At 65.8% G+C, this 57,671-nt stretch carries 49 protein-coding genes, 1 tRNA gene, 2 pseudogenes and 1 other annotated feature (1 of these 53 running past the window's edge); of the genes and pseudogenes, 24 read left to right on the top strand and 28 right to left on the bottom strand.

All coding sequences use genetic code 11. The features are described from left to right. On the top strand, positions 1 to 107 hold the 3' portion of the coding sequence (locus ACX40Y_RS07485) for a hypothetical protein (RefSeq protein WP_459118930.1). Its footprint begins 79 nt before the window's first position; the window shows 107 of its 186 coding nt (coding positions 80–186); the start codon falls outside the window, past its left edge; it ends in the stop codon at positions 105 to 107. A 56-nt stretch (positions 108 to 163) separates the two neighbouring features. Here the strand turns inward: ACX40Y_RS07485 and ACX40Y_RS07480 are convergent, their stop codons facing one another. The 3 genes from ACX40Y_RS07480 to ACX40Y_RS07470 form a co-directional block, all read right to left on the bottom strand. Beyond that, on the bottom strand, positions 164 to 1,804 hold the full coding sequence (locus ACX40Y_RS07480; RefSeq protein WP_459118929.1) for an inorganic phosphate transporter: 1,641 nt from the start codon (positions 1,802 to 1,804) through the stop codon (positions 164 to 166). A 70-nt stretch (positions 1,805 to 1,874) separates the two neighbouring features. Next, complete coding sequence (locus ACX40Y_RS07475) at positions 1,875 to 2,069, bottom strand: hypothetical protein (protein ID WP_459118928.1); 195 nt, start codon at positions 2,067 to 2,069, stop codon at positions 1,875 to 1,877. Between the two features lie 55 nt (positions 2,070 to 2,124). Next, the gene (locus ACX40Y_RS07470; protein WP_459118927.1) at positions 2,125 to 3,672 is read right to left on the bottom strand and encodes a putative bifunctional diguanylate cyclase/phosphodiesterase; all 1,548 of its coding nucleotides are present in this window, start codon (positions 3,670 to 3,672) and stop codon (positions 2,125 to 2,127) included. A gap of 154 nt (positions 3,673 to 3,826) precedes the next feature. On the opposite strand from ACX40Y_RS07470, the gene ACX40Y_RS07465 reads away from it, so the two are divergent. Next, a complete protein-coding gene (locus ACX40Y_RS07465; RefSeq protein WP_459118926.1) occupies positions 3,827 to 6,136 on the top strand; it encodes an ATP-dependent helicase in 2,310 nt (769 codons plus the stop codon). A gap of 25 nt (positions 6,137 to 6,161) precedes the next feature. Here the strand turns inward: ACX40Y_RS07465 and ACX40Y_RS07460 are convergent, their stop codons facing one another. Continuing rightward, on the bottom strand, positions 6,162 to 6,485 hold the full coding sequence (locus tag ACX40Y_RS07460) for a hypothetical protein (RefSeq protein WP_459118925.1): 324 nt from the start codon (positions 6,483 to 6,485) through the stop codon (positions 6,162 to 6,164). A gap of 199 nt (positions 6,486 to 6,684) precedes the next feature. Here ACX40Y_RS07460 and ACX40Y_RS07455 point away from each other — a divergent pair, with 199 nt between their 5' ends. From ACX40Y_RS07455 to ACX40Y_RS07430, 6 genes are all read left to right on the top strand, one after another. Beyond that, positions 6,685 to 7,209, top strand: a complete 525-nt coding sequence (locus ACX40Y_RS07455) for a glycine zipper 2TM domain-containing protein (RefSeq protein WP_459118924.1) — start codon at positions 6,685 to 6,687, stop codon at positions 7,207 to 7,209. Positions 7,210 to 7,446: 237 nt separating this feature from the next. Continuing rightward, positions 7,447 to 7,644: a YdcH family protein gene (locus ACX40Y_RS07450; RefSeq protein ID WP_459118923.1), complete on the top strand. Its 198-nt coding sequence runs from the start codon at positions 7,447 to 7,449 to the stop codon at positions 7,642 to 7,644. A gap of 136 nt (positions 7,645 to 7,780) precedes the next feature. Continuing rightward, a complete protein-coding gene (locus tag ACX40Y_RS07445; RefSeq protein WP_459118922.1) occupies positions 7,781 to 9,160 on the top strand; it encodes an MFS transporter in 1,380 nt (459 codons plus the stop codon). A gap of 65 nt (positions 9,161 to 9,225) precedes the next feature. Beyond that, positions 9,226 to 10,548 (top strand): MFS transporter, encoded by a 1,323-nt coding sequence (locus ACX40Y_RS07440; protein ID WP_459118921.1) that lies wholly within the window; start codon positions 9,226 to 9,228, stop codon positions 10,546 to 10,548. Next, positions 10,545 to 11,465, top strand: coding sequence for a cysteine synthase A (cysK, locus tag ACX40Y_RS07435; protein WP_459118920.1), 921 nt, complete (start codon positions 10,545 to 10,547; stop codon positions 11,463 to 11,465). Before ACX40Y_RS07440 ends, cysK begins: the two co-directional genes overlap by 4 nt. Positions 11,466 to 11,649: 184 nt before the next feature. Next, a complete protein-coding gene (locus ACX40Y_RS07430; protein WP_459118919.1) occupies positions 11,650 to 12,915 on the top strand; it encodes a cell wall hydrolase in 1,266 nt (421 codons plus the stop codon). Here the strand turns inward: ACX40Y_RS07430 and ACX40Y_RS07425 are convergent. The 6 genes from ACX40Y_RS07425 to ACX40Y_RS07400 form a co-directional block, all read right to left on the bottom strand. Continuing rightward, the gene (locus ACX40Y_RS07425) at positions 12,912 to 14,714 is read right to left on the bottom strand and encodes an acyl-CoA dehydrogenase C-terminal domain-containing protein (RefSeq protein ID WP_459118918.1); all 1,803 of its coding nucleotides are present in this window, start codon (positions 14,712 to 14,714) and stop codon (positions 12,912 to 12,914) included. The two genes, ACX40Y_RS07430 and ACX40Y_RS07425, sit on opposite strands and share 4 nt — an antisense overlap. Positions 14,715 to 14,724: 10 nt before the next feature. After that, positions 14,725 to 15,153 carry a MerR family transcriptional regulator gene (locus tag ACX40Y_RS07420; RefSeq protein WP_459118917.1) on the bottom strand — a complete coding sequence of 143 codons (429 nt, stop codon included), beginning with the start codon at positions 15,151 to 15,153 and terminating at the stop codon, positions 14,725 to 14,727. Between the two features lie 45 nt (positions 15,154 to 15,198). Further along, positions 15,199 to 15,510 carry a hypothetical protein gene (locus ACX40Y_RS07415; protein WP_459118916.1) on the bottom strand — a complete coding sequence of 104 codons (312 nt, stop codon included), beginning with the start codon at positions 15,508 to 15,510 and terminating at the stop codon, positions 15,199 to 15,201. 165 nt (positions 15,511 to 15,675) lie between these two features. Beyond that, a complete protein-coding gene (locus ACX40Y_RS07410) occupies positions 15,676 to 16,176 on the bottom strand; it encodes a hypothetical protein (RefSeq protein ID WP_459118915.1) in 501 nt (166 codons plus the stop codon). Next, positions 16,173 to 16,532 (bottom strand): phosphoribosyl-AMP cyclohydrolase, encoded by a 360-nt coding sequence (gene hisI, locus ACX40Y_RS07405; protein WP_459118914.1) that lies wholly within the window; start codon positions 16,530 to 16,532, stop codon positions 16,173 to 16,175. Before hisI ends, ACX40Y_RS07410 begins: the two co-directional genes overlap by 4 nt. Positions 16,533 to 16,584: 52 nt before the next feature. Next, on the bottom strand, positions 16,585 to 18,285 hold the full coding sequence (locus ACX40Y_RS07400; protein ID WP_459119234.1) for a class I adenylate-forming enzyme family protein: 1,701 nt from the start codon (positions 18,283 to 18,285) through the stop codon (positions 16,585 to 16,587). Between the two features lie 203 nt (positions 18,286 to 18,488). On the opposite strand from ACX40Y_RS07400, the gene ACX40Y_RS07395 reads away from it, so the two are divergent. From ACX40Y_RS07395 to ACX40Y_RS07370, 6 genes are all read left to right on the top strand, one after another. Further along, positions 18,489 to 19,712: a serine hydrolase domain-containing protein gene (locus tag ACX40Y_RS07395; protein ID WP_459118913.1), complete on the top strand. Its 1,224-nt coding sequence runs from the start codon at positions 18,489 to 18,491 to the stop codon at positions 19,710 to 19,712. Between the two features lie 56 nt (positions 19,713 to 19,768). Continuing rightward, the gene (locus ACX40Y_RS07390) at positions 19,769 to 21,793 is read left to right on the top strand and encodes a 3-hydroxyacyl-CoA dehydrogenase NAD-binding domain-containing protein (protein ID WP_459118912.1); all 2,025 of its coding nucleotides are present in this window, start codon (positions 19,769 to 19,771) and stop codon (positions 21,791 to 21,793) included. Positions 21,794 to 21,957: 164 nt separating this feature from the next. Continuing rightward, positions 21,958 to 23,142 carry an acyl-CoA dehydrogenase family protein gene (locus ACX40Y_RS07385; RefSeq protein ID WP_459118911.1) on the top strand — a complete coding sequence of 395 codons (1,185 nt, stop codon included), beginning with the start codon at positions 21,958 to 21,960 and terminating at the stop codon, positions 23,140 to 23,142. 125 nt (positions 23,143 to 23,267) lie between these two features. Next, positions 23,268 to 24,392, top strand: a complete 1,125-nt coding sequence (locus ACX40Y_RS07380) for an acyl-CoA dehydrogenase family protein (RefSeq protein WP_459118910.1) — start codon at positions 23,268 to 23,270, stop codon at positions 24,390 to 24,392. Next, complete coding sequence (locus ACX40Y_RS07375; protein WP_459118909.1) at positions 24,392 to 25,285, top strand: acyl-CoA thioesterase; 894 nt, start codon at positions 24,392 to 24,394, stop codon at positions 25,283 to 25,285. The genes ACX40Y_RS07380 and ACX40Y_RS07375 overlap by 1 nt, the downstream gene beginning before the upstream one ends. A 119-nt stretch (positions 25,286 to 25,404) precedes the next feature. Next, the gene (locus tag ACX40Y_RS07370) at positions 25,405 to 26,034 is read left to right on the top strand and encodes a CAP domain-containing protein (protein ID WP_459118908.1); all 630 of its coding nucleotides are present in this window, start codon (positions 25,405 to 25,407) and stop codon (positions 26,032 to 26,034) included. A gap of 10 nt (positions 26,035 to 26,044) precedes the next feature. On the opposite strand, the gene mutL is transcribed toward ACX40Y_RS07370, so the two are convergent. Further along, the gene (gene mutL / locus ACX40Y_RS07365; protein WP_459118907.1) at positions 26,045 to 27,880 is read right to left on the bottom strand and encodes a DNA mismatch repair endonuclease MutL; all 1,836 of its coding nucleotides are present in this window, start codon (positions 27,878 to 27,880) and stop codon (positions 26,045 to 26,047) included. 152 nt (positions 27,881 to 28,032) lie between these two features. On the opposite strand from mutL, the gene ACX40Y_RS07360 reads away from it, so the two are divergent. The 6 genes from ACX40Y_RS07360 (at position 28,033) to ACX40Y_RS07335 (ending at position 33,821) form a co-directional block, all read left to right on the top strand. Next, on the top strand, positions 28,033 to 29,073 hold the full coding sequence (locus ACX40Y_RS07360; protein WP_459118906.1) for a rod shape-determining protein: 1,041 nt from the start codon (positions 28,033 to 28,035) through the stop codon (positions 29,071 to 29,073). Between the two features lie 15 nt (positions 29,074 to 29,088). Further along, the gene (gene mreC / locus ACX40Y_RS07355) at positions 29,089 to 29,988 is read left to right on the top strand and encodes a rod shape-determining protein MreC (protein WP_459118905.1); all 900 of its coding nucleotides are present in this window, start codon (positions 29,089 to 29,091) and stop codon (positions 29,986 to 29,988) included. Next, positions 29,988 to 30,497, top strand: coding sequence for a rod shape-determining protein MreD (gene mreD / locus ACX40Y_RS07350; RefSeq protein WP_459118904.1), 510 nt, complete (start codon positions 29,988 to 29,990; stop codon positions 30,495 to 30,497). Before mreC ends, mreD begins: the two co-directional genes overlap by 1 nt. A 2-nt stretch (positions 30,498 to 30,499) precedes the next feature. After that, the gene (gene mrdA / locus ACX40Y_RS07345; protein ID WP_459119233.1) at positions 30,500 to 32,527 is read left to right on the top strand and encodes a penicillin-binding protein 2; all 2,028 of its coding nucleotides are present in this window, start codon (positions 30,500 to 30,502) and stop codon (positions 32,525 to 32,527) included. Next, on the top strand, positions 32,527 to 33,645 hold the full coding sequence (gene rodA / locus ACX40Y_RS07340; protein WP_459118903.1) for a rod shape-determining protein RodA: 1,119 nt from the start codon (positions 32,527 to 32,529) through the stop codon (positions 33,643 to 33,645). Before mrdA ends, rodA begins: the two co-directional genes overlap by 1 nt. Before the next feature lie 100 nt (positions 33,646 to 33,745). Further along, positions 33,746 to 33,821 (top strand) — tRNA-Lys (locus ACX40Y_RS07335). A gap of 17 nt (positions 33,822 to 33,838) precedes the next feature. Here ACX40Y_RS07335 and ACX40Y_RS07330 read toward each other — a convergent pair. The 13 genes and pseudogenes from ACX40Y_RS07330 to ACX40Y_RS07270 all read right to left on the bottom strand — a co-directional run. Further along, positions 33,839 to 34,966 carry a tyrosine-type recombinase/integrase gene (locus ACX40Y_RS07330; RefSeq protein WP_459118902.1) on the bottom strand — a complete coding sequence of 376 codons (1,128 nt, stop codon included), beginning with the start codon at positions 34,964 to 34,966 and terminating at the stop codon, positions 33,839 to 33,841. Continuing rightward, on the bottom strand, positions 34,870 to 35,187 hold the full coding sequence (locus tag ACX40Y_RS07325; protein WP_037470181.1) for a helix-turn-helix domain-containing protein: 318 nt from the start codon (positions 35,185 to 35,187) through the stop codon (positions 34,870 to 34,872). Before ACX40Y_RS07325 ends, ACX40Y_RS07330 begins: the two co-directional genes overlap by 97 nt. Positions 35,188 to 35,189: 2 nt before the next feature. Beyond that, a complete protein-coding gene (locus tag ACX40Y_RS07320; protein ID WP_459118901.1) occupies positions 35,190 to 35,501 on the bottom strand; it encodes a DUF736 domain-containing protein in 312 nt (103 codons plus the stop codon). Next, complete coding sequence (locus ACX40Y_RS07315; protein WP_459118900.1) at positions 35,498 to 35,719, bottom strand: DUF2274 domain-containing protein; 222 nt, start codon at positions 35,717 to 35,719, stop codon at positions 35,498 to 35,500. Before ACX40Y_RS07315 ends, ACX40Y_RS07320 begins: the two co-directional genes overlap by 4 nt. Before the next feature lie 15 nt (positions 35,720 to 35,734). Then, entirely contained in the window at positions 35,735 to 36,835 is a 1,101-nt protein-coding gene (locus ACX40Y_RS07310) for a TraB/TrbI/VirB10 family type IV secretion system protein (protein WP_459118899.1), read from the bottom strand. Between the two features lie 197 nt (positions 36,836 to 37,032). Then, positions 37,033 to 37,815, bottom strand: coding sequence for a P-type conjugative transfer protein TrbG (gene trbG, locus ACX40Y_RS07305; protein ID WP_459118898.1), 783 nt, complete (start codon positions 37,813 to 37,815; stop codon positions 37,033 to 37,035). A gap of 23 nt (positions 37,816 to 37,838) precedes the next feature. Then, a complete protein-coding gene (locus ACX40Y_RS07300) occupies positions 37,839 to 38,141 on the bottom strand; it encodes a hypothetical protein (protein ID WP_459118897.1) in 303 nt (100 codons plus the stop codon). A gap of 246 nt (positions 38,142 to 38,387) precedes the next feature. Continuing rightward, positions 38,388 to 40,040, bottom strand: a complete 1,653-nt coding sequence (locus ACX40Y_RS07295; protein WP_459118896.1) for an FAD-dependent oxidoreductase — start codon at positions 40,038 to 40,040, stop codon at positions 38,388 to 38,390. An 11-nt stretch (positions 40,041 to 40,051) separates the two neighbouring features. Further along, positions 40,052 to 42,952: a TonB-dependent receptor gene (locus ACX40Y_RS07290; RefSeq protein ID WP_459118895.1), complete on the bottom strand. Its 2,901-nt coding sequence runs from the start codon at positions 42,950 to 42,952 to the stop codon at positions 40,052 to 40,054. A gap of 143 nt (positions 42,953 to 43,095) precedes the next feature. Further along, entirely contained in the window at positions 43,096 to 43,959 is an 864-nt protein-coding gene (locus tag ACX40Y_RS07285) for a FecR family protein (protein WP_459118894.1), read from the bottom strand. A 64-nt stretch (positions 43,960 to 44,023) separates the two neighbouring features. Then, positions 44,024 to 44,560: an RNA polymerase sigma factor gene (locus tag ACX40Y_RS07280; protein ID WP_459119232.1), complete on the bottom strand. Its 537-nt coding sequence runs from the start codon at positions 44,558 to 44,560 to the stop codon at positions 44,024 to 44,026. A 202-nt stretch (positions 44,561 to 44,762) separates the two neighbouring features. Continuing rightward, positions 44,763 to 45,222 (bottom strand): annotated as a pseudogene (locus ACX40Y_RS07275) (transposase); the annotation flags it as partial. 68 nt (positions 45,223 to 45,290) lie between these two features. Next, positions 45,291 to 45,887: pseudogene (locus ACX40Y_RS07270) on the bottom strand (IS3 family transposase); the annotation flags it as partial. Then, positions 45,492 to 45,606: a sequence feature (AL1L pseudoknot), on the bottom strand. Its footprint overlaps the pseudogene before it by 115 nt. A 458-nt stretch (positions 45,888 to 46,345) precedes the next feature. On the opposite strand from ACX40Y_RS07270, the gene ACX40Y_RS07265 reads away from it, so the two are divergent. Genes ACX40Y_RS07265 through ACX40Y_RS07255 form a run of 3 tightly spaced genes read left to right on the top strand, consistent with a single transcriptional unit; the run spans position 46,346 to position 49,784 of the window. After that, entirely contained in the window at positions 46,346 to 47,359 is a 1,014-nt protein-coding gene (locus ACX40Y_RS07265) for an NAD-dependent epimerase/dehydratase family protein (protein ID WP_459118893.1), read from the top strand. Positions 47,360 to 47,363: 4 nt separating this feature from the next. Then, a complete protein-coding gene (locus tag ACX40Y_RS07260) occupies positions 47,364 to 48,476 on the top strand; it encodes a glycosyltransferase family 4 protein (RefSeq protein ID WP_459118892.1) in 1,113 nt (370 codons plus the stop codon). A 54-nt stretch (positions 48,477 to 48,530) separates the two neighbouring features. Next, a complete protein-coding gene (locus ACX40Y_RS07255) occupies positions 48,531 to 49,784 on the top strand; it encodes a glycosyltransferase family 4 protein (RefSeq protein ID WP_459118891.1) in 1,254 nt (417 codons plus the stop codon). 156 nt (positions 49,785 to 49,940) lie between these two features. On the opposite strand, the gene ACX40Y_RS07250 is transcribed toward ACX40Y_RS07255, so the two are convergent. The 3 genes from ACX40Y_RS07250 to ACX40Y_RS07240 all read right to left on the bottom strand — a co-directional run bounded on the left by ACX40Y_RS07250 (position 49,941) and on the right by ACX40Y_RS07240 (position 55,508). After that, positions 49,941 to 52,139: a GumC family protein gene (locus ACX40Y_RS07250; RefSeq protein WP_459118890.1), complete on the bottom strand. Its 2,199-nt coding sequence runs from the start codon at positions 52,137 to 52,139 to the stop codon at positions 49,941 to 49,943. Between the two features lie 101 nt (positions 52,140 to 52,240). Further along, a complete protein-coding gene (locus ACX40Y_RS07245) occupies positions 52,241 to 52,864 on the bottom strand; it encodes a polysaccharide biosynthesis/export family protein (protein WP_459118889.1) in 624 nt (207 codons plus the stop codon). Between the two features lie 139 nt (positions 52,865 to 53,003). After that, on the bottom strand, positions 53,004 to 55,508 hold the full coding sequence (locus ACX40Y_RS07240; protein ID WP_459118888.1) for an O-antigen ligase family protein: 2,505 nt from the start codon (positions 55,506 to 55,508) through the stop codon (positions 53,004 to 53,006). Positions 55,509 to 55,674: 166 nt separating this feature from the next. Between ACX40Y_RS07240 and ACX40Y_RS07235 the strand changes: the two genes are divergently transcribed. After that, positions 55,675 to 56,766, top strand: coding sequence for a M48 family metalloprotease (locus ACX40Y_RS07235; RefSeq protein ID WP_459118887.1), 1,092 nt, complete (start codon positions 55,675 to 55,677; stop codon positions 56,764 to 56,766). A gap of 164 nt (positions 56,767 to 56,930) precedes the next feature. On the opposite strand, the gene ACX40Y_RS07230 is transcribed toward ACX40Y_RS07235, so the two are convergent. After that, entirely contained in the window at positions 56,931 to 57,224 is a 294-nt protein-coding gene (locus ACX40Y_RS07230) for a hypothetical protein (protein WP_459118886.1), read from the bottom strand. Between the last annotated feature and the right edge of the window lie 447 nt (positions 57,225 to 57,671).

The raw sequence follows: 57,671 nt of genomic DNA, 5'->3' as shown, positions 1-57,671 counted from the left end.
ATCCCGTCGAGCACCTGAAGGCCGATCTGCATGCCGATACACAGGGTGTCGGCCAGAGCCTTCACCTGGCGCTGCACGAACTGAAGCGAACCGCGCCGGGCGTCTGACAGGAAAGGCGCGGGCAGTATCTTTGCCGCCCGCGCCACAATCTCCGTATCATCGATCAGTTGAGGCCGAACACCCGAACAGCCGTGAGCATCAACCAGTAAAGGCCCCCGGAAAGCGCCATTGCGGCCGGCAGCGTCAGAAGCCACGCCATCGCAAGGTTGCGGATCGTGCGCGACTGCAGGCCGGCACCACTCGCCACCGATGCGCCAGCGACGCCCGATGACAGAATGTGCGTGGTCGAAACCGGCAGGCCGAAATTGTCCGCCGCCAGGATCGTGCCGGCCGCGACGAGTTCGGCCGACGCGCCCATGCCATAGGTCATGTGCTGCTTGCCGATCTTCTCGCCCACGGTGACAACGATACGCTTCCAGCCGATCATCGTGCCGAGGCCGAGCGCCAGGGCAACGACGATCTTGACCCAGAGCGGGATGAAGCGCGTGCCCTCCTCAAGCGTCTTCTGATAGCGCTTGAGCTTGGCGATCTCGGCGGGCTTGAAGCTGTCGGGCTTCTTGATCGCCAGCTTGGTGGAGTCGAGCACCAGATACATGTCGTTGCGGACGTTCGACGTCGCTTCGGCAGGGACCTTGCTGAGCGAGCCATAGCTGGCGACCCGCTGGGTGAGGTCTTCGGAGAGGCTTTCGAGCGCCGCGAACACGGCCGGGCTGTCCGCCTTGCGCTGCTGCAATGCCTGAGTCAGCGTCGCTCGCGCACGATCGGTCGGCATCACGATGCCGCCACTGCGCGCGTCGAATGCCGCGGACGCGCTACGCGCCGTTTCGACGAACGCCGGGGTCGAACTCGCCGGCAGGGTGCGGTTGAGCGCATAGGCCGTCGGCGCGCAGCCTATCAGGATCAGCATGATCAGCCCCATGCCCTTCTGGCCGTCGTTCGAGCCGTGGCTGAACGACACCGCGGTGCAGGTGAACACCAGCAATGAGCGGATTCCCCACGGTGGGGGCGTGTTGCCTTCGGGCGTGCGGTAAAGCTTGGGATTGCGGACCAGCATCCGCATCACGAGCAGGAGCAGCAGTGCCGCGCCGAACCCGATCAGCGGCGCCATCCACAGGCCGGTCAGCACCTTCTGCGCCTGACTCCAGTCGACACCGGCTGTGCCGCCGCGCGAACCCGCCGAGATCAGCTGGTTGGCGAAACCGACGCCCAGCACCGATCCGATCAGCGTATGGCTGGAGGAATTGGGCAGGCCGATATACCAGGTACCGAGATTCCACAGCACCGCGGCAAGCAGCAGCGCGAAGATCATCGCGAAGCCCGAGGCCGAGCCGACGTTGAGGATCAGATCAACCGGCAGCAGCGTGATGATCGAATAGGCGACGGCGCCGCTCGACACCATCACGCCCAGGAAATTGAATACTCCGGACCACACGACCGCCAGATGGGCAGGCATCGAATTGGTGTAGATCACGGTCGCGACGGCATTGGCGGTATCGTGAAACCCGTTCACGAACTCGAAGCCGAGGGCGATCAGCAGCGCAAGGCCGAGAAAGGCGAAAACGCCGAATGCGAGTTCCTCGCCCACGCCGCGCGTATCGGTGAGAACGCTCCAGCCGGCGAAAGCCAGACCCCCTACGATGACGATCCCGAACAGCGCCTTGGCGATGGGATGCGTCTCGTAGTCGAAGCGGGGACTCCGTCCCGCAGGTGCGGGCGGGGCTTGTTCCATTGCGAGTGTCGCCATGATGAATGCGCCTCTGGGCGTAACTTGTGACAGGATGATGACGAGTCGATGACGGTCAGGCCATGACGGCTCAGCGGAGGCATTCGGTGCGGACGATCCGCACCAGCTTGCCAGTGGAATCACGCTGCTCCTCGCGCCCCGGCGTACATGCCATGTTCGCGCCCGACGGGTGGCTGCGCCACGCCACGACGGCAGCGACGATCGCCAGCGTGATGACAGCTGCGAGCCGGACCTTAAGCCGGCGGGAAAGGTTGCGGGGTGCCATAGAAACTCTGGCGCCGCCCATAAGCGGGGGCGCGGCATTAGGCAATCCGGCGCCGTCAGTTGCCGGTCGCGACGCCCTTCTCGAACCGGGACTCGCCGTCAGCCGCAACGCCCAGCGCCCCCGCCGGCGCGGGCGTCCCGTAAAAATATCCCTGCGCCTGCTCGCAACCGAGCGATCGCAACAGCTCGGCGGCGGCAGCCGTCTCGACGCCTTCGGCCGTCACCGGCATGCCCAGCGCCTTGCCGAGGCCGGCCACCGCCTTCACGATCTTCTGGCTCTCGGGCGAAGCCACCGTGCGGACGAACGACCCGTCGATCTTGAGATGATCGAAGTGCAGCAGACGCAGATGAGACAGGCTGGAATAGCCTTTGCCGAAATCGTCGAGCGCGATGCGGATGCCGGTGCGCCGGAGCGATTCGAACAGTTCGGCGACGGCCGGAATATCGTCGATGATTGCGTTCTCGGTCACCTCGATGATCAGGCGACCCGGCGGAAATCCGGTATCGGTGAGCACGGCGAGCAGGCGCACCGCGAGCCACGGATCGCGCAACTGCACCGGCGATATGTTGATCGACAGCGTCGCATCCGGCGCCCATTCGCGCGCCGCGATGCACCCGTCGCGCAGGATCCGCACCGACAGCATGTCGATCAGGCCCAGATCCTCGGCGACGGGGATGAACGTGTCCGGCGCGATTGTGCCCCGAACCGGGTGGTGCCACCGGGCGAGCGCCTCGAAGCCGAGCACGCGATCATCGGCCAGCGAAATCACCGGCTGGAAATAGGGGACGATCTCGCCATTCTCGATCGCGTCGCGCAGGTCGGCCTCGATCGCGGCACGGGTGCGGAGCCGCTCGTCCATGTCGCTGCGGAAGAAGTGATAGGTGCCCCGCCCGCTCCGCTTCGATTCGTACATCGCGACGTCCGCGGCGCGAAGCAGGTCCTCGGCCGAGCTCGCGTCGAGCGGGCTTCGGGCGATGCCAACCGAGGCGCCGATCTCGAGCCGGCGGTCGCCGATTCGGTACGGGGCGGAAAGCGACTGGATCACCCGCCCAGCCAGGCGGGCGGCGGCATCACTGCCATGTTCCTGGAGAACCGCCATGACGAACTCGTCGCCGCCCGTCCGGGCGACCAGTTCGCCCTTTGCGATCTGCGACAGGCGCGTCGCAACCTCGCCCAGCACGCGATCCCCCGTTTCGTGGCCGTACACGTCGTTGATCGGCTTGAAATGATCGAGGTCGATGCAAAGCAACGTGCACTGGCGCGCCGCCGCCTCGGCGGCAGCGACCAGCGTCGGCAGCGAATCCTGCAACACGCGACGATTGGCGAGGCCGGTGAGCGGGTCATGCCGCGCCAGCGACAGCGCACGCGCCTCTGCCGCCTCGCGGTTGGCCATTTCGCCGGCGAGTTCACCGGCACGTCGCAAGGCGATCGCGAATAAGGCGAAAGCGGAAAGCGAAAAGGTGAAGAAGATCTCGTCGACCGGCCATTTCCCGAATGACATCAGGAAAGCCACCACGGTTTCGAACGGGTGAACGATCGACGCCCAGCTCGCGAACAGAACGCCCCCGACTGTCACGATCGCGGCCTCGGCCCGCGTAACCACGTAAATTCGGCGTCTAGGCCAGCGACCGCGCATATCGTTCCACTCGCGACTCCTTGATCCTTTATAGACGCGGTTACCGGCGAACCGCCGCTGCAGGGTACGATGCGCGATCGCCGCCTTGCCCCGGCGGGCCCCGTTCCCTAGTTGTTCGCGGATGCCGACCCCGATCGAAACACCCGACGCCCCCTATCTGCACGGACTGAACGAGCCGCAGCGCGATGCCGTGCTGACCACTGACGGCCCCGTGCTGGTGCTGGCCGGCGCGGGCACGGGCAAGACAGCCGCGCTGACCGCAAGGCTGGCACATCTGTTGTGGACGCGGCGCGCCTACCCCTCGGAGATTCTGGCCGTCACCTTCACCAACCGCGCCGCCCGGGAAATGCGCGAGCGCGTCGGCAGGCTAGTCGGCGAGGCTGTCGAAGGCATGCCGTGGCTCGGCACCTTTCACGCGATCGGCGCAAAGATGCTGCGGCGGCATGCCGAGCTGGTCGGGCTGCAAAGCAACTTCACCATCCTCGATACCGACGACCAGTTGCGCCTGCTGAAGCAGTTGATCGTCGCCAATGATCTCGACGAGAAACGCTGGCCGGCGCGCCAGCTGGCGGGGCTGATCGATGGCTGGAAGAATCGCGGGCTCGTGCCTGCCGATCTCGATGGCGGGGAATCCGAGGCCTATGCCGCTGGCCGCGGACAATCGCTCTACGCACAGTATCAGGAACGGCTGCGGCTGCTGAACGCCTGCGACTTCGGCGACCTGCTGCTGCACATGCTGACCATCCTGAAAACCGACCGCGACGTTCTGGCGCAGTATCAGCAGCGCTTCCGTTACATCATGGTCGACGAATATCAGGATACCAACGCCGTCCAGTATCTGTGGCTTCGGCTGCTGGCGCAGGAACGCAAGAACATCTGCTGCGTGGGCGACGACGATCAGTCGATCTACAGCTGGCGCGGCGCGCAGGTGGAAAACATCCTGAAGTTCGAAAAGGACTTCCCCGGCGCGAAGGTGATCCGGCTCGAACAGAATTACCGCTCCACGCCGCACATTCTGGGCGCCGCATCGGGCGTGATCGCCAATAACGGCGGCCGGCTGGGCAAGACGCTGTGGACCGAGGTGGACGTCGGCGAAAAGGTCAAGGTTCTGGGCGTCTGGGACGGCCCGGAAGAGGCGCGCCGTGTCGGCGAGGAGATTGAGGGGCTGCAACGCGGCGGCCTGAGCCTTGAAGGCGCCGCGATTCTGGTGCGCGCACAGCACCAGACGCGCGAATTCGAAGACCGGTTCATCGCGATCGGCCTTCCCTATCGCATCATCGGCGGCTTCCGCTTCTACGAACGACAGGAAATCCGCGATGCGCTTGCCTATTTGCGGGTGGTGGCGCAGCCGGCAGACGACCTGGCGTTCGAGCGTATCGTCAACGTCCCCAAGCGCGGTCTGGGCGACAAGGCGCTCGCCAAGGTCCACCAGTTCGCCCGAGTGCAGGGCCTGCCGCTGACGGCCGCCGCCGCGCGCATCCTCGATACCGATGAACTTACGCCGCAGGCCCGACGATCGCTCGGCAACCTGATCGGCGACATGGCGCGCTGGCGGAGCATGGGCAACGACCTGCAACACCCGGATCTCGCGCGGATCATCCTCGACGAGAGCGGCTATACCGCGATGTGGCAGGCCGATCGCACCACCGAGGCCGCCGGCCGGCTCGAGAATCTGAACGAACTCGTTCGGGCGATGGAGGAATATGAGACGCTTTCGGCATTCCTCGAGCATGTCAGCCTCGTCATGGACAACGAGGCCTCGGCCGAGGAGCCGAAGGTGACGATCATGACGATCCACGCCGCCAAGGGGCTGGAGTTCGACACCGTTTTCCTCGCTGGCTGGGAGGAAGGAATCTTCCCGTCGCAGCGGGCGCTTGACGAAGGCGGGCTAGCAAGCCTCGAAGAGGAACGGCGCCTTGCCTATGTCGCGATCACCCGCGCCAGGCAGCGGGCGATTATCCTCCACGCGGCAAACCGGCGCATCTACGGCCAATGGACGTCGAGCCTGCCAAGCCGTTTCATCGGCGAGCTGCCGCCCGAGCATGTCGAGGCCGAAAGCACGATGAGCGGCGGCGAAAGCCTGTGGCGCGCGAACTGGAGCGAGCGGAGCGATCCGTTTGCCGATGTGTCCCGCGGCGCCGGCCGCGGACCGGGCTGGCAGCGCGCAGCCGGCGTCGATCCGAAGAACCCCGGCGGCGGCTTTACCGCCCGAACCTTCACCCGCGATCAGCCGCGCGTGCTGGAAAGCCGCGCGTCCGCCGTCAGTTTCGGCGCCAAGCCGCGCGACGATCTCGCAATCGGCATGCGCGTCTTCCACCAGAAGTTCGGCTATGGCACGATCGCGGAAATCGAAGGCAACAAGCTGGAGATCGAATTCGAACAGGCCGGCCGCAAGCGCGTGATGGACAGTTTCGTCAGCCTGGCGGAGTGATCGTGCGGCGCACGCCGGCTGCGGATCAGGCCTCGGGCTCGATGGCCATCAACGTAACGCCGGCATATTTGTCGAGTTCGGCATCGAACAGCGGGCTGATCTCGAACGCTCGGTCGAGCACCGCGACCTCGCGAAGGCCGTCCACCTTGAACGTCCCGATCTTGGGCTCGCGCGGCAGCATCCCTTCGCGCGAGACGACCAGCGCATCGGTGTAAAGCGACTCGTTGCGCGTATACAGGATATGCGGCGCGACGATCATGCGCGTGCGATTATAGGTCACCTGAAGGCAGCGCAGGCGCACAATGCCCTCCAGCACGAAGGGCGTGTTGTTGACGGGGGCTTCGGTCACGGTCTCACTAACGTTGACAGGACAAATCTAATACCAATGCTGCATAGCAGCAAAAACGTATCGTGCCAGCCATTGTGTCGTCCTCCCCAGCACCCGTCATTTCGCGCAGCTTCGTTCAGCCGGCCTTCACGCGCAAGCCCGGATGACGGGGTTCGTTCCGGCGACGGACCAATATCGATGATGAACAAGGAGATTTCGCATGAAGCCATTGATCGCCCTCGCCGTCGCGGCTGCCGGGCTGTCGGTCGCAACGCCGGCGCTTGCGCAGAACGGAGCCCGTTTCTCCACGCCCGAGCAGGAGCGCGCCCGTTTCGAGGCAGCTCGCGACCGCTTCGACCGTGAATACCGCATCTTCCAGCAGGCGGCATCGCGCTATGCCGAGTATAGCGACTGGATCGCGCACGCGCCGCCGCCGCGCGTCGATATCCGCGACGAAGGTGATTACGAACCGTCGCGCTATTATCGTCCGGGCAGCAGCGAAGTCGTGCTCGGCCCCAATGATCGCGTGTACCGCGGCCAGGACGGCCGTTATTACTGCAAGCGCCCCGACGGCACCACCGGGCTGATCGTCGGTGCGGCTGCCGGCGGCCTGTTCGGCAACGTCATCTCCAGCCGTCATTCGAGCACGGTCGGCACCCTGCTGGGGGCAATCGCCGGCGGCGCGATCGGCGCGTCGGTCGACAAGAACAACCAGCAGAACAATCAGGACGTTCGCTGCCGCTGACGCCTTGCTGCCCCGGGCGATTTTTTTGCCCGGGGCCACTTGCACGATCACGCGATCGCACCGATGTTGTTTGGGCGGGACCGGGCCCCTCTGGCGGCGGTCTTCCTTGCGAAGGCCCCGTGATGTCGGACCGCATCGAGTGCGCTCGGTGCTGGTTGACGACGTGTCTCCCCCGCACCCTCCGTGAACCGACATCGGGCCACTCGATCGATGCAATATCCATCGATGGAGGCTTGAATGAATACGCTTGTCGAACGGCTGATCGCGACCCACCACCGGCTGGAACGTGAAATCCGGCGCGAGTTGATGCGGCGGCTGCCCGACCAGTTTCGACTTTCGCAACTGAAGAAGCACAAGCTGGCGGTGAAGGATCGCCTGCACCTCTATTTGCCGGCGCCGGCCGCGCGGCTGGCGCTGGTGCGCTCGACACGCTGATCGGCGACCAGAGCCGGGGCGCCGCCGGGCCGACCGGTGGCGCCACGTTCGCGGCGGCCGGCAGGCGCATCGCCATCTCCGCGGTGAATGCAAGATCGCGCTGGGAACCTTGCATCGGCTGATGCAATAAGCGCCGATGCAATCCGACGGTCTGCCCACCCCCCGCCGCTTCGCCGCGATCGCGGCAATTTCGTTCGGCACCGCGCTCGTCGTCATCGACGGCGCGATCGCGACGGTCGCGCTGCCAACGATCGCCAGCGATCTGCACGTCGAATCGTCGTCGGCCGTGGCGATCGTCACGATCTACCAGCTGGTCCTGGTGATGCTGCTGCTCCCCTTTTCGGGGCTCGGGGCCAGGATCGGGCTCAAACGCCTGTATCAGGCCGGCCAGATCGTGTTCACCATCGCCACGGTGCTCTGTTTCTTTGCCGAAAGCCTGCCGTTCCTGCTGATCGTGCGAGCGGCGCAGGCGGCCGGCGCGGCGGCGGCGCTCAGCGTCTCTTCCGCGCTCGTCAGGCAGATCTATCCGAAGAACCAGCTCGGGCGTGGGCTCGGTGTCAACTCGGTTGTCGTTTCGGTCTCGGCGGCACTGGCGCCGACCTTGGGCGGGCTCGTCCTCGCCATCGCACCCTGGCCGTGGGTGTTCGCATCGGCGGTGCCGTTCGCGGTGATGAGCCTTTTGCTCGGACGCTCGCTGCCCGATTCGGATCGGAGCACCGAGCCGTTCGACGTGCTAGGCGCACTGCTCTGCGCGGCGATGTTCGGACTGGTGATCGGCGGACTCGAAAGCGCGGTTCATGGCGACAGCCCGGTGGTTTCTGCCGCCGTCGTGATTGCGGGCATTGCGGTCGGCATCCTGTTCGTCCGGCGCGAGCGCGGCGAGGCGCAGCCGATCCTGCCGATCGACCTGCTGGGGCGGCCGGTGCTGGCGCTTTCGACCATCGGCGCGCTCACGGCCTTCACCGCATCGATGACGCTGCTGCTGTCGCTGCCCTTCCGCCTCCAGCACGGCTATGGCTTCGCCCCATCCGAAGTCGGCGCGGTGATTGCGCCCTGGCCGCTGACGACAATGTTCGTCGCGCCGCTCGCGGGCACCCTGTCCGATCGCTATCCAGCAGGCGCGCTGGGCGGGATCGGCATGGCGTTGGCGATTGCAGGGCTAGTCTCCCTCGCGTTCCTCCCGGTGGCGCCGGACTGGTTCGACATCGCCTGGCGGATGTCGCTGACGGGCGCGGGGTTCGGCATGTTCTTGTCACCCAATGCACGCCTCATCATCGGATCCGCGCCGACCGAGCGCGCGGCCGCAGCGGGCGGCCTGATCTCCACCACCCGCATGGTCGGACAGACGACAGGCGCTACGCTGGCCGCGGCACTGCTGGCGTTCGGCACCGGCGGCGGCGCCACTCCACCGCTCGTCGCGGCTGGTCTGGCGCTGATCGCCGGCCTGTGCAGCGTCGCGCGGCTGCGGCCTTCGGGGCGCAACCCGGCGGTGCACGAGGCCGAGACGGTAGGCTGAGGCTTTAGCGCACCCAAGCGATTAGATGATTGCGGGCCTCGCCATCACGCGCCAAGAGCCGCGTCATGGCATCGCACCCCTTCGCCTTCGGCAATTTCCGCGCCTATTTCATCGCCCGTCTTTCCGCCACGCTCGGCCAGATGGCGATGGTGATCGTGATCGGCTGGCAGGTTTACGATCTGGCCCGCGCATCGATGACGATCAAGGAAGCCGCTTTCCAGCTCGGCATGATCGGCGTCGCCCAGTTCGTGCCGCTGCTGCTCCTGTCGCTGTTTACCGGCTGGGTCGCCGATCGGGTAGACCGGCGCTGGATCGCGCGCGGCGCCGTCGCGCTGGAGGCATTTTGCGCACTCAGCCTGGCGTGGCTCACCTTGCGCCAGACGATCGCCCTGCCACACCTGTTCGCAATCGCGGCGCTGCTGGGTGTGGCACGGGCCTTTGCCGGGCCGGCGCTGGGTGCGCTCGCGCCCAATCTCGTGCCGAAGGCGATCCTGCCAACTGCGATCGCGCTCAGTTCGCTCGCCTGGCAGGCGGGAACGGTGGTCGGGCCGGCAATGGGCGGCTATCTCTATGCCGCTGCGTCGTGGCTCGCCTATGCGGTGTCGGCCGGGCTGTTCCTGCTGTCGCTGCTGATGCTGTTCCTGATCGGCCCGGTGCCGCGGCCCGCGGCGAAGTTCAGCGGCAGCCCCTGGGCGCAGATGATCGACGGCCTCCACTATGTTCGCCGCAACCGGCTGGTGCTCGGCGCGATCTCGCTCGATCTGTTCGCCGTGCTGCTGGGCGGCGCGACCGCGATGCTGCCGGTCTATGCGCGGGACATCCTTCAGGTTGGCTCCGAAGGCCTGGGGCACCTTCGTGCCGCTCCTGCGTTGGGGGCTGTTGTGACCGCGTTGTTCTTTTCCTGGCGCCCGCTCAAGACCAATGTGGGCGTGAAGATGCTGTTCGCGGTCGCGCTATTCGGGCTCGCGACGGTCGTGTTCGGCGCCGCCGCGCCGATCATGGTGCCGCTGCTGGGGCCACAGGCCGTCGGGAGCGACCTTTCGCCCGCGGTCCTTATATCGCTGGCGGCACTGTTCGTGCTGGGGGCTGCCGACATGATCTCGGTCTATGTCCGCCAGTCCTTGATCCAGCTCTACACGCCGGATGAGATGCGCGGCCGCGTCGGCGCGGTGTCGACGCTGTTCGTATCCGGCTCGAACGAACTCGGCGAGGCCGAATCGGGCTTCCTCGCCGCGCTGATCGGGCCGGTCGCCGCAGTGGTCGGCGGCGGGATCGGCGCAATCCTTGTCACGGTGGCATGGGCGCGGCTATTTCCCGAGCTGCGGCGGGCGCGAACGTTCGATCCTCCGGCCACCCTGGAAATCCCTCCGAAGGAGATGACGACATGAAGGCCAATACGATCCTCGAAACGATCGGCAACACGCCGCACGTCCGGATCAACAAGCTGTTCCCCGGCGCCGAGGTCTGGATCAAGTCTGAACGATCGAACCCCGGCGGATCGATCAAGGATCGCATCGCGCTGGCGATGATCGAGGCGGCGGAGGCCGATGGCAGCCTGAAGCCCGGCGGCACGATCGTCGAACCGACCAGCGGCAATACCGGCGTCGGGCTGGCGATGGTCGCGGCGGTCAAGGGCTACAAGCTGATCCTGGTGATGCCCGAGTCGATGTCGATCGAGCGCCGCCGGCTCATGCTCGCTTATGGGGCGAGCTTCGACCTCACGCCGCGCGAAAAGGGGATGAAGGGCGCCATCGAACGCGCGATCGAGATCGTCGAGGCGACGCCAGGTGCTTGGATGCCGCAACAGTTCGAGAATCCCGCGAACATCGACGTCCATGTCCGCACCACGGCGCAGGAAATCCTCAACGATTTCCGCGACACCCCGATCGACGTCATCATCACGGGCGTGGGCACCGGCGGCCACATCACCGGTGTCGCCGAGGCACTGAAGAAGGAATGGCCCGATCTCAAGGTCTATGCGGTCGAGCCCGAGCTTTCACCGGTCATCTCGGGCGGCCAGCCCGGGCCGCACCCGATCCAGGGCATCGGCGCCGGGTTCGTTCCCCGCAACCTGCACACCCAGGCGATCGATGGCGTCGTCAAGGTCGATGCCGCCGTCGCCAAGGACATGGCCCGCCGCGCCGCCCGCGAAGAGGGCATGCTGGTCGGCATCTCGTCCGGCGCGACGCTGGCGGGCATCCTCCAGAAGCTGCCCGACCTGCCGGAGGGCAGCCGCGTGCTGGGCTTCAATTATGATACCGGCGAACGCTATCTGAGCGTCCCGGACTTCCTGCCCGAGAGCTGATGAACCGCCCGGCCGATGGCAACGCATCGGCCGGGCACCCGCCGCCCCGATTGGTGCCCCGTGGGTAGCCGCTATGCCCGCCTGTCGATCGAGAGTAACTGTGGCCGCCGTGCCCGCCGCCCGCCCTTTTTCCACCGTTTCGGCATCGATTGCGAATGAGCATGTGCCGTCGGCACTGCGCATCGTGCTCGGTGTAACGGCCCTCGCTGCGCTGGTGGTGCCGACGCTGCTCGTCCGAAACGCGGCCTCGCCGACGCCGGCAAAGCGGCGACCGCCGATCGCAATCGCACAGCGTGTCGTGCCCAAGGAAGAATTGCCGCCGGTCGAGCCGGTGGCGATCGCCAGCCTTTCACCCGACGAAGCCCGCGCGTTCAATGCGGACATCCCATTCTCCACGGCACCCAATCCGGCCGCCCGGCCCTTCCGTCTGACCGGCAGCGCGCAGAGCCAGGCGCGTGCGATCGATTGCCTGGCGGCGGCGATCTATTACGAGGCGGGCGACGACGCCGTGGGCGAGCGTGCGGTGGCGCAGGTCGTGCTCAATCGCGTGCGCCACCCTGCCTTTCCGAAAACGGTTTGCGGCGTGGTGTTTCAGGGATCCGAACGGAGCACCGGCTGCCAGTTCACCTTCACCTGCGACGGCGCGATGCTGCGCTATTCGCCCAGCCCGGCTGCCTGGACCCGTGCCCTGTCGATCGCCCGGGCGGCGCTCGAAGGGTCGGTCTACCGGCAGGTCGGCCACGCGACACACTATCACACCGAATGGGTCGTGCCCTATTGGAGCGCCAGCCTCGACAAGATCACCGAGGTTCATACCCACCTTTTCTTCCGCTGGGCCGGCTGGTGGGGCACGCCACCGGCATTCGACCGTGGCTATATTGCGGACGAGCCCAATGTCGGGCTGATGGCGCGGCTATCGCCCGCCCACCAAGGCGAAGATGCGGAACCAACCGATCCGGCAAGCAACCTGCCCGGTGATCTCGACGCCCGGATCGCCGCGATTCCGGCGGGCGCCGTCCCGCAGCCGGTGGCCGGCGAAGCCAACGTGTTCCTGCTCGTACTGCCGAAAGGGATCGAATCGGAAAGCTTTCCCGCGCTCGCGATCAAGGCGTGCGGCGAGCGTCCCTACTGCAAGTTCATGGCGTGGAGCGACGCGGCGATGAAACCGGCGAGGCTGCCGCCGACAGGGGACCAGGCAGCGGCGATGGCATTCAGCTATCTTCGCGACGATAGCGTCGGCTATGCCAAGGCGCTGTGGAACTGCGAACGCTTCCAGCGTCCCACGGCCGTCCAGTGCATGCGCCGACAGGCCTATGTCGCGCCAACGCCCAGCCCGACGCCCTCGCCAACCACGTCTCCCGGAGCCCCCGAAGCGGCCGGGCCGCCGCAGCTCGGCGGCGTGCGACGGAAAACGCCCGCCGCCGCCGTCCCCGCCAAACCCGGCAATTAAGCCGCCCGGAACATCTCCGGCTCCAGCGCCATCACCGCATCGCCGCCCGCTTCGATCTTGCGGCGCAGGCCACTAGCATCGGTCAGAAAACGCTCGGCAAAGAAGCGAGCGGTGACCAGCTTGGCCTCTAGGAACTTCGCATCGCCGCTGCCGGCGGCGAGCGCATCCACCGCCGCCGATGCCATGCGCAGCCACATCAGCCCCAGCGCGACCGTGCCGGTGAGCTGCATATAGGGATAGGCACCGGCGCCGACATGGTTGGGGTTCTGAAAGCCGTTCGCCGCCAACCACATCGTCGCGCCCTGCAAATGGGCCAGCGCCTTTTCCAGCGCCTCGGCAAAGCCCTTCAGCTTTTCGTTGTGCTTCGCCACCGCGATTTCCTCGCCGGTCACGCGGAACAGCGCCTGGATCGCCCGGCCGCCCTGCATCGCCAGCTTTCGACCGACCAGGTCCATCGCCTGGACGCCATTGGTGCCTTCATAGATCATCGCGATCCGGGCATCGCGAACATACTGCTCCATGCCCCATTCGGCGATGTAGCCATGCCCGCCGTAAACCTGCTGGCAATCGGTCGCGACGCGGTAGCCGATATCGGTGCCGACGCCCTTGATCACCGGCGTCAGCAGCCCGACCAGATCGGCCGCGAGCTGGCGCTCCTCCTCGGTCGGCGCGGCATGTTCGAGATCGACCTGGAGCGCGCCCCACAGGCATAGCGCGCGCATGCCCTCGATCTGCGCCTTGGCCTCCATCAGCATGCGGCGCACATCGGGATGGACGAACAGCGTATCGGCCTTCTCGCCCGGCTCCTGCGGGCCGGTCAGCGCACGGCCCTGGCGGCGGTCGCCGGCATATTGAACCGCATTCTGCATCGCCACTTCGGCGATCCCCAGTCCCTGCAGGCCCACGCCCAGCCGCGCCGCGTTCATCATGATGAACATCGCGGCCAAGCCCTTCATCTCCTCGCCGACCAGCCAACCCTTCGCGCCGTCATAGTTCATCACGCAGGTCGAATTGGCGTGGATGCCCATCTTGTGCTCGATCGAGCCGCATGACACCGCGTTGCGCTCGCCCAGCGAGCCGTCGTCGTTGACGATGAACTTGGGTACGACGAACAGCGAAATGCCCTTGGTGCTGTCCGGCGCACCCGGCGTCTTGGCGAGCACCAGATGGATGATGTTGCTCGTCAGGTCGTGCTCGCCCGACGAGATGAAGATCTTGGTGCCGGTGATGCTGTACGATCCATCGGCATTGAGCTCCGCCTTGGTCTTGATGAGGCCGAGATCGGTGCCGCATTGCGGCTCGGTGAGGTTCATCGTGCCGCCCCATTCGCCCGACACCATCTTGGGGACATATTTGGCCTTCTGCTCGTCCGAGCCCTTGACCAGTAGCGCGGCGATCGCGCCGTGCGTCAGGCCCGGATACATGGCGAAGGCCATGTTGGCCGAGATCATATATTCCTGGAACGCGGTCGAGACGATGTGCGGCATCCCCTGCCCGCCAAATTCGCTCGGCGCGCTCAGCGTGCCCCAGCCGCTCTCGACGAACTTGGCATAGGCGTCCTTGAACCCGTCGGGCGTGGTGACGCTGCCGTCGTCGTGGCGCGTGCAGCCTTGCTGATCGCCGCTGTGGTTGATCGGGAACAGCACCTCGGCAACGAAGCGCCCGCCTTCGTCGAGCACGGCGTCGACCATGTCGGGGGTCGCATTCTCGAAACCGGGCAGATTGGTATAGCGGTCCAGCCCGATCACATGATCGAGGATGAAGCGCGTGTCGCGCACGGGCGGCGTATATTGCGGCATTCCAGGCTCCTCAGTGTTCGGAATCGCTGCTTTTTAGCAGTTCGACGAAATTGCTCAGTTCGACGATATGTGCGTCGATATCCTGTTTCTGATTTTCCAGCAGGCGGATGCGATCGAGGCAGCGCTCCAGCGTCACCTGCCGCTGGATGCGCCGGCCGTCGCCGACATCATAAAGGTCGATCATCTCGCGAATCTCGGCAAGGCTGAAGCCGACGCGTTTGCCGCGCAGGATCCAGGCCAGCCGCGCACGATCGCGGTGCGAGTAGATCCGCTGCGTGCCGCGCCGCTCGGGCGCGATCAGCCCCTCATCTTCGTAGAAGCGGAGCGCACGCGGCGTCACGCCAAATTCGGCGCACAGGTCGGAAATCGAGAAGGTGTCGCGATCGGGACGCGGTTCGATGGGCGCCAGGGCCTCAAGCGGATGGGCAGCAGCGGACATACCGCTTTTGTAGTTTACCTTTACGTGAACGTCAAGCGGATGAGGCTATTTTGGCGGCTTCGACTCGATCGACTTGGCACGGATCGCATCCTCCCGAAGCAGCCGTGCCCGGGTTTCGAGTTCGGCCGCTTCGGCGTCGCTGATTCCGTTCGCGCCATAACGATCTGCAAGCATATCGATCTGGTCGCGCTCGCGCCGCAATGCCCTCGCCTCGGCCCGGGTCAGCCGGCCGTTCGCACGCCCGGCATCGATTTCGCGATCGACCCCCGCAAGGTCGCGCCCGAGCGACGGACCCTGGCGCGACGTACCTATCGAAGCGGGCGTCGCGCCACCCCATATTTGCGCCGCAGCGGGCATCGCTGCGCCACATCCGATCGCAACGACCGCAGCCGCCAACACGCTCCGCATCTCCAGGCACCTCACGAGAGTCGACCAGCAGATCCGCACTCTACCTCATGACCGCGTTCGCGAGAAGAAGCCCGGCCGTGTGCACCTGACATCGGTTTTCGGCGACGTCCGTCATCAATCCTGGCAAAGCGCGCGGCCGCCGGGATCGCGCATTGCCCTCGCCTCGGCATCGGACTCGCTGAGACGTGATACTTGAAGCCCGGTGAACGACGCACGCCGCCGGCAGAATCGCGCACAGCCCGCTGGAAGCGCGCCGGGGAAGCGGATGCGTTCGCCGTCGAACCGCGCGGCGAAGGTACAGCCATCGTCCTCGCCGAGCACGATCCGCAGCGCATCGCCCGATCTGCTGACGGACCCGCGCGCGCTGCATCCGATGCCGTCGCCATAATCAACCACGGCGCCAATGCGATAAGCTTGCGCCTGTTTGACGATGCAGACCCGGTCGGTGTCGCGCGTGAAAAGCCCCGTGATCTGGCGGGCGGCCGGATCGCTGACCAAGCCCCGCGCGATTGCCGCCTGCTCAAGGTTAGGCGAGCGCGGCGGATCGCTGGGCTGGCGTCCCTGCCCGCACCCGCCAAGTGCCAGCACGGCCGCCAGCAACAGCCGCCGCTTCACGCGTCGCGCACCAGCGCTTCGCCCTCGATCCGACGGTAGAAGCAGCTGCGCGCGCCGGTGTGGCAAGCGGGACCGGTCGGCTCGACGCGCAGCCAGACGCAATCCTGATCGCAATCGATCCGCGCCTCGATCACCTTCAGCACGTTGCCGGAGCTTTCGCCCTTCTTCCACAGCCGTTGGCGGCTGCGCGACCAGAAGGTTGCTTCCCCGCTGTCGAGCGTCGCGGCAAGCGCCGCCGCGTTCATATGGGCGACCATCAGCAGCTCGCCGTTCATGTCAGTCGCCACCGCGGTGATCAGCCCGGTAGCGTCATATTTGGGATCGAGGACGGTGCCTGCTTCGCGTTCGTTGCTCACGCCCGACGCTCTAGCGCCCTTCGCCCGCACCGTCACCCCTGCCCGGGCGCCGCTAGTCCGCCGGCGCGGCGAACAGTGCCTTGAGATCCTTTTTCAGAATCTTGCCGTTCGCGTTGCGCGGCAGCGTCTCGGCCGAAAAGCGGATCGCCACCGGCACCTTGAACGCAGCGATCCGATCGCGCACGAATGCCTGCAACTCCGCCTCGGTAGCGGTGGTGCCCGGCGCCAGATGCACCACTGCCGCAGGCTCCTCGCCCAGCGTCCGGTGCGGGATGCCGATCAGTGCCGCATCGGTCACCGCCGGGTGAGCGTAGAGCACATCCTCGACTTCCGACGAATAGATGTTCTCGCCGCCGCGAATGATGATGTCCTTGGCGCGGTCGACGATGTAGAGGAAACCCTCTTCATCGAGCCGTGCCAGATCGCCGGTCCGCACCCAGCCGTCGCGAAAGGTCTCCGCCGTCGCCTCGGGCTTGTTCCAATAGCCCTTCACGATCATCGGCCCCTTGGCCCAGAGTTCGCCGACCTCCCCGATCGGCAGTTCGCGGCTGCCACCGACGTCCATGATCTTGAGCTCAGCGACGGGTACGGGCGGCCCTGCGCTGGTCGGCCGGGCGAGATAATCCTCGGCCGAGTGGCTGGTGACCGTCGCCATCGTTTCCGTCATGCCCCAGCCATTGCCGGGCAGCGCCCCGAATTCCTGGTAGATCCGCCGCACCAGTTCGGGCGCCGACGGCGCGCCGCCATAGGCAATACTCTCAAGGCTCGACAGGTCATAGTTGGCCCGCTCGGGATGCTCGAGCAGCTGCCAGGCGATCGTCGGCACGCCCCCGGTCAGGTTGACCTTTTCGCGCTCGATGATCGCCATTGCTTCCACCGGATCCCAGCGGCGCATGAACACGGTGGTGCCCCCGGCGGCGATCAGCGGCATCAGCGCCGCGCTGCACGCCGTGACATGGAACAGCGGGATGACGAGCAGGCCTACCTTGTACGGCGGCGTCGCCGGCGGCATTTCGCCACGCCGCAGCATCATCCGCGCCGAGGCATAGCCGCTGGTGAGGATGTTACTCATGATGTTGCGGTGCGTGCCGATCGCGCCCTTGGGGTTGCCGGTCGTTCCGCTGGTGTAGAACAGCGTCGCTTCGTCGTCGGGTGCGATCGCCACGGCGGGCAGGTCGATCGCGTCGAGCCCGGCCCAGTCGTTGCACGGCCCTAGGATCGAATCGAGCGTCGTCGCCACGCCCTCGACCGGACCGCAGGCGCGGCTGACCACCACGCGTTCCAGATCGGGCAGCGACGAATAGCAATCGCGCAGCCGCTCATGCCGTTCGCCATCGACGAACAGCAACGACGCGCCCGAATCCTTCAGGCCATATTCCAGTTCGGCGCCGGTCCACCATGCGTTCAGCGGCACGAGGATCGCGCCGATCCCGGTGGCCGCGAATAAGATCGTCACCCATTCCGGCAGGTTGCGCATGGCCAGCGCGACACGGTCACCCTTGCCCACGCCCTGCGCCTGCATCCAGCAGGCCAGGTGGCACACCGCGCGATACTGCGCCTCATAAGTAATCCTTTCGTCCTGATAGACGGAGAATGGCCGATCGCCATAATCGCGGACCATCCGTTGCAGCATTGCGGTGGAGGGCGGCGCATTCTTCCAGACCCGGGTCGGAATACCGTTTATATCGACGGCCTCCGTCTCGAAACGCGCACCGGGCGCGGTCAATGCGGCCTCCACGGCAGCGAGCGACATCCTGGGCCATTCGGGGGGCAGCGGCACGATCGGATCGAGAGTCAAGCGGGGTCTCTCCATGACTTTCTGAACATTGGGTTTGGCGCGACCACCAACCAGGCGTCACGTTAGTGTTGATTCGCGACGCGCTCAAGGCAATAGAAAGCGTGCGCACGACAGAAGGCGCTTTGCAGATGATTCGAATGAGAGGTATGCCAATCCTGATGCCCCACCGCGACCCGGAAGCGCTTGGTTTCGATACGACCCGCCTCGCGCGGATCGATGCTTTCGTGAAGGCGCGGTACCTCGACTCGGGGAAACTTCCGCACGCACAGCTGCTGCTCGCCCGCGACGGCCACATCGTCCATTTCTCGCATCAGGGCGCCGCGCGCGAGGGCGGCGCACCGGTGGATCAAACCACGCTGTTCCGCATCGCATCGATGACCAAGCCGATCACCAGCCTCGCGTTCATGATGCTGGTCGAGGAAGGGCTGGTCGCACTCGACACGCCGGTTCACCATGTCCTGCCCGAGCTCAAGGGGGTCGGCGTCTATGCCGGTGGGGGAAATGGCGAGCCTTTCGTCACTACCCCGACCGCGCAGCCGATGCGGATGGTGGACCTGCTGCGGCACACCGCCGGGCTCACCTATGGCTTTCAGGAGCGAACCCCGGTCGACGCAGCCTATCGCGCCGGGCGGATCGAGAACTGGCACGGGAACCTGACGCTCGACCAGTTCGTCGCGACGCTCGGCACGCTGCCGCTGGAATTCTCGCCGGGCGAGGCGTGGACCTATTCGGTCGCCACCGACGTGCTGGGCGCGGTGATCGAGCGGCTCTCGGGCATGACGCTCGACCGCTTCTTCGCCGAGCGCATCTTCGCGCCGCTCGGCATGCACGACACCTTCTTCCAGGTGCCCGCGGACAAGGTCCACCGCCTCGCCGATTGCTGGACGATGAAGGAAGGCGAAGGCCGGGTGCTCTACGATCGCGGCGAGGCTTCGGCCTGGTCGCGCTTCCCGCGGCTGCTCTCGGGCGGCGGCGGGCTGGTGTCCACCGCGCTCGACTATCACCGCTTCAACACGCTGATGCTAAACGGCGGCGCGCTGGACGGCGTACGGCTGGTTTCGCCCAAGACCGTGCAGCTGATGACGATCAACCACCTGCCCGGCGGCCGCGACCTCGCCAGCCTGTCGCGCGGGCTGTTCAACGAGACGACCAATGCCGGGGTCGGCTTCGGCCTGGGCTTCGCGATCAACCTCGATGTCGCCAAGACGATGATCCCCGGCTCGGTCGGCGAATTCTACTGGGGCGGCATGTTCTCCACCGCCTTCTTCGTCGATCCCGTCGAGCGGCTTTCGATGGTGTTCATGACGCAATTCTCGCCGTCGATGCTCTACCCGATCCGGCGCGAGCTGAAGACGCTGATCTATTCGGCGCTCACCCGATGAGCGCCCCTCACCCCCTCCCGGCCCCGGCCGGAACTGCGAACTAGGAGTTCGAACGCATGTCCGTGATTACCACCAGCCGTCAGGGCCCTGTCCTGATCATCACCTCCGACAATCCGCCGGTGAACGCGCTCGGCGCGGCGGTGCGGCAGGGGCTGCAGGCCGGCATCGAGGAAGCCAAAGGTGACGACACCATCAAGGCGGTCGTCATCATCTGCGCCGGCAAGACCTTCTTTGCGGGCGCCGACATCACCGAGTTCGGCAAGGCGATGGCCGAGCCTTCGCTGCCGGTACTGGTCGACCAGATCGAGGCGCTCGACAAGCCGGTGATCGCCGCCGTCCACGGCACCGCGCTCGGCGGCGGGTGCGAGGTGGCGCTGGCCTCGCACTATCGCATCGCCGTGCCGTCGGCGAAGTTCGGCCTTCCCGAAGTGAAGCTGGGCATCCTGCCGGGCGCGGGCGGCACCCAGCGGATGCCGCGCGTCGCGGGCCTCGAGGTGGCGCTGGAGATGGCGACCAAGGGCGATCCGATCTCGGCCACCCAAGCCAAGGAAGCCGGGCTCGTCGACCGCCTCGCGGGTGAGGACAGCCTGCTCGCCGATGCCGTCGCCTTCGCGAACGAGGTGATCGGCAAGCCGGTCTCGCGCTCCAGCGAACGCCCCGTAACGGTCGATCCCGCTGTTTTCCAGGCATTCCGCGCTGCTAATGCAAAGCGTTTTCGCGGGCTCGACGCGCCGAACACGATCATCGACATCATCGAACAGACCGCCGGCAAGCCCTATGCCGAGGGGGTGCAGGCCGAGCGCATGGGCTTCATGAAGCTGATCATGGGCCAGCAATCGGCCGCGCTGCGCCACATCTTCTTCGCCGAGCGCAAGGCCGCCAAGATCGACGGCATCGCCGACGATATCCAGCTGCGCGACATTCGCCGCGTCGGCGTGATCGGCGCCGGCACGATGGGCGGCGGGATCAGCATGAACTTCCTCTCGGCCGGCGTGCCGGTGACCATCGTCGAGATGGCGCAGGACGCGCTCGATCGCGGCACCGGGGTGATGCGCAAGAACTATGAGGCGACCGCCGCCAAGGGGCGCATGACTGCCGAGCAGGTCGAGAAGGCGATGGGCCTGCTGAAGCCCACGCTCAACTTCGACGATCTCGCCGAATGCGACCTGATCATCGAGGCCGTCTATGAGAGCATGGACGTGAAGAAGGACGTGTTCGGCCGGCTCGACAAGATCGCCAAGCCCGGCGCGATCCTCGCTTCCAACACCAGCTATCTCAACATCGACGAGATCGCCGCCGTCACCAGCCGTCCGCAGGACGTGGTGGGGCTGCACTTCTTCTCGCCGGCCAACGTCATGAAACTGCTCGAGATCGTCCGCGGCGCCAAGACCGCCGACGACGTGCTGGCGACGGCGATGGCGCTCGCCAAGAAGATCAAGAAGGTCGCGGTGATCGCGGGCGTCTGCTATGGCTTTATCGGCAACCGGATGCTGATGCCGCGCCAGGTGGAAGCCACCAAGATGCTGCTCGAAGGCGCGACACCCGAGCAGATCGACAAGGTCCATGTCGCCTTCGGCATGCCGATGGGGCCGTTCCAGATGGCCGACTTGGCCGGCGTCGACATCGGCTGGCACCGCGATCCCAACCGCATCGAGAATATCCGCGACGCGCTCGCCGCCGAAGGCCGCTGGGGCCAGAAGAAGGGCGCCGGCTTCTACGACTATGACGAGAAGCGCCAGCCTTCGAACAGCCCGCGCGTCGCCGAGCTGATCGAGGAATGGCGCGGCAAGCTGAACGTGCCCAGCCACGAGATCACCGAGGAGGAGATCGTCGTCCGCACGCTCTACACCATGGTCAACGAAGGCGCGCTGATCCTGGCGGAAGGCATGGCCCAGCGGGCGAGCGATATCGATGTAGTGTGGGTCTATGGCTATGGCTGGCCGCCGTATCGGGGCGGGCCGATGTTCTGGGCCGACACCGAGGGCCTGAAGAAGATCGTCGAGGGCCTGGAGAAATACGGCTTCGAGGTCGCCCCGCTGCTCCGCGAGAAGGCGGAGAAGGGCGAGAAGTTCAACCGGTGATGCTCCACGCTCCCTCTCCCCTTGGGAGAGGGAGGGAGGCGCGCAGCGCCGGAAGGGTGAGGGTGAGCGGGATAATCGGCTAAGATGGCCACCCTCACCCTCCCGCCGCCTGACGGCGGGACATACACGCCTTCCCGTGCCGGGGAGGAACTCGGGAGAGGATGATGACGCAGGATCTGGAAACCTTCCGCACCGAAACCCGCGCCTGGCTGGAGGCGAACTGCCCAGCATCGATGCGCGAGCCGATCCGGTCCGAGAAGGACATCGTCTGGGGCGGGCGCAACCCCGACTGGGCGCATCCCGACCAGAAGCTCTGGATGGACCGGATGGCCGCGCGCGGCTGGACGGTGCCCGACTGGCCCACGCAATATGGCGGCGGCGGGCTCTCCCCGGCCGAAGCCAAGATCCTGCGCGAAGAGATGAAGCGGATGGGAGCGCGCACGCCGCTCAACAGCTTCGGCATTTCGATGCTCGGGCCGGCGCTGCTCAAATACGGCACCGAGGAACAGAAGCTGGAGCACCTGCCCAGGATCGCCCGCGGCGAGATTCGCTGGTGCCAGGGCTATTCGGAACCCAATGCCGGCTCCGATCTAGCCGGATTGCAGACCTGGGCCGAGGATGCCGGCGACCATTACATCGTCAACGGCCAGAAGGTGTGGACCAGCTATGCCGACAAGGCCGACTGGATCTTCTGCCTGGTCCGCACCAGCAAGGAGGCGAAGCAGGGCGGAATCAGCTTCCTGCTGTTCGACATGGCCTCGCCGGGCGTCTCGACCAAGCCGATCCTGCTGATTTCCGGCTATTCGCCGTTCTGCGAAACCTTCTTCGACAATGTGCGCGTGCCCAAGGCGCAGCGCGTGCACGAGGAGAACAAGGGCTGGGACGTCGCCAAATATCTGCTCGGCCATGAGCGCGAGATGATCTCGGGCATGGGGCTCGACCGCACCGGCGGCAATCCGCTGATCGAAGGCGCGATCGCGACGATCGGGCTCGACGACCAGGGCCGGCTCGCCGATCCGATGCTGCGTGCCCAGATCGCGTTGTTCGAAGTGCGGATGCGCGCCTTCTCGGCGATGTCCGAGCGCTTCCTGGATGAACTCAAGGCCGGCCGCGCCCATCCCGCCCAGCCCAGCATGATGAAATATGTCGGCACCGAGCTGAACAAGCAGCGCCACGAACTGATCATGGCCGCAGGCGGATCGGATGCGCTGGAGTGGGAGAGCAGCGCCTCGGCCAAGGGGGCCACGCCGCGCGCCTGGCTGCGTACCAAGGCCAATTCGATCGAGGGCGGGACGAGCGAGATCCAGCTCAACATCGTCGCCAAGCGGATCCTGGAACTGCCGGCCTGAAAAGCCCTCTCCCCACCGGGGAGAGGGTTGGAAGAGGGGCAGTCCACAGTCACAAACGGGCCGGTGCGAGAGACTGCCCCTCTCCCCGGCTCTCTCCCCGCAGGGGGAGAGGGAGGAATGGAACCATGCCGCTCTACCTCAACGACGAACAGACGATGCTCCGCGACACCGCGCGGGCGTTCGTCGCCGAACACGCCCCGGTTCGCCATCTCCGCGCCCTGCGCGATGCCCAGGACCCCACCGGCTTCAGCCGTGACCTCTGGAAGCAGTTCGCCGAAATGGGCCTTACCGGCATCCTGATCCCGGAAGCATCCGGCGGCCTGGGCCTCGGCCATGTCGAGGCAGGCGTGGTGCTGGAGGAGATCGGCCGCAACCTCACCCCCTCCCCCTTCCTCTCCACCGCCGTCGCCGCGGTCGAGGCGCTGAAGGGCACAGGCCATGCCGAGCGCTGGTTCCCCGGTATCGCCGCGGGCGAAGCGGTGATCGCCATCGCGCATGACGAGAAGCCCAAATTCGGCCGCGCGATCGCCCTCAAGGCCGAGCGCGCCGGCAACGGCTTCCGCCTGACGGGCACCAAGCGCTTCGCCCACCACGCCCATGCCGCCGACCTGATCCTGGTGAGCGCCCGCACCGGCGGCAGCAATACGGACCGGGAAGGCATCACCCTGTTCGCGATCGATCCCAAGGCAGCCGGGCTCGACCTGCGCCCCGAGCGTCTGGCCGATTCCAGCATCGCCGCGCACGCCAGCTTCGACGGCGTCGAAGTCACCGCCGATGCGGTGGTGGGAGAGATCGACGCCGGAGCCGATCCGCTCGGCCGGCTGCTGCGCGCGGCGGGGGCCGGTGCCTCGGCGGAATTGCTCGGCCTCGGTGCAGGTGCCAGCGACATGACGCTCGGCTATCTCAAGGAGCGCAAGCAGTTCGGCACGTTGATCGGCAGCTTCCAGGCGCTCCAGCATCGCGCGGCGCACCTCTACAGCGAACTGGAAATCGCCCGCGCCGCCACGCTCAAGGCCCAGCAGCTGCTCGACGCGGGCGAACCCGCGGATGAGGCGGTGGCCGTGGCCAAGGCGATGACCGGGCTTGCCACCACGCTGGCGGTGCAGGAGGGTATCCAGATGCATGGCGGCATCGGCATGACGGACGAGTACGACATCGGCTTCTACATGAAGCGGGCGCGCGTGCTGGCCGAGATGTTCGGCGATTCGAACTATCACGCCAATGCGCTGGCGGAAGCGGCGGGATATTGATGGAAGAAGAAAAGTCCCCTGAGGCGCTTGTCGCGGGCCTCATCGCCCTGCTCGACGTCGAGACGCTCGACACCGACCTGTATCGCGGCGCACGCCAACCGGGCGGCGTAGGGCGCGTGTTTGGCGGGCAGGTGATCGCGCAGGCGCTGCAGGCCGCGCAGCGTTCGATCGACGACGCCAAGGTCGCCCATTCGCTCCATGCCTATTTCATGCGGGCGGGCGACGAGAATCATCCGATCCTCTACCGCGTGGTGCGCGATTTCGAAGGGCGCAGCTTTGCCAATCGCCGCGTGATCGCGATGCAGAAGGGCAAGCCGATCCTCAACATGGCGGCATCCTTCCACCTTCCCGAGGAAGGGCTGCACCATCAGGATGCGATGCCAGAGGTGCCGCCGCCCGAAGAGCTCCGTTCCGAAGCCGCGCTGCGCGAGGAAATCCGCGACCAAATCCCGGAGAAGTTCAAGCGCTTCTTCCTCCGCGCCCGGCCGATCGAAATCCGCCCGGTCAACCCGCGCAACTGGTTTCAGCCCGAGCCCCGCGAACCGCGGCAATATAGCTGGTTCCGCGTCGTCGCGCCCTTGCCCGACGAAGCCGCGCTGCACCGCGCGATGCTCGCTTATGCCAGCGACATGACCCTGCTCGGCACCTGCATGCTCCCGCACGGCGTCAGCTGGATGACCGGGCAGGTGCAGACCGCCAGCCTCGATCATGCGCTGTGGCTTCACGAGCCGTTCCGCTTCGACGAATGGCTGCTCTACGCCACCGACAGTCCCTGGGCCGGCCATGCGCGCGGGTTCAATCGCGGCAGCATCTATGCCCGGGATGGGCGTCTCGTCGCGAGCATGACGCAGGAGGGGCTGATCCGATCGGCCCGGCCCCGGCGCGATCCATAAACGCTTGGTCGCACGCATTTTCGATTGATTAACTTTTTTGCTTGCAGCCTGCCGTTTCGCGTCGGAAATGAGCCGGGCGGGCTTGGGGTTGTTGGTTGATGCGTCGCTTGATTGGGTGGTTGCTGGCAGCTTCCGTCGCTGCGCTCACCGCGTTGCCCGCCCGCGCACAAACGCTCGAACAGGCAGTTCTCGATCGCATCAACGCGATCCGTGCCGATCCGCACCGCTATGCCGACGAACTGCGCGACTATCGACGCTATTTTCGCGGCAGGCTGCTGTTGTTGCCGGGCGACGACGCCGGTGTGATCACGCGTGAAGGCACGTCGGCGGTCGACGAAGCCATCGACTTTCTCGAGCGACAGGCGCCGCTGCCGCCGCTCGATCCTGGCGCGTTGCTGGCCCGCGCCGCAAAGGATTATGCGCTCGATCAGGGCGCGCTCGGCGCCAATGGTCATGTCGATCGCCACGGTGCGGGCCCGGGCGAGCGGGTGCGGCGGATTGGCGGCGGCATCTTCGTCGGTGAGGGCATCGCCTATGGCGCCGACGATCCCGATGCGGTGGTTCGCCAGTTGATCATCGATGACGGCGTGCCGGGGCGCGGCCACCGCGCATTGCTGTTCGATGCCAATTTCCGCTTTGTCGGGATCGGCTGCGGCCCGCATCGGCGGCTGGCTTATCTGTGCGTCCTCGATCTCAGCGGCACCAGCGACGGCACCGCATCCTTGCCACAGTTCGCCAGCACGCGCTGAGGGCGCCCGCTCACTTTCGCCCGAACAGCTTTTCAATGTCGCCATGCGCCAGCTTCACCCAGGTGGGCCGGCCATGATTGCACTGGCCCGAATGTGGCGTGACTTCCATTTCGCGGAGCAGCGCGTTCATCTCCGCGACCGAAAGGATGCGGCCGGCCCGCACCGAACCGTGGCACGCCATCGTCGAGGCGACATGATCGAGCCGCTCGCGCAGCGACAGCGCATCGTCGAAGCTGGCCAATTCGTCGGCCAGGTCGGTCACCAGCCCCTGCACGTCGGCGGTCCCCAGTACAGCGGGCACCGCGCGCACCAGCATCGCCCGCGGGCCGAACCGTTCAAGCTCGAGCCCCAGCGCCTTGAGTTCGTCGAGCCGCGCCTCCAGCCGGTCGCAGGCGGGTTCATCCAGTTCGATCACCTCGGCGAGCAGCAGCGCCTGGCTGGGCACCGCGCCGCCCGCCATGGCCCGCCGCATCCGCTCCAGCACCAGTCGCTCATGCGCGGCATGCTGGTCGACCAGCACCAGCCCGTCCTGCGCCTCGGCGACGATATAGGTCTTGGCCACCTGACCGCGCGCGACGCCCAGCGGAAAGTCGGTGACAAGCGGCGCCTCGTGCCGGGCCGGCTCCGCGCGCGCCTGTGGCGGTGGTGAGAAGAAGGTTCCGGCATCGCGAACCGCGCCGGAATAATGCCTGAACCCTTCGCCCGCGGAGGTGGGATCGGGGTGGGGCGGCATCTCAGCAAGGCCAAGCTGCGCCGTGGAATCCCTCCACCCCATCCTGTCCGCGGGGGCGGAGCGGCCGGGACCGGCTGAACCCGCCTGCCAAAGCCCGACCGCCGCGCCGCTCGGCCGCTGCACGCTGCGATGCCCGGCGGCATCCAGCGCTCGCCGCAGCCCGCTGACGATCAATCCGCGCGCCAGCGCTGGATCGCGGAACCGCACCTCGGTCTTGGCAGGATGAACGTTCACGTCGACAAGCTCGGGCGGCACGTCGAGGAAGAGCGCGACCACCGGGTGGCGGTCGCGCGCCAGCATCTCGGCATAGGCGCCGCGCACCGCGCCGACCAGCAGGCGATCCTTCACCGGTCGGCCGTTGACGAACAGATATTGGTGGTCCGCCACGCCGCGGTTGAACGTCGGCAGGCTGGCGACGCCGCCAAGCACCATGCCTTCGCGCTCGAAATCGATCGCGACACTGTTTTCGTGAAGCGCACGATCGGTCAGCGCAGCAACGCGCTCCGGCCGCCCCTCGCCGCCCTGCACGCCGAGCACGCGCCGCCCGTCATGTTCGACCGAAAAGGCGATGTCAGGCCGCGCCATCGCCAGCCGCTTCACCACGTCCAGGCTCGCGGCATATTCCGCCCGGGTCGATCGCAGGAACTTACGTCGCGCCGGGACACGCGCGAACAGCGCCTCCACGCGGACGCGGGTGCCGGGCGGCAGCGCCGCCGGCCCCTCTGCAACCCTGGCGCCATTGTCGACGCAAAGCGACCAGCCGTCCTCGCCCCGTACGCGGCTTTCGAGCGTGAGGCGCGCGACGCTCGCGATCGAGGGTAGCGCTTCGCCGCGAAAACCCAACGTCGCGACGTGCTCGATATCGTCGTCGGGCAGTTTGGACGTCGCATGTCGCTCAAGCGCAAGCGCCATGTCCGCTGGCGCCATGCCGCATCCGTCGTCGATCACCTCGATCAGTTCGACGCCGCCCCCCGCCAATCTCACGGCGATCCGTGTCGCCTTTGCGTCGATCGCGTTTTCGACAAGTTCCTTGAGCGCACTTGCGGGGCGCTCGACCACCTCTCCGGCGGCAATGCGATTGACGAGATGTTCTGGCAGGCGGCGTATTGACATGGCCATCGCTGTAGCCCAAGCGACGGCCTCCCGCGACCCGCATCCGCATGACACCAGGCCGGATTTTCGTCCGTCCCGGAAGGGTTTCGGTCTAAACTTTGTGCGAACAGCCGGACGGGGCCATTCTCCGCCCGGCAGGGACGGATCAATACATGGCTTTCTCGCGCTTTTTCAAATTCATGTCCCACGACATGGCGATCGATCTGGGCACCGCCAACACTGTCGTCTACCTGCGCGGGCGCGGCGTCGTGCTCAACGAACCGTCGGTGGTGGCGGTCGAGACGCTGAACGGCGTGAAGAAGGTCAAGGCGGTCGGCGACGACGCCAAGCTGATGATGGGCAAGACGCCGGGGTCGATCGAGGCGATTCGTCCGCTGCGTGACGGCGTGATCGCGGACATCGACGTCGCCGAAGAGATGATCAAGCACTTCATCCGCAAGGTGCACGGGCAGCGCCGCTTCATGCGCTGGCCGGAAATTGTGATCTGCGTCCCCTCGGGTTCCACCTCGGTCGAGCGCCGCGCGATCCGCGATGCCGCGTCGAACGCCGGCGCCAGCCAGGTCTGGCTGATCGAGGAGCCGATGGCCGCTGCGATCGGCGCCGACATGCCGGTGACCGAGCCGATCGGTTCGATGGTGGTCGATATCGGCGGCGGCACCACCGAAGTCGCGGTGCTCAGCCTGCGTGGCCTCGCCTATTCCACCTCTGTCCGCGTCGGCGGCGACAAGATGGACGAGTCGATCGTTTCCTATGTTCGCCGCAACCACAATCTGCTGATCGGGGAAGCCACGGCCGAACGGATCAAGCAGGAAGTCGGCGTCGCCAAGCCGCCGGTCGACGGTATCGGCAAGACGATCCACATCAAGGGTCGCGATCTGGTGAACGGCGTGCCCAAGGAAATCCAGATCAACCAGGGCCAGATCGCCGAGGCACTGTCCGAACCGGTCAACACGATCGTCGAAGGCGTTCGGATCGCGCTGGAAAACACGGCGCCCGAACTGGCCGCCGACATCGTCGATCAGGGCATCGTCCTCACCGGCGGCGGCGCGCTGCTCCAGGGGCTGGACGAAGTGCTGCGCGACGAGACCGGCCTGCCGGTGACGGTGGCCGAAGACCCGCTGACCTGCGTTGCGCTCGGCACCGGCCGCGCGCTTGAAGATCCGATCTTTCGCGGCGTTCTCATCCAGGTCTAGTCGGGAGCAGGGGCGATGGCGCCGCCACGGAATCGGCGCCCGGGATTTTCGCGACGGGCGCAATATGGACTGTTCCTGAGCTACGTGGCGGCGGGCAGCGGATTGCTGCTCGCCGTCGTGCTGCTGTTGCTGTCCCGCTTCGATCCGCCGCTGTTCGCGGCGATGACCCGCGCGACCGCCGAGGTCACCACGCCGGTATCGTCGGCGCTTGACTGGGCGCGACGCGGCGTCGGCAGCATTCCCGAGGGGATTGGCAGTTATTTCGGCGTGCGCAGCGAGAATGCCCGGCTCAAGCAGCAACTGGCGGCACAACGGGCGGCGATCGAGCGCGCATTGACGCTCGATCGCGAGAACCAACGGCTGCGCGCCATGCTGAAGCTGCGCGACATCACGCCCGAGACAATCGTGATCGCGCGGCTGGTCAATTCGTCGGCATCGAGCACGCGCCGCTATGCGACGCTCAACGCGGGCAGTTGGCAAGGCGTGCAGCAGGGCCAGCCGGTCCGCGAGGCCGCCGGACTGATCGGCCAGGTGATCGAGGTGGGACCGAACACCGCGCGCGTGCTGCTCATCACCGATCCCGAAAGCACCGTTCCCGTGCGCCGCGTGCGTGACGGTATGCCCGCAATCGCCGCCGGCCGCGGTGATGGCACGCTCGATGTCCGGTCGGCCAGCGTCGCCAACATGGTGTTCGCGCCTGGCGACCGGCTGGTCACCTCCGGCGCCGGCGGCATCTTTCCGCCGAACATCCCGGTCGCCACTGTTACGCGCATCGGGCGCGACGTTGCCTTCGCCCAGCCCAATGCCCATCCCGACACACCCGATTTCGCGATGGTGCAGAAGATTTTCCTGCCCGAACCGCCGACGCCTGCGCCCTTCCCCACCGCAACCGTCGCGCCCCGCGCGACTGAGTGATGGCGATCGATCGGCCCAGGCTCGGCGCCACGCCATCGCGACCCCGCGCCGCGTGGCTGGCGCCGGTGTCGATCATGCTGGGATCGCTCGTGACGATCATTCCGGTGATCGCGACGATTCCGGTGTTGCCGCCGTTCGGCCTGTTGATGCTCCTTGGCTGGCGCCTGCGTCGCCCGGACGCGCTCAAGGTCTGGGCGGCGATCCCGCTCGGCTTTTTCGACGATCTGCTCGGCGGCCAGCCGCTGGGATCGGCGATGCTGCTCTGGACGACATGCATGCTGGTGACGGACGTGCTAGAGACTCGCCTTGTGTGGCGTGATTTCTGGCAGGACTGGCTGATCGCAAGTGGCGCTATCGGCTTTTCGCTGATCGGCGGACGATTGCTGGCGTCGCCGATCAGCGCCGATGTCGATACGGCGATGCTCTTCCAGATCGCGGCGACGATCATGCTGTTCCCGCTCGCGTCGCGGCTTTGCGCCGCGCTGGACCGCGATCGGCGGCCGGCATGAAGATGGTCCGCATCACCGAAGCGACGCAGGCATACAGCTTCTCCCGGCGCGCCGTGCTGCTGGGGGCGGCGCAGGGTGCGGTGGGGCTGGTGCTCGCCGGGCGGATGGCGTGGCTGTCGGTGCTCGAGAATGAGCGGTACAAGCTGCTGGCCGAGAGCAACCGCGTCAACATGACGCTGATCCCACCGCGGCGCGGCTGGCTGATCGATCGGCGCGGCAAGCCGCTGGCCAGCAACCGCACCGATTTTCGCGTCGACCTGATCCCCGACCGGATCGAGGATAAGGACAAGCTGCTCGCGACGCTCTCCCGGATTCTTCAGCTGACGCCGGAAGACCTCGATCGCATCGAAACCGATCTCAAGCGGGCCGCCGGTTTCCAGCCGGTGCAGGTGGCCGAAAATCTCGATTGGGATCGCTATGCCGCAGTGCTGGTGCGCCAGTCTGAACTCCCCGGCGTCGCGCCGACCCGGGGTTTCGCACGGACCTATCCGCTGGGCGCCGCAGTCGGCCATCTGATCGGCTATGTCGGCAGCGCATCGGCCGAACAGTATAAGAAGGAAAAGGACCCGCTGCTCGTCACCCCCGGCTTCAAGCTGGGCAAGGACGGCCTGGAAAAGACGCTGGAGCCCCGGCTGCGTGGCAAGCCCGGCGCGAAACGGGTCGAGGTGACCGCGCGCGGCAAGCCGGTACGCGAGCTCGAGACGCGTGCCGACCAGCCCGGCGAGAATATCCGGCTGACGATCGACAGCGGGCTTCAGGAATATGCCGCCCGGCGCCTCGGCACCAATTCGGGCTCGGCCGTGGTGATCGACGTGGCGAGCGGCGACATCCTCGCCTTTGTCTCGATGCCGTCCTACGATCCCAACAGCTTCTCCGACGGCATCAGCCAGAGCGAATGGAAGATGCTGTCGGAAGACGATCATGTGCCCTTGATGAACAAGGTGCTGCAGGGGCTCTATCCGCCGGGATCGACCGTCAAGCCGATGAACGGCCTCGCACTGATGGCGGCGGGCGTCGATCCGACCGCGCGGGTGACGTGCTCGGGCGCGCTTCGCGTCGGCAACGGCGTGTTCCATTGCCACAAGCGCGGCGGCCACGGGCCGATCGACCTCAAGAACGCCATCATGCAGAGCTGCGACATCTATTTCTACGAAATGGTGCGCCGCGTCGGCTATGATGCGATCGCGCCGATGGCGCGGATGCTGGGTCTGGGCCAGAAGTTCGACATGCCGTTCACCACCCAGCGCTACGGCACGGTGCCCGACAGCGAATGGAAGCTGAACAAATATCACCGTCCCTGGACGGTCGCGGATTCGCTCAATGCGTCGATCGGCCAGGGCTATGTGCTTGCCAATCCGCTGCAGCTGGCGGTGATGGCAAGCCGGCTGGGATCGGGCAGGATTCTCACGCCGCGGCTGCTCTCCGGTCGTCAGACGGCGTCGGCGCCGATGCCGGTCAGCGAGGAGAGCCTCGCCGTCATCCGCGAGGCGATGTACGGCGTCGTCAATGGCGGCGGTACCGGCGGCGCGGCGCGAATGTACGTGCCCGGCGTTGCGCTCGCGGCCAAGACCGGTACGGCACAGGTACGCCGGATCACGATGGCGGAACGGCGCACCGGCGTGCTCAAGAATGCCGCCCTGCCCTTCAAGCTGCGCGACCACGCGCTGTTCGTGTGCTTCGCCCCGGCTGACAATCCCAAATACGCCGCCGCGATCGTGCTGGAGCATAATGGCCACACCGTGCGCAATCTCGACACGCCGATGATCGGCCGGGACATCATGACCTATCTGTTCGATCGCGATCTCGCGATGAAGACGCTGGCGGAGGTCGAACCGACCTGGGGCGGCGACTATACCACCCGCCTCGCCGAGCAGGCCCGCGCGTTCAAGGCAGCGCAGGATGCGCCCCCGCCCCCCGCTCCCGAGGATGCCGAGGAAGCGGCGAGCTCGCTCGTATCCGACGCGGCGAACGCGACAACCGACACCACCCGCCGCAACATCGCCCCTGTCGGCAGCGCGGACGGCGACTGATGGCAAAGCCCGGCGACGGCATCGTTCCCAACCAGGTCGCACAACTGCCGTGGCGCGTCCTGTTCCTGGTCTGCGCGATCGGCGGCTTCGGCCTCATCGTGCTGTATTCCGCGGCGAGCGGCAACATTCGCCCCTGGGCGCTGAACCAGGGGACAAAGTTCTTCATCTTCCTTGCTGGCGCGGTGGTGATGTCTCGCCTGCCCGAGCGTTTCTGGGCGAACACCGCGTTTCCAATCTATGGGCTGCTGGTGCTGGCGCTGATCGGTGTGGAGCTTCTCGGCAAGGTCGCGGGGGGCAGCCAGCGATGGATCAGCCTTGGCGGCTTCCAGTTCCAGCCATCGGAGCTGATGAAGCCGATGATCGTGCTGGCGCTGGCCCGCTTCTATGAGATGCTGCCGGCGAGCGAGATTCGCAAGTTCGTGGCGATCTGGCCCGCAGGGGTTCTGATCGGCATTCCGGCGCTGCTGGTGATGCTCCAGCCCGATCTCGGCACCGGCCTGATGATCACCGGCTGCGGCGTCATCGTGATGTTCCTGGCAGGGGTTCCGTTGCGACTGTTCATCGCAGGTGCGCTGGCAATGGCGGTGGCAGCGCCGCTGGCCGTCAACTTCGTGCTGCACGATTATCAGCGCAACCGCGTGATGATCTTCCTCGATCCAGAGCGCGATCCGCTCGGCACCGGCTATCACATCACCCAGTCGAAGATCGCGATCGGATCGGGCGGCATCTTCGGCAAGGGCTTTCTGAACGGCACCCAGAGCCACCTCGACTATCTGCCTGAGGGGCAGACCGACTTCGCGCTCGCGACGATGATGGAGGAATGGGGGCTTGCTGGCGGCGTCATGCTGATTGTCGCGTTCGGCGCGCTGATCTGGTGGGCGGTCGGCGTCGGCATGCGCGCGAAGACTCGGTTCGCCCGGCTCACCGCGGCGGGCCTGTCGGGCACGATCTTCCTCTATGTCTCGATCAACATGGCGATGGTGATGGGCCTGGCGCCGGTGGTCGGCGTGCCGCTGCCGCTGATCAGCTTCGGTGGCACCGCGGTCATGACCTTCATGATCTGCCTCGGAATCTTGATGTCGATCGACCGCGAGAACCGCCGACAGCAGCGCTGGTGATTTTTTTGAATTTGGGGGTTTACAACCCGCGAGAACCGAGGGTATTGGCGCGCCTCCGATACGGGGCACCGACACCAACGGCGCCGCGAATCACCGGAACGGACGCATAGCTCAGTTGGTAGAGCAGCTGACTCTTAATCAGCGGGTCCTAGGTTCGAGCCCTAGTGCGTCCACCATTTTTCTTCCTTCATAATCAAGAGTTTACGTCGAGGCCGGCGACAAGCTTGAGCCGCGGACGGCTCTCACTGTGACCATTTTTGTGACCTGAGCTTTCCAGCTTTTCCGGGCAGTTAGACTTTTTCGTGTCTGTGACCGGATTAATCAGCGGGTCTGTGCCCGGCAAAATCAGCTGGTCGGCATAGGGCTGGAGATGCTTCACCGACATGTGCGCATAACGCCGCACCATCGACTCCGATTTCCATCCCCCCAGCTCCTGAAGCACCCAGGTGGGCACATCATTCTGCCGGAGCCAGGTCGCCCAGGTGTGCCGCAGATCGTGCCAGCGGAAATCCTCGATCCCGCAGGCCTTCAAAGCCGCACGCCAGGTCCGCGTATTCGCATTGGCAAGGCGCTTGCCCCGAAATGTGAACACATGAACCGGATGCTTGCCCTTCTGCCGTCGTAACACGCCAAGAGCCGCCTTGTTCAGGGGAACGCCGAGCGCTTCCCCGTTCTTGGTCTCGCCATATCCGATCGTGACGATGCGCCGGGTCATATCGACCTGATCCCATCGCAGATGGAGTATGTTGCCCTGACGCAGGCCGGTCGACAAAGCGAACAGCACCACCTCGCGCTGGTGTTCAGGAAGCCGACCCATGAGCTCGGCGGCCTGATCGTGGGTGAGAAACCGCACCCTGACCCGGCCACTGCGCGCATAGGTCTTGAACGCCGGCACATGCGCGATCCATTCCCATTCCCGCATCGCCTTCCGGAAGATCGCGCGGATAAGCGCGACATAGAGATCCTTGGTGCGATCGCTCTTGCGGGCGAAATGGCGCGATATGAGCCGGTCGATCATGTCCCTGCTCACCTGATCCAATGTCTTGCCACGCAGATGCCTGGTGAACCACCGGATCCGGCTCACATCGTCCCGGTAGGACTTCTTGTGTGCCTTCTCCTTCAGCCACCGCAAAGCCGCCTCGTCCCAGGTCCGTTTCGGCTTCTGCTTCAGCTTGGCAAGGTCCCACAGCTCGGCCTTCAGCTTGTCGTGAAATTCGAGCGCCTTCAGCCTGTCGGTCGTTCCAGTAGAGCGTCTAATGAGCGTTCCGTCAGGTGCTGTGAGCTTGACGTAGTATTTTCCTGCACGTTTCCAGAGTGCCATAATGCCTCCTTTCGTTGGGCACCTGACTGCATTCGTGCAGGCGCAGAGTAGCCCGAGCGAATCCACGCGACAAGTTCGCCTTCCAGAAAGCGCCACTGGCGCCCGACGCGGGCCGCCGGAATGCGCCCCTCGGCCAGCAGATTGCGGATGGTGTTGGGGTGCACCTTGAGCAGCGCTGCCGCTTCCCGGATGGTCAGAACGCGCTCGGCTCCCTCGCCCATGGTCAGACCTGCAGCACCAGTTGCGCGGTCATGCCTTCGGCGTCGGGGAACAGCATGGCGCTGAGCGGACAGAAGGGATCGTCGATCCGCACCCGCCAATATTCACGGGGAGGCTCGGTGCGCGACAGGCGCTCACAGGCATCGCCGATATGCTGCCAGCCCAGCATGACCCGGAACGCCGGAGCGTTGTCGCTGACCCTATTGTCATTGGGCATCAGACGGATCGCGCGCTGGATCGACAGGGTGTTGATCTCCCCTTCCCATCCGCCCTGCTTCGAGCGCCGGAAGCGACCGATCGTCCGCTTGCGGGTCATGTCCGCTCCTCCATGTCCTTGCGCGCCTTGGCAAAGGCGCGATCGCTGGCGAGAAAGCTGTCGATCATGGCGGGAACGAGGTCCGCCACTTCGGCCTTGTCGCAGTAGGTTCGGTTGTAGATCGTCGCATAGTCGCCGAGCGCATGGGCGAGATCGGGCGTAATCGTGATGGCCAGTTTGACCGGTGTCCGGTCGGGCAGTTTGGCGAGCTTGAGCATCGCGGCTCTCCTTATTTAGCGAGCGCCCGCCCATGGCCGCAGCACGATGTCCTTGTGGACAATCACGCGCAGCGGCCATCCGGGACGGACGGTGATGGTGGGCTGGATATTGAGGTTCTTCGAGACGATCTGTTGACCCGCCTGATTGGCGGATTGCTGGGTCGATTGCCGGATCGCGCGGACAAGATCGCTCTCGTCATTGCCGAGCGTGAGTTCAGTCCCGACGCCCAGCAGCGTCGAAAGCGCGACGCCCTTGAGCAATTGCCAGCTATGGAAGTCGACTTTGTCGGCAAGCCCCGCATAACCCGCGCTGTCGGTGGCGGGCAGATTGTCGATCTGAACCGAACTGCCATCGGGCAGGATGATCCGTTGCCAGACCAGCAAGGCGCGCCGCTGTCCGAAGGCCACAACGCTGTCATAGCTGCCGATCAGCCGCGCGCCTTGCGGAATGAGCAGGATACGCCCGGTCACGGTGTCAAAGACCGGCTCGGTTACTTGCGCCACCACCATACCCGGAAGATCGGAATTGAGCCCCGTTAACAGGCTGGCGGCGATGACGCTGCCCGCCATCAGCTGATAGGGCGATGCCGGAGTTTGGAGCGCGTGGGTATTGATGGTGCCGTCCACCGCCTGACTCCCGACAAAGTCGAGCTTGCGCTGCTGGTTGTTCTGGTCCCGCTCCGGATCGAGCGCGAGACGCCCCGCCTGCTCGCTCTGGCCTGGCGTTGCGCTGCCTGTGGGCGTGCTGTCCGCACCTCTGACCGGCGCCGCTGCACCCCGCCCAGACGACTGGACCATGACGCCTGCTTCGCGGGCCTGCGCCGCCTGGGCAGCGATCCGCTGACGCTCAGCCTGGGCGGCCTGCGCCTCCATGGTCATAGCCGGCGGCATGGCGTCCGGTTCGGTCACCGGATCGATGCCGAGACCGCGCTGGTGCTCGAGGATCGGCCGACCAAGATCGCCGGGCAGCGGATCGCCCAGCACCGGAACACCCGGTGGCAGCTCGCCATAGGTTCCCGGCAGATTGGCGACGGCAGCGGCGGGCGTGCGCCGGTCCGCGACAGCCTTCTCATCACCGGTGGCGACCACCTGCAACGTCTTCGGCCCCAGCGCCATCCAGGCGACACCGGCGATGGCGAGCGAAGCACAAGCGGCTCAGCCGATGATCACACCACGCCGGAACCGGACGACGCGCCGGGGTGCGGCGCGCAGGACAAGCCTTTCCGCACTCAGCTTGGCCGGTTCAGGCGGGGGTGCCGTGGATTCACCGGGAGCACGCGGTTCCGGGCCAGCGTCATCCTTGGCGGGACCGCTCATGGGCGTGCCCTCCCCTGCACTGCATCGGTGCGGGAAATGCGCACGACGGCCTGCGGGTTTTCGCCAAGCCGCAACTCGGCCGCGCCGAAGAGGCGATCGACAATGTAGTGATTGCCGCTGACACGGTAGTTGACCAGCTGGCTCTGGCCCAGCGGCCCAACCACGAACAAGGGCGGCGCCTCGCCCTGATCGAGCCGGGCGGGGAACTCGATATAGACCTTGTCGCCATCGTCCCATGCCCGGACGGGGCGCCAGGGCGGATTGTCGCCGGTAACGGCATAGCGGAAACGCAGATTGGTGAGCGCGACATTGTCCGCCACCGGCCGTGTTTCCTCGGCACGTTCGTTCTGCCGCTGCAAGGCCAGCAGGCGATCCTGCGGGTGCGTCCAGCTGAACGCCGCCATCGCGGTCTTGTCGGTGCTTTCGAGCGCCAGATGATGGGCGCGCCGGTCGGTGGTGATGACCATGTTGGTCGCGAGCCCCGGCGCGAAGGGCTTGACCGATATGTGCGCCCGCGCAGTCTCGCCGGCCCTGCTCGAAGTATCGCCGATGACCCAGCGCACGGTATCGCCCGCGGAAATCGCCACGAGCTTCTCGCCGGGCTGGAGCACGATGTCGCTCACCTGTTCCGGCGCGGCGTAAAGCCGGTAGAGCGCACCCTCGGTCCAGGGGTAGACCTGCACGGCATAGATATAGCTGGCACTCGACGGTTCGCGCGTGGCCGCACGGTTTCCCGCTTCGACCCGCGCGGTGGGAGGTCCGGCCTCAGCCCTGACCAACGGCGGCGGGAGAAGCTGCCCGGCTAGGGCAGCGGCACGGGTGTTTCGACGATCTCGACGGGCTTGGCTGGTTCAGCCTCAAGCACGGCAGGCCGGAATTGCGCGCTGACCGGCTTGGGCTTCGCTGACGGGCTCATCGTCTTCAGCCGCAGCGGAAAGCCCCTGATCATCGACTGAACGATCCGTGCGCCGCTCGTCTCACGAACCACCCGCCCCGGATAGCCAGGATAGATGTCGGCCCCGGCATTTGAGGACGAAGTCTCGACTGCGCCAAAAAGCGCAGCAACTTCAGAAGAAGATGCCTTCAGCCGGTATAAATTGCACATATAGGAAGCGTATCGCCCGCATTGCACGCCTGCAACAACGCGCGCTGGTAAAACTTAAACGGCTGAAGGTCCCGACCGGAGCCAGCCGCTCCATTTTCGCTGCGGCCCGGGCCGCGTTCGCCACGATCGGTCATTCGCCATGCAAAATCATGTCGAGCGGGAACGTACCCGATCGGGCGCTCCCACTGTCTTCGCTCCTTTGCTCAAGAAGGCGACATCCGCGCGCTCGCAGCTATCCGACGGCGTTCAAAAGCTGCCACGACGCTTGCCCAATCTACCGTCAAGCGCCAGGATTTGGCCCTCGGAAACAAGTCGCTGCTGCAACTGCGGATACGGCACCGACTGAACGGGCACGTTGCCTGAAATCGCCAGATCGGCGGCCGCGGCGGCCGATTGACCCAATATCATGAATACCGGTTCCATCCGGATCGTCCCATAGGCAATGTGCGATGCAGACAGCGCGACCGGGACAAGGAGATTGCCCGCTTCCTCCCGCTTCGGCACGATCGCATCATAGCTGATCGGATACGCGTGACCGACAGGCACCTCGATATTGCCTTCGTTTCGCACGTGCCCCTCGGCGTCGACAATGCGCTGCACATTGTGCGAATCCATCTGGTACGATCCCATCCCGATCGGTCGCGGGGTCGGCTCGAGCCCGCGCACGTGCGGCTCGGCCATCACGAAATCGGAGACCATCCGTCGCGCTTCGCGGACGTACATCTCCCGCGGCCAGCCGCCATTGCTCGTGAATTCGTCACGGCACAGGCCCCAGCGCCCCATTTCGCCACGCGTTTCCCTCGGCACATGCGGATCATGTGCCATGAACCACAACAGGCCCTGCTGATACTGAACATGCTCGCGCACGATCGCCCGGCGTTCGGCGTCGCTGCCCTCGGGATAGCGGTAGTTGCGGCCGATATTGTCGGTTGAGAAGGCCCCGAAATTGTTCATATCCGCCTTGCCATTGGGGATGCGATCGAACTTCTGGAAGAAGTTGCGATAACCCGCATCCATATAGCGTTGGAGCAATGCGTATTGCCCGGCATCATAACCGGCTGGCTTCGGCAAGGGCAGGCGGTTCGACGCGACGTCGGTCAGGCAAAGACGATAGGTATAGGCCTGGATCTTGCTGTCGGCGCTGCCGTCGGGTGCCGGCCTCTCCGGGCTGATCCGCGGCAGCAGCCCGCTCTTCGGGTCACCGGGCACCCGATAGGGGTCGATATCGAGCGTGAACTGGTGATTGGTCGTCTTGCCAAGCTGGACGCCGTTCAGCGTCTCACCATAAGTGGCATTCGCCTCGCGGCCGACCGTGTAGGCGATTCCGGCCGCCGCCATCAGATCGCCCTCATAGCTCGCATCGATGAATACCCTGCCGACGAAGCGCCTTCCCGCCTTCGATCGGAAGGCGATCAGCGTTGCGCCCCGTCGCTCGACGCCGTTCGGCCCGCGATCTAGCGGCTGGTTCCGCTCGACGCGGACGCCCGCACTGCGTACCCAATCCTCGAGGATTTGCTCCGCAACCTTGGGTTCGAACTGCCACATCGCGCCATCGTCGATGAAGTTCTTTGCATCCATTGGCCGCGGCGCATGAGTCCAGGCCGCCGGATCGTCATAATATCGCTTCACGCGGCGATAGAATTCCAGCGCCAGTCCACCGATCGCACGATGATTGCCGGTGTCGGACCAGCTAAGGCCATTGGTGGTCATCCCGCCAAGATAATCGTCCCGGCAGACCAGCGTGACGCTGCGCCCGAGCCGCCGCCCCTCGATTGCGGCAATCACGCCGCCCGACGTGCAGCCATAGATGACGATGTCACTCGCAGCCGGCGTCTCGGGCGCAGCGGCGGTGGGCGTCGCGGCAAGCAGTGCAGCGCCCGCAAGAAGAGTCAGTCGCATCCCCCTGCCCCTCAAAACGTCGCCGCCAGGCCGAAGAAAATGCGCCGGTCCTCACGCGCACTCGTCAGCAGCCGCAGCGAGTCCTGGAGATATTGCCGGTCGACCGAGCGGGTCAGATTGATCGCCTCCACCGTCAGCCGCAGGCTCCGGGTCAAGTTGAGTTGCGCGGAGGCGTCGAGTTGCCCGCGTCCCGCTGCATAGGAACTGCCGCCGGCCGCGGCGCTGCCCTGGCCCAGAAGATAGGTGGAGCGGTAAATGTAGGCGACGCGCGCAGAGAGCGTCTTGTCCTCATAAAAGCCAATGAGATTGTAGCTGTGCTTGGACAGTCCCGGCAGCGGCAGAGGCGCGTCGGTCGCTTCGTCGATTAGCGGGGTTTCGCTGTCGACATAAGTGTAGTTCGCCTGCACGCCGAGATTGCCGAGCAGCCCCGGCAGGAACCGAAGCGACTGTTGATAGGCGAGCTCGACCCCTTTGATCTTCCCCGACGCGCCGTTCACCGGCTGGGTGATTTGAAACACACCATAGGTCTGGCCGGTGCTTGGATCGATCTGGTCGGACAGGCCGGGGATGAATTCGCTCTGGGTGCGGTTGAGCGTGAACGAGTCGACATTCTTGTAGAAGCCGGCGACCGTCAGCGCACTGGAAGGTGCAAAATACCATTCGAGGGTCGCGTCAAATTGCGTTGCCTCGAATGGGCGTAATCGCGGATTGCCACGCGATCCGGTGCGCGACACCAGCAGCGGGACGAAACTGACCCCGACGTCGCTCAGGCTGGGCCGGGCGACAACCTTAGCGGCGGCGAGCCGGAAGGTCAGATCGGGACGGATGTCGAGCGAGGCGTTGGCGCTCGGCAGCCAATAGCCGAACCGCGATTTCGACGCAGTCGGCTGAGTGTCCGACAGATAGCCCGAGGAGATCCGCTCGAACGTGATGTAGCGGACGCCGGCATTGCCGGTGAGCGGCAACGATCCGATCGTCTCGTCGAAATTGCCTTTTGCGTAGAAGGCCAGCGTGTCCTGGGTGACATCCTTGATGGAGACGCGCCCGAAGGGAATCGTGTCCGCGCGTGGCACGGGAATGCCGAAGGCATCGCGCGCGGCCTCCTTGCTCGTCGTGCCGCCCAGAATGTCGCGCGGGAAATTACCCGGTACTCCCGGGTAAAAGCTGCCCTGCTGGTTGTTGTAATCCAGCCCGGGAAGCTCGTCGACGGTCAGGATCCCATCACCATTCTTGTCGCCACGCGACAGAAGGCTGGCAGCCGTGGGAATGTTCTGCGGCGCTTCGGAATAGAACTGGATCGATTCGTACCGGCTTCCGACCTCGATCGATGTGAGCGGACCGGCCTCGGTGCGGATGGTGAAATCGATCCTGCCGTCATAACCGCTGTTATCGGTGCGGAAATCGTTCTCGAAGATGGAGGCGAGCTGGTACTGTGCTGGATCGTTCAGATCGAAATTCGAAGCAAGCGAGAGGTCTGGCACAGTGCCGCCGCGCGAAAAATCGACGGTGGCGTTCGCGGAGCGACCAGCGCGGGGCACGACAACATAGGTGAAGGATGCGCCGGGGCCGCCATCGGTCCCTAGGCCTTTCGCATAGGAGGCGTCCGCCTTCACCGTCACGATCTCGCCCTCATATTTGGTCGAGAAGCCGATATTGGTCGACTTGAACTCAGTCGGCTCGTCGTAGATCAGCGGGCGTACGGTGACGCCGGTATAGGTGGAGCGCACCACCGTCCCGTTCGCATCCGCGACCGCACCCACGTCGTTGTCGTTGAGCAGAACCTGGAAATTCGCGCTCTGCCGGTTGCGCTTCAACCGCGTGTAGGTGCCGTCGAGGATCATTTCCCAGCGCTCTGCCGGTCGATATTGAACCGAGCCGTTGAGCGTGAGTCGTTCCTCGGCACGATCATAGATCCGCGCCATGTAGCGATTTGGACGATAAAGGCCGGGGTCGTTGACGCCATCGCCGTCGCCGTCAATGTTGTTGGTGCGGGCCCAGCCGCCGGTGTCGAACGAATAGCCGCGCGTGTGGGTGTTCGAGTAGGCCGCGCTTGCCAGGACTCCGAAATTGTCGCCGAACGTCTTCGATACCAGAGCCGAGCCGCGATAGCCCAGATGATCCGCCTGATCGGTATAAGCGCCCTGCAACCGGCCACTGACGACGAAATTACCCAGCTCCAGCGGCCTTTTGGTCTTGAGATTGACGGTAGCGCCGAGCGCCCCTTCCGGCATGTCAGCGGTCGGCGACTTCGACACGACGATGCTGGAGATGATTTCGGGGCTGACCGATTCCAGCGATGCGCTTCCGCCGGCGCCGGGACCGAGGAAGGTGCGGCCATTGATCTCGAGCCGGTTCTGCGAAATGCCGCGCACGGTGAAGTTTGATCCGTCGCCCTCACGACGGGTGATCTGAACGCCGGTGATGCGGCTCATCGACTCCGCAACGTTCTGATCGGGAAGCTTGCCGATGTCCTGTGCCGTGATGACGTCGACGATGTTGCCGGCGGCACGCTTGACGTCAATCGATTGCTGCAGCGACGCGCGTATTCCGGTGACGACGATTTCCTCGGCCTCCGACGGCGCCTCCTGGGGGGCCATCCCGGCCCCCATCTGACTCGGCGCCGATCCCACTTCGACTGAAGCTGGCATCAGCGATGCGCGTTCGCTCACGGCGCGGCGCCGCAGGACGATCGCGCCACCGGCACGCACGGGCTCCAGGTTCGTCCCTTCGAGCAGCAGCCGCAGCGCCGCGGCAACGTCTAGCGATCCCTTGACCCGATTGACCCGAAGATTGTCCGCCAGCGAGCCCGGCACGAGAATCTGAATCCCGGCCTGATGGGCGAACTGCGGAATGCCGGTTCGAGCCGGTTGCGGGGAGACATCAAACTGGCGGGTCTGCGCGCTGGCCGCCACCGTCGGGGCCATGGAGACAAGTAGGATGGCGGCTGAGCCGAGCATTTGCGAACGCACGGAAAACATGGGTGAACCTCTCCCTGTCGCGGCGCCTTCTGTTTCGAAGCGCTCACCCCCTACGAGGCATCGCGGGCGCAATTCCGTCAGCGCTGCCCCACATTTTTGCGCGTGACGTGGATTGCCTGGGGGGTGATCGTCACCCGGGCATCGAACGATGTGGCCAGCGTCGCGGCGAAATCGCCGGGCCTGTCGATCTGGAAAAGGCCGATCAGGCGCTCTCGCGCCAGCGCGGGATCATCGACGACAAGTTGTTGCCGGTTGTAGCGGTTGAACTGGGCGACGGCGCTGGCGACGGTTTCGTTTTCGAGCGCGATTTCGCCACTGCGCCAGGCGAGCGCCCGAGAGATCGCACCGGGGGCAGTGCCCACAACGGGTATTGCCTCCCCCACACGGAAGCGCGCGAACTGACCCGCTTCGACGATTGTCATCGCGCCGCTCGCGTCGGCAGCCCATACGGCGACGGCGCCTTCAGTGACGGCGATCTCGACACCCTGATCACGTCGCTCGACAGAAAACGCCGTTCCTACAGCCCGAGCCATTGCGATCCCGGCATCGACCACGAATGGACGAGCCCGGTCTTTCGCAACCTGAAACCATGCCTGGCCGTGATCGAGGGATACCCGGCGGATGTCCCGCTCCAACGCCACGCTGAGCGCGCTGTCGGTGTTGATCATTGCGATCGAGCCATCCGCGAGCGGCAGGCGGCGGATCTCGCCGCGTGCAGTCTCGACTTGCTGGCCGCGCAAATAGTTCCAGCCGAACAGCCCGGTGATGCTAGCGGCCAGCGCAGCGCCTGCGGCCGCGAGAAAGCGGCGACGCAGACGTGATCGCGGTTTCCCCACCTGTCCTGGATCGGCGAGCGGAGCGATCGCCTGATCGACAAGACTCAGCCCGGCCATTGCCCGCAGAAGCGCGCCGGCATGGCTAGGATCTTCCGCCAGCCACACTTCCAGCGCCGCCTGCTCTTGTACATCGAGCGGGTGGCGCAGCGCCCATTCGGCGGCGACCTGCTCAACGTGATCTGGCATGGGCCTTTTCCTCCTTCACCGGAGAGACAATCTCGCCCGGGTCGGTGAGCATCCGCAGGATCGCACGAAGACTGCGGCTGGCATCATTCTCGACCACGGTTTCGGTTACACCGAGCCGTGCGGCGATTTCCTTCTGGCTGAGTCCATCGACGCGGCGGAGCAGAAAAATGCTGCGTGCTCGATCGGACAGGGTGCCAAGTGCAGCGCGAACACGATCAAGTTCCTGCCGACCGGCCGCGACCCGGTCCGGTAGAGGCAGGTCACTCACCAGTTCCACGGTCTCGCCTTCGGCAATCGGCTCGATCCGGACGACGCGGGCGCGCTGCCGTTGCCGATGGACGAGGTTTCGCGCCATAGCGAACAAATAGGCCCGCGGCTCGGCGATGTGAGCGACGCCGGAGAGCTGCGAAAGCCGACAATAGCATTCCTGCACGATATCCTCCGCGTCCTCGGCCGCCATTACGCGCGACCGCAACCAAGCACGAAGGTCGCGCTCATGGGGCAGGATTTCGCGTCCCACCCATTCTGCCAAAGCCGTCCGTTCCGTGTCCCCTCTCCTCTCTGCATCCCTAGAGACTTGAAAACGAAGTTTCCGTCACGTGCGGGGTCGCGCCGCTTGCAGGTGGCAACCTTGATCCAAGGAAGCTGATGCCAGCATCCGCAACAGCATCCTCGCTCGAACGCCCACGGGCGATGGACTCTCAGAAGCGACATTGATGCTCACGCAAGCGCGCATCATCGTCCTTGGTCGGCTGATACCGGATCACCCTGCGGCTCACGCCAACCAGACTGCACCCCTCCGCAGCCTTTCCAACGATGCTCCGCATCGCCGGAACCTTGGGCTGCTCCGCCCGACGCTCGCTCAGACCGTGATGTTCACGAGCATGGGCGACCGCTTCCCGCTTCGCGCCGGGCGTCACCATTTTTTTGACGTCAGATCCTTCAGCACCACATTGTCCAGCATCGCCTCGGCCAACAGCTTCTTCAGCCGAGCATTCTCCTCCTCAAGCGCCCGCAACCGGCGTGCCTAGGATACTTCCGCCCGCCGTACTTCGACTTCCACTTGTAGAACGTCGCAGAGCTGATCCCGTGGCGACGGCACACATCCGCCGTAGCCATGCCCGCTTCCTGCTCCTTCAAGATCGCGATGATCTGCTCTTCGCTGAACCTGCTCCGCTTCATATCCGTCCGACTCCTTCGAGGCGGACTCTACCTTCTCGCGGTCACATTTTAGGGGCGCACGTCACCGACAACAGCCGTTCCACCGTGCACTTGGCGATCACTACGCCTTCACGCCGCAGCTGGTGCCAGACCTTGCGCGTGCCATAGAGGCCGAAGCTGACATCATGGACGCGCTGGATCTGCGCCCGCATCTCGTCATCGCGCCGGGCACGAGCGGGACGTCTGTCAGGATCGGCAAGACGGGCGGCGTGCTCAATGGTAGGAGGATGGGGCGATCGCCAGTTCCCGGCAGATCGGCTCGATACCCAGATCCTCGCGATGGGCGTCGATGAACGCCATCATCATCTGCCGTGGCGGTCGAGCTCCGCCATCGCAAAATATGCCGATGCCTTGCGCAGGATGTCATTGGCCCGTCGCAGCTCCTTCACCTCCCGTTCCAGCAACTTGAGCCGTTCCCGGTCATCGGCGGCTTGCGCCGCTGGTCCCGTTCGTCGGCTCGCCTCCTCGCGGCACCAACGGCGCAGTGTCTCGGTCGTACACCCGACCTTCCCAGCGATCGATGTCATCGCCTACCACTCCGACGGGTAATCCCCTCGATGCTCTTCGACCATCCGCACCGCGCGGTCGCGAAACTCAGGCGAGAACTTGTTCCTCGTAGCGCTCATCACAGCTCCTTCTCACACATAGGAGCCTCCGGAAAACCGGGGACACTTCACACCGGCAGCGGCCAGTGCTTCGAATACCGCCTGCCAGACACCCAGCCCTAATGCCGGTCATCGCCAATTATCCGACGGATGTAAAACCGAATCTAACAATCAAACAGGACAATGAGCCAGAACTATAAGCGGTGTTTATTGATGTCTAACCTTAAAATACATTGCATCGTCTGGCAATGATGTTCATTGGAAATACACAACATAGCGTTCGCAACCATCGAGAAAGAACATTGGTGCAATAATTATAACGACGCCCGCGGCACCCCAAGTCATCGCCATTTCCACCACCCCTGCCGGTTGGCGCCGGCGACAAGGGGCGTAGCCGGCGGCCATGCAAGATGGCAGCGCCATCACGAGCTCGCCTCAACCCGGCGAAAGCCCTTTGACAGACCGTGCAAGGAGAAAGCATGCGCACCGCGTTGGTTACAGGTTCTGCCGGATTCATCGGTTCGTTCGTGTGCCGCCGGCTTCTCGACGAGGGGTTCCGCGTCGTCGGGATCGACGCGATGACGGACTATTATGATGTCGCGCTGAAGGAACAGCGGCTCGCCACCCTCGCGGCATCGAACCATTTCCGCAGCGTCCGGGACTATGTCGAAGCCCCCGGCCTGCTGTCGCGCCTGTTCGCAGAAGAACGGCCTGAGATCGTGATCCACCTCGCCGCCCAGGCCGGGGTGCGCTATTCGATCGAAAACCCGCGCGCCTATCTGGAAAGCAACATCGTCGGCACGTTCGAGCTGCTCGAAGCGGCGCGCGCGCACCCGCCCGCGCACATGCTGCTCGCCTCCACCTCCTCGGCCTACGGCGCCAACAGCGAGATGCCCTATCGCGAGACCGACAAGGCCGATCATCAGATGTCCTTCTACGCGGCGACGAAGAAGGCGACCGAGAACATGGCGCACAGCTATGCGCATCTGTTCGGCCTGCCGATCACGATGTTCCGCTTCTTCACGGTCTACGGCCCCTGGGGCCGGCCGGACATGGCGCTGTTCAAGTTCACCAAGGCGATCCTCGAAGGCGACCCGATCGACGTCTACAATCACGGCGACATGAAGCGCGACTTCACCTATGTCGAGGATCTGGTCGAGGCCATCCAGTTGCTCGTCGCCGTTCCGCCGTCGCCGCCGGCCGCCCGCACCGCCGCGGTCGACGGCGACAGCCTTTCCCCCGTCGCCCCCTGGCGCATCGTCAACATCGGCAATTCGAACGCGGTGCAGCTGACCGACTTCATCGAGGCGATCGAAGCCGCCACCGGCCGGACCGCGATCAGGAACCTGATGCCCATGCAGGCCGGCGACGTGCCCGCCACCTGGGCAGACGCGCGACTGCTCCAGACGCTTACCGGCTACCAGCCCCGAACCGACGTCCGCGAAGGCGTCGCGAAGTTCGTGGCATGGTATCGGGCGCACTACGGAGTCTAGGAACGTGCCCCGCAAGGTCGCGTTCCTCTCGCCGGTCGCCTATTTCAAGGGCGGCGCCGAACGCTCGCTGTTCGATCTGATGCGAAATCCGCACGTGCAACCGCTCCTCATCGTCCCGGAAGAAGGGCCGGTTTCGGCGCGCGCCGCGAACGAGGGCATCCCGTTCCGGTGCCTCGATTTCGGGCAGGTGGCGGCGATCCGGCGCCCGGTTCGGCCGGCGGGCGTCGCCGCGGCGGCGGGTGACTGGCTCGGCGCGGCGCGCGGTCTGAAGGCGATTGCCCGGCAGGCCGGGGTCGATCTCGTCCACAGCAATGGGATGAAGGCGCATTGCATTGCCGCGCTATCCCGCCGGATCGGCGGCCCGCCCTCCGTCTTCCACGTGCGCGACATTGGCCTCCGGCCCAGCGAGCGCCTGATCTGGCGCGCGCTCGCCAGGTCCGCCGACCATATGGTGCTGGTGAGCCGCGCCTGCTGGCCCGGCCAGCGCCTGCCGGGCAATGTATCGGTGGTGTTCAACGCGATCGAGCCCGGCGATACGGTGCTCGCCCCGCGCGCGCCGGGCGCGGGCATGATTCTCGGCATTTGCGGGCGCATCCACCCGTTCAAGGGCCATCATGTCGCATTGCAATGGCTCCATGCCGCCCGTTCGCGCGGCATCGACGTCTCGATCAGGATCCGGGGTGAGGCGACGGCGGAAGACCGGGCTTATCTCGAATCGCTTGAAACGATGGTGACGACGCTCGGCCTCGGCGATGCCGTCCGGTTCGACGGCAGCTTCGATGGGTTGTCCGCCATCTATGGCGGTCTCGATGCGGTGGTCGTGCCGTCCGATACCCCCGATCCGCTGCCGCGTTCGGTGATGGAGGCGATGTCGCTCGGGCTGCCGGTCATCGGCTTTCCCGCCGGCGGCATCGTCGAGATGATCGATCATGGCCGGACCGGCTGGCTTGCCGCCGATGCCGACGGCTTCTGCACGGCGCTCGGCGAGATCGCGGCGCTCGGCGCCGATCTGCCGGCGTTCCGCAGCCGGATGGCGGCGGCCATCGCCGATCGGTTCAGCATGCCGCGCCTGCATCGCCAGATCGCCGGCATCTATGCTGGCGTGCTCGGCGAATGAGGCAGATGCGGCGGCATCCGGCCAACCAAAATCGATCAACAAGGGCATAGGCCGATGGCTTCCAGGCGAATCCTCTTCATCATCCGCTCGTACCGGCCGGACCAGGTCGGCGGCGGCGCCAAGTCGGTCCAGACGCTGGCCGAAGGGCTGGCGGCGCGGGGCCATGACGTGCATGTCCTGCGCCTCTGCCCGCCGGGACAGGAAGCCGCCACGCTGCGCGCCGCGATCGACGCCGGCGTCGCCGGTCCGGGGAAGCCGGCCTTGCACGTGCTGCCCATTCGCAACGTCTATTGGCCCTATGACAACAAGCACCATTCGCGCCTCGCCAAGGCGCTGTGGCACGCGATCGATCTGTACAATCCCTGGGCGGCCCGCGATCTGCGTCGCCTGCTGAAGGTGATCCGCCCCGATGTGGTCAACACCAGCATCATCGACGGCTTCTCCACCGCGATTCTGCGTGAGGCAAAACGCAGCGGCGCCCGCCTCGTCCACACGATGCGCGACTATTATTTGATCTGCAGCCGATCCGGCATGTATCGGGGTGGCCACAATTGCGCGTCGCTATGCGCCAGTTGCCAGGTGGTTCGCGGGATCAACCGGCACCAGGCCCGGCATGTCGACCTGTTCCTGTCCAACAGCCAGTTCGTCGCGGACATCCATCGGCGGCACGGAGCGTTCGATCGAGAGAAGCCATGCGCGGTGCAATGGAACGTCAACGATCGCCCCCTCGCGCCGACGCACCGGACACTCGATGAACGGGCGCCGATCCGCTTCGGCTATATCGGCCGCCTCGCGCCGACCAAGGGCGTAGAAAAGCTGATCGAAGCCGCGGAAAAGCTGCCGAAGCACGGGCGCGACTGGTCGCTGGTCATCGCCGGCGATGGTCCGCCCGGCTATGTCGCGCAATTGAAGGCGGCGGCAAAGCATGATCCGCGCATCCGCTTCATCGGCTGGCAGCCGGCCGACCAGTTCTACGATCTGGTCGATCTGGTGATATGCCCCTCGGTCTATAACGAGCCGCTGCCGCGCGTCATCTACGAAGCCTATGGCGTCGCGATTCCGGTCGTCGCCTCGAACGTCGGCGGCAATCCCGAAGTCGTGACGCCCGGCGTCTGCGGCGAATTGTACGACGGTGACGACGCCGCCGACCTTGCCGAAAAAATCGATCTGTTTCGCCGGATGTCGGCCGAAGCCTATGCCCGCTACAGTGCGGGCGCGCTGGCGATGGGCGCGATGTTCATGCCCGATCAGGTGGTCGACAGGTACGAAAGCCACTTGCGGCGACTGCTGGGCGATCGCCAGGCCTGATCGCCGGCGACGCGGCCGGTCCGCGACAACCCCGACCCAAACGCCGGATTTTGCGCGCTTCCCGCTTCCGCCCGCCACGGGGGCGGCGCGCCGCGCGCGCCGATCGATGCCCCCCGGCGGGCCGATGGCGAAGGCGCCACCGGCCGCAGCATCGCATCAGCCATAATCATAGGTGTAGTAATCCGCGTCGCTCTTCCACAGGCCCGGGTCATACATGGTCACGAGACCGCCGATCAGGTGCGACGCCGCCGCGCGCACGCGGCGCGCGGCCTGCTTGGCCTGGCCGTAATGCGCATTGCCGGCCGCGACGACGAACAGCGTTGCCTCCACCTGATTGGAAAGCTCGACGGCATCGGCCAGCGCAAGTACCGGCGGCCCGTCGACGATAATCACGTCGAACTCCCCCTCGAACGTGCGAAACAGCTCGGCGACCGGCGCTCCGCCCAGCAACTGTGCTGCGTTGGGCGGCGACGGGCCGCTCGGCACGAACGACAGGTTCTCGAACGGCGTCGGCAGCACCGCGCCTGCAAGCGTGGTCCGCCGCGCCAGCAGGCTCGAAAGCCCCCCGCCCGCGTCCTTCCGCTGATTGAGCAGCATGTGGAGTGACGGCTTGCGCAGGTCGGCGTCGACCAGCAGTGTCTTGCGGCCGATGTCCGCGAACGCCTTCGCAATGAACAGCGCGCTGGTCGTTTTGCCCTCGCCCATCCGGCTGCTCGTCAGCAACAGCGAACGGGGGATGCCGTTCGGCGACGAGAGCTCGATCGCCGTCCGAACAGACTGATAGGCTTCCGATATCGCGGAACGCCGGGCGGTGTTGCCGATATCGAGCTGCGCTCCCTCCGCCTTCGGCACCACCCCCAGCAGGGGAAGGTGCAACTTGGCTTCCAGATCCTGGGGGTCCCGGATCGAATCGTCGAGTTGCTCGCGGGCAAAGACGAACAGCGCCGCACCGGCGAGGCCGGCGATCAGCCCCAGAACCAGGATGACGCCGACGCGGGGAGAAACCGGGTCCTTCGGAAGCTCGGCCGTGTCCACCGCGATGACGTTGTTTGCCGCCGCGCCCGCTTCGGCGCTCACTTCCTTGAAACGCTGGAGCAGCCCCTCATAGAGTTGACGGTTGGTGTCCACTTCGCGCTTCAGGATGTTGTAGCGAACGCTGCGATCCTGCTCGGCGAGGCTGGTCGCCTTGAGCTGCGCAACCTGCTGGGCAAGCGCCTGTGATTGCCGCGCGGCGATGCGATATTGTTCCTGGAGCGACTGGCGCACATTGGCCGCCAGCGTGTTGATCTGCTGGTCGATCGTGTTCAGCTGGGCCGTCGCCTGCGCGACCAGCGGATGATCGGGTTGCAGGCGCTGGCGAAGCTGACCCAGATTGGCCGACAGTTCGGCGCGGCGGGCGTCGAGCGCCTGCACCGCCGGGTTCGCCAGCACTTCGGGCAGCGCCATCAACGGGACGCCGGATGCCTCGCGCCACCGCTCCTCGGTCTGGATGCGTTTGGCTTCTGCGGCGATATAGGCTTCGTTCAGATCGACCAGATTGGCGGTCGTCAGCGATCTCGGGCCCGATTCCTGATCGCGTTGCGAATCGGCGCCGCCACTCGCATCGATCAGGCTCGCCTCACGGGAATAGTCGATCAGCGCGCGTTCGGAGCCTTCGAGCCGCTTCTTCGCCGCTGCCAGCTGCGTGCTCAGAAATTCCCGGGCATAGGCTGTCGTCGAGAACTTCCGCTCGATATTGCTCTGGATGTAGTTGTCCGAATAGCTGTTGGCGATGCGCATCGCGACCGCGGGGTCGCGGCTGGTGAATGCGATTTCGATGATGCGCGAATTCGGCATCTGGCTGATGCGCAGGTTCTGTTGCAGCAGATCGGTGACCACGCGCTCGCGAAGTTTGCCCGTGCCCAGCTTCGCGGGATTGCGCCCCATCGCCGCCAGGAAGCGGTCGTCGCCGGCCAGTCGCAACTTCGCGACCACCCGTGCGGCGAGCGCCCGGCTTTGCAACAGATTGACCTGGGTCTGGAGAAACCGGTCGAACTCGGCCCCGACAAGGACGGGCTCGCTTTCCTCGGTGCCCAGCACCTTGGCCGATTGCTGGCTGACCTCCACGCTGGCGCGCGCGCGGAACTGCGGCGGCGTGATCATGATGATGCCCACGCCGCCCAGCAGCCCGAGGCACAGGATCGCAAGCACGTACCAGCGGCTTCGGAACAGCGCCGTGCCGAGCGCCCTGAAATCGATGCCGCCTTCGCGATCGTCGCGATCGTCGATGAAGTCGCGTTGCCCCGCCTCGTCGGCATAATCGCCGCCGTCAAAGGGGGCGCCGGCATGGGCGTGGGTGCGATGCGCGGTGTCCATAAATCCGTTCAATCTCCAGGGCCCTCGTCGCTGCGTTTTTGGTCCGGGGTTTCGGCCGTCGCGGCGCCGGGGCAGGTCGTTTGTTGCTCGTCGAGTGCCAGCTAGTCGGCGTAGAATCGGAAGACGTTCAGCAGCGGTGCGGCTTGAAGAATGTCGCGCCACAGTCCCTTCACGTTCGAATATCCGACGACGACGATGTCGTTGCCGAGGATCTTCGGGTCTGGATCTTCGCCGCGTCGGATTCGGCCCAGGTCGAATACCGCGGCCATTCGCCTCGAATCGACCGTCCTGAACACGACGACTTCCTTCATCGCGGCGGTCCGGTTTTCGCCGTGTGCCAGGGCGATGACGTTCAGCAAGGTGGTCGGGCCCTTGAGGTCATAGACACCCGGCTCCTCGACCTGCCCCTGCACAGTCACGCGTTGCGAGACCGAACTCGCGACGACGACGGTGACTTCGGGGCGGACATAATATTTCAGCAGCTTCTGCTGGATTTCGCGCGCGAGCTGGTCGGTGGTCAGGCCGGCCGCCTGCACCGTGCGGATCAGCGGCATCGAGATGTTGCCCGATACGTCGACGGGCACCGCCTTCATCGTCAGGTCGGGCTCCTGGAACACGCCGATGTCCAGTGTGTCGAGCGGCCCGATCACATAATCCCTGGTCAGTTCCTCGGGCGTAGGCTGCAGCGCCGCATAGGCGGCCGCGCCGCGCGGCACCGACTCCACGACGTTCGGGCCCGCGCATCCTGCCGCGGCGGACGAAAGCGCCAATACCGCCAGGCACCGCCCCACATGATTCATTTCGATACTCCCTAACAGCATTGCGCATCGCTGCATCGCCGCGGCGCGGTCGCAGCGCCGGCGGCTATTCATGGTCGGCCGCCGCGATGGCGACGTCGTCCACCCAGATCGATTGCGGATCGTGCGCCGGCGCCAGGATCAGGCGCAGTTCCTGCCCGGCGCAGTCCGTGCCGATGGTGAAGCCGATCTCGCCCCGCGCCCACCCGTCGCGCGCTGCGGACCATGTCGCAGGCCCCGCCGCCGCCGCCGCCGCGAAGCCGGGGGCACAAGCGATCGCCCAGGACGGACGGCTGGCCGCCCCCCCCTCCGCCCGTACGACAAAGCGAAGCGTGTACGCGCCAGCCAACAGAACCAGCCGCTGCCGCACCACCGCGCCCGCACCGATGCCCTGCGACACGACGTGCAGCGCCCTGCCCCGCCAGGCATGGTCGGGCACCCCGATGCCGATCTCGGCCCCCAGCAGGCCGGCCGGTTGCCAGGTGAACGGACCGATCCCCCGGACGTCGCTGCCCGAGCGCTCGAATCCGCCGTCGGCGATCCACCCGTCACCCCCCGCCGCCTGCCAGATCGCCCGCGCATCGCGAAAGCGACCCGCACGCCACAGCCGGTCCAGCAGCGACGCGGACTCCGCCGCATCCGCCGGCGCCCTCCCGGCGGCGAGCAAGCGATAAAGTTCCGCGACGTCGGCACCGCGAACCCGTGCGTCGCCGGCAAGGCCGGTCAGGAACGCCGCCCGCCACGTCGGACGAAGCGCAAGCTGATCCGCCAGCGCCGCCCGGCCACCCGCATTGGCCAGCAAACCGCGAAGCGCGCCGAACAGCAGCGCCGTCTGCTGGTCCTGCCGCAGCACGGCGTCGGCGCGCTGCACCGCCACCGCCGGATCGCCCAGGTCGAGCGCGCGCTGGATCAGCCATAGCTGCGTCGGGATGTCGCGCCAGCCAAGCTGCCCGCCGAGCAGCATCGCCCGCCCGGCCACCGCCTCGTCGCGCATGGCCGCCTCGGCCAACCCGAACGCGCGCAGCGCCGTCGCATCCATCGGCGCCTGCGCCAGCGCGTCGCGTGCCGCCTGCCGGCTTCCGCGCCAGTCACCAAACAGCGCACGCTTGGCGGCGAGGCGCGACAGGGCCGCGTCGTTCCCCGGCCACCAGCCGAGCGCCCGCGCCGGCGCGTCGCGGCGCAGGAAATGGGACGACATGCCGACGCGCGCCGCCTGCCACGCCAGCGCCGCGCCGATCGCCAGGCAGGCGGCGCCCCCCGCCCAGGCAAGGCCCGGACGGTCCCGACGGTCGCGCCGGCGCCGCCCGCGCGGAAACAGCATCGCAATGCACGCGGCGAACGGGACCGACAGTGCAGGCATCCGCAACGGATAATCATCGGCCGAATGCATGAGCAGGATAGCCACGATCCCGGCGGCGGCGATCGTCAACGGCAAGGGTTGCGACGCCGTCTTGCCGCCGCGCGGCAGCGCCCGCACGAACGCCAGCGCCGTCAGCCCCAGCGCCGCGACCATCAGCACGAGCACGGGCAGCCCGCCCTCCAGCGCCAGTTCGAGATAGTCGTTATGCGCGTGATTGACGATCGGCGACGCCATCTGGTCGAGCGGCTCGACGGTGGCATAGATGGTGGTGAACGTGCCGAGCCCGCTACCCCATGGCAGGAACTGGCCGATCGCATAGAGGGTGTTGGCCCAGAAATCCTGCCGCCCGTCCTGCGAAACCGTCGCGAAGCGCGCCAGCGTCGTCTGCCCGGGCGGCGTCTGCGCCAGCGCGAACGCAAACAACACAAGCGCCGCAAGCCCCGCGAACAGCCGCCAGCGGCGCCACATCGCCGGAGCGCGCAAGTAGCTGCCCAGCAGCAGCACCGGCACCACCGTCAACAGGCCGGTGCGCGACGTCGTCCCCAGCACCGCCAGTGCAAGCAGCGTCGCCACGCCGATCGCCGCCGGCCCCTGCCAACCGCCGCACTCGCGATCGGCAGGGCCGGGCACCAATGCCGCGACGATGCCGATCAGCAGGAAGGTCGCGCTGTGGTTGTGGTTGACGAATAGGCCGATCGCGTCGTCCCGATGCGCCGAATCGAACAGTGTGAACGGCCCTTCGCCACCGCTTGCGAGTTGCAGCGCCCCGAGAATCGCACTCAGCACCGCCGCTGCGGCGAGCGCGCGCAGCACCGCGATCCGCCCGCGCGCATCGAGGAACGTCACCGCCACGAACGCCGCTGCGGGCGGCAGCAGCGCCAGCAGCGCCTGCAGGGTGGCGCCAGGGCGGAGCGACAACGGGCTCGCGCTCCCGGCAAGGCCGGCATGGGTCCGGATCGCCGCCGCCAGCGCCCTGCCCGGGAGCGCGGTCCACAGCCCCCAAGGCAGGGGAACGAGTTGCAGCACCGGCAGCAGCAGCACCGCAATCAGCAGGAGCAGCGCCGCCACCGTCATCGCCGGCATCTTCAAGCTGGCCAGCTGCGGGACGAGCCAACAAAGTGCAGCCACCGCGACGATTTCATCGATCATCGAGAGCACGGGATAATGCACCCCCGCACCGCCAATTGAAATGACGATGAAGAATCCGATCACGATCACGGCAATACTTGGCTGATTGCCCCGACCATCTTTCATACGATCAAATAGCATTGGAATTCGCCACAAGCGGCGCCGATACTAAATCGCACCGCGAAAATACCTGTGTTGGCCTGCACATTTTATTAAGCGCCGACGGATATCCCCTTCGCCTGAACTGGTGATGGTGATGGTGATGGGGATCAGGCGGACTCCCGCACGCCGGATGGCTGCGGTTCGATCGCGCGCGCTCGCGGCCGCGGCAATTGCATTGTTGGCGACGGCGCCGGCCTGGGCCGGTAATGATGCCGGGCGCGCGCCCTCCGCCACGCAGGATCTCCGGCTGGCCAGCATCGCCTATCGCCTCGCGACGCGGAACGGCGATCGATGCCAGAACCCGGATCGCCTGACCGGCATGCTGATCCACGATCGCGCCTCCTATGACCAGCGCGATCGGGCGCTGGTCGCCGCCCGCTTCGGCCTTGCCGACGGCTTCGGCGTGCGCGGCGTCGTCGCCGGCGGCGCCGCCGACAGGGCCGGCCTCCGCAACGGAGATGCGATCGTTGCGATCAACGGCATCGCAATGGACTCGTTCGAACGTGGCCTGATCGGCCAGAACGCATCCTCGCGTCGCAGCGAAGCGTTTGAATCCGCGCTCGATCGCGCACTGCGGCATGGGTCGGTCGGCCTGGGTGTCATGCGCAATGGAGAGCTGCTTTCGCTGCGCCTCACCGCCGATCCGGGCTGCGGCGGCACGCCGGTCGTGGTCGGGGGGAATAACTTCAATGCCTGGTCGGATGGCCGATATGTCGCCGTCACCAGCCGCCTGATGGCGGACGTCGACAATGACGCGGAACTGGCCTTCGTCGTTGCCCACGAAATGAGCCACAACATCCTTCGGCACGAGGAGCAGTTGAAGGGACGATCGGGGCTGCTCGCGCAGTTCGGGATCGGGGCCGGCCGGGTCAAGGTCACCGAGATCGAAGCCGACACGCTTGCCGTGGGCCTGCTGCAACGCGCCGGCTATGATCTCGACGCGCCGGCGCGGTTCTTGGCGCACGCCGCGCACAACCGCCCATTTGATGTTCCAATTACGCATCCGGGCCTCAAGCGCCGCATCGGCATTGTCACCGCGGAAATCGCGCGGCTGAAGGTCCATTCACCACAAGAACCGGCCGTCGCCCTGTCGAACACGGCCCATGCCGCGCCCGCGCAAACGGCCGCCGTATCAACGACGCGGCTGACGGCGTCCGCCGTCACCGGAACGGAAGATTGATCCGAATCCCGGCACTGCGGATCGGTTGCACAAGACTGCAAGCCATTGCGCCGCCCACGGCGGCACACGCTCGGGCGCCCAACACAGGACCCTAGAGCGGCGCCGTTCGGAAGTCGCTCGATGCGGCCCGAACGCTTCGCCCCGCCTGCCTGCCGACGCCCTGCCTATTCGGGACTTGCGGTCGCAACCGCGATGGCACCGGCGCCCGCCCCGGCCGCCGCAAGCAGCGCCAGAGGAAGGCCGAAGAAGGAATTCCGGCGCCGCACACGCGGACGCGCCGGTTCCGGCGTCGTCTCCTGCGTAGTCTGCTCGCTCGCCGCATCCTGTTGCCCGCTCGCCGCATCCTGTGCCGGTACAGCCTGGAGCGGGAGCACCATGTTGGGACGCAGCGGCGCTGCAACGGCAGCCGTCGCGATCAACGCCACCGCCAAAGCACCAAGCGATAATTTGGCAATCATGGCCAACCCTTCGTTTAATTTCAGGACTGACCGCATAGTGCGGCTGAAACGTCAATACTGTCAAGTATTTTCACGGTCCATATATGTCCCATCTCGGGCTAATCTAAAACGCGACCGTCGGTTAGACTGTAATAAATCTTGGACCATGTGTCGACTTTAGACAGTCATATTCTTGATTAGCTAGGAATATGCGTGAAATCTAGAATGGATCCTGGCGGTGCTGCGATGGATGCACCAATCAACCCATGCCGACTCAAGGCCGGCATGAAGCGTCCAGAGACGCCTGGCGATCAGGCGTCCCCCCCCCGCACGACCCGTGGTGCAGCGCCGCCAGGCTTGCCGACGCCGGTGTACTGCAGTCCGGCGCGCTCGAGCTCGGCGGGCGGGTAGATGTTGCGCAGGTCGACGAGGATCGGTGCCTTCAGGCTGTTCTTGATGCGCGTGAGG

The sequence above is a fragment of the Sphingomonas sp. RS6 genome, assembly GCF_054489705.1.
The sequence above is the reverse complement of the archived record's forward strand: the minus strand, read 5'-3'. Positions and strand labels throughout refer to the sequence as shown.

What these genes read in the sequence shown, in the direction of transcription:
- ACX40Y_RS07480 (WP_459118929.1), bottom strand. Translation starts at nt 1,804, where the DNA reads ATGGCGACACTCGCAATGGAACAAGCCCCGCCCGCACCTGCGGGACGG.
- ACX40Y_RS07475 (WP_459118928.1), bottom strand. Translation starts at nt 2,069, where the DNA reads ATGGCACCCCGCAACCTTTCCCGCCGGCTTAAGGTCCGGCTCGCAGCT.
- ACX40Y_RS07465 (WP_459118926.1), top strand. Translation starts at nt 3,827, where the DNA reads ATGCCGACCCCGATCGAAACACCCGACGCCCCCTATCTGCACGGACTG.
- ACX40Y_RS07455 (WP_459118924.1), top strand. Translation starts at nt 6,685, where the DNA reads ATGAAGCCATTGATCGCCCTCGCCGTCGCGGCTGCCGGGCTGTCGGTC.
- ACX40Y_RS07450 (WP_459118923.1), top strand. Translation starts at nt 7,447, where the DNA reads ATGAATACGCTTGTCGAACGGCTGATCGCGACCCACCACCGGCTGGAA.
- ACX40Y_RS07445 (WP_459118922.1), top strand. Translation starts at nt 7,781, where the DNA reads ATGCAATCCGACGGTCTGCCCACCCCCCGCCGCTTCGCCGCGATCGCG.
- ACX40Y_RS07440 (WP_459118921.1), top strand. Translation starts at nt 9,226, where the DNA reads ATGGCATCGCACCCCTTCGCCTTCGGCAATTTCCGCGCCTATTTCATC.
- cysK (WP_459118920.1), top strand. Translation starts at nt 10,545, where the DNA reads ATGAAGGCCAATACGATCCTCGAAACGATCGGCAACACGCCGCACGTC.
- ACX40Y_RS07425 (WP_459118918.1), bottom strand. Translation starts at nt 14,714, where the DNA reads ATGCCGCAATATACGCCGCCCGTGCGCGACACGCGCTTCATCCTCGAT.
- ACX40Y_RS07420 (WP_459118917.1), bottom strand. Translation starts at nt 15,153, where the DNA reads ATGTCCGCTGCTGCCCATCCGCTTGAGGCCCTGGCGCCCATCGAACCG.
- ACX40Y_RS07415 (WP_459118916.1), bottom strand. Translation starts at nt 15,510, where the DNA reads ATGCCCGCTGCGGCGCAAATATGGGGTGGCGCGACGCCCGCTTCGATA.
- ACX40Y_RS07400 (WP_459119234.1), bottom strand. Translation starts at nt 18,285, where the DNA reads ATGTCGCTCGCTGCCGTGGAGGCCGCATTGACCGCGCCCGGTGCGCGT.
- ACX40Y_RS07395 (WP_459118913.1), top strand. Translation starts at nt 18,489, where the DNA reads ATGCCCCACCGCGACCCGGAAGCGCTTGGTTTCGATACGACCCGCCTC.
- ACX40Y_RS07390 (WP_459118912.1), top strand. Translation starts at nt 19,769, where the DNA reads ATGTCCGTGATTACCACCAGCCGTCAGGGCCCTGTCCTGATCATCACC.
- ACX40Y_RS07385 (WP_459118911.1), top strand. Translation starts at nt 21,958, where the DNA reads ATGACGCAGGATCTGGAAACCTTCCGCACCGAAACCCGCGCCTGGCTG.
- ACX40Y_RS07380 (WP_459118910.1), top strand. Translation starts at nt 23,268, where the DNA reads ATGCCGCTCTACCTCAACGACGAACAGACGATGCTCCGCGACACCGCG.
- ACX40Y_RS07375 (WP_459118909.1), top strand. Translation starts at nt 24,392, where the DNA reads ATGGAAGAAGAAAAGTCCCCTGAGGCGCTTGTCGCGGGCCTCATCGCC.
- mutL (WP_459118907.1), bottom strand. Translation starts at nt 27,880, where the DNA reads ATGTCAATACGCCGCCTGCCAGAACATCTCGTCAATCGCATTGCCGCC.
- ACX40Y_RS07360 (WP_459118906.1), top strand. Translation starts at nt 28,033, where the DNA reads ATGGCTTTCTCGCGCTTTTTCAAATTCATGTCCCACGACATGGCGATC.
- mreC (WP_459118905.1), top strand. Translation starts at nt 29,089, where the DNA reads ATGGCGCCGCCACGGAATCGGCGCCCGGGATTTTCGCGACGGGCGCAA.
- mreD (WP_459118904.1), top strand. Translation starts at nt 29,988, where the DNA reads ATGGCGATCGATCGGCCCAGGCTCGGCGCCACGCCATCGCGACCCCGC.
- mrdA (WP_459119233.1), top strand. Translation starts at nt 30,500, where the DNA reads ATGGTCCGCATCACCGAAGCGACGCAGGCATACAGCTTCTCCCGGCGC.
- rodA (WP_459118903.1), top strand. Translation starts at nt 32,527, where the DNA reads ATGGCAAAGCCCGGCGACGGCATCGTTCCCAACCAGGTCGCACAACTG.
- ACX40Y_RS07330 (WP_459118902.1), bottom strand. Translation starts at nt 34,966, where the DNA reads ATGGCACTCTGGAAACGTGCAGGAAAATACTACGTCAAGCTCACAGCA.
- ACX40Y_RS07325 (WP_037470181.1), bottom strand. Translation starts at nt 35,187, where the DNA reads ATGGGCGAGGGAGCCGAGCGCGTTCTGACCATCCGGGAAGCGGCAGCG.
- ACX40Y_RS07320 (WP_459118901.1), bottom strand. Translation starts at nt 35,501, where the DNA reads ATGACCCGCAAGCGGACGATCGGTCGCTTCCGGCGCTCGAAGCAGGGC.
- ACX40Y_RS07315 (WP_459118900.1), bottom strand. Translation starts at nt 35,719, where the DNA reads ATGCTCAAGCTCGCCAAACTGCCCGACCGGACACCGGTCAAACTGGCC.
- ACX40Y_RS07310 (WP_459118899.1), bottom strand. Translation starts at nt 36,835, where the DNA reads ATGGCGCTGGGGCCGAAGACGTTGCAGGTGGTCGCCACCGGTGATGAG.
- ACX40Y_RS07300 (WP_459118897.1), bottom strand. Translation starts at nt 38,141, where the DNA reads ATGTGCAATTTATACCGGCTGAAGGCATCTTCTTCTGAAGTTGCTGCG.
- ACX40Y_RS07295 (WP_459118896.1), bottom strand. Translation starts at nt 40,040, where the DNA reads ATGCGACTGACTCTTCTTGCGGGCGCTGCACTGCTTGCCGCGACGCCC.
- ACX40Y_RS07265 (WP_459118893.1), top strand. Translation starts at nt 46,346, where the DNA reads ATGCGCACCGCGTTGGTTACAGGTTCTGCCGGATTCATCGGTTCGTTC.
- ACX40Y_RS07255 (WP_459118891.1), top strand. Translation starts at nt 48,531, where the DNA reads ATGGCTTCCAGGCGAATCCTCTTCATCATCCGCTCGTACCGGCCGGAC.
- ACX40Y_RS07250 (WP_459118890.1), bottom strand. Translation starts at nt 52,139, where the DNA reads ATGGACACCGCGCATCGCACCCACGCCCATGCCGGCGCCCCCTTTGAC.
- ACX40Y_RS07235 (WP_459118887.1), top strand. Translation starts at nt 55,675, where the DNA reads ATGGTGATGGTGATGGGGATCAGGCGGACTCCCGCACGCCGGATGGCT.
- ACX40Y_RS07230 (WP_459118886.1), bottom strand. Translation starts at nt 57,224, where the DNA reads ATGATTGCCAAATTATCGCTTGGTGCTTTGGCGGTGGCGTTGATCGCG.